Origin of the sequence: Gottfriedia luciferensis, from assembly GCF_001712755.1 — a bacterium.
GTDB lineage: Bacteria > Bacillota > Bacilli > Bacillales > Bacillaceae_G > Gottfriedia > Gottfriedia luciferensis_B.
Window position 1 is genome coordinate 57,672 of the sequence record NZ_MDKC01000005.1, and the last position, 57,671, is coordinate 115,342.

At 32.6% G+C, this 57,671-nt stretch carries 56 protein-coding genes, 1 tRNA gene and 1 other annotated feature (2 of these 58 cut by a window edge); of the genes, 41 read left to right on the top strand and 16 right to left on the bottom strand.

Annotated features, from left to right (window positions below; genetic code table 11):
• The 4 genes from BED47_RS06565 to BED47_RS06580 form a co-directional block, all read left to right on the top strand.
• Positions 1 to 428 carry the 3' portion of a beta-ketoacyl-ACP synthase III gene (locus BED47_RS06565; RefSeq protein WP_069032976.1) on the top strand. 508 nt of this gene lie to the left of the window's left edge, so 428 of the gene's 936 nt are visible here — the last part of the coding sequence; the start codon falls outside the window, past its left edge; its stop codon occupies positions 426 to 428.
• 25 nt (positions 429 to 453) lie between these two features.
• A complete protein-coding gene (gene fabF / locus BED47_RS06570; protein WP_069032977.1) occupies positions 454 to 1,692 on the top strand; it encodes a beta-ketoacyl-ACP synthase II in 1,239 nt (412 codons plus the stop codon).
• A gap of 146 nt (positions 1,693 to 1,838) precedes the next feature.
• A complete protein-coding gene (locus BED47_RS06575; protein WP_069032978.1) occupies positions 1,839 to 2,618 on the top strand; it encodes a DUF2268 domain-containing protein in 780 nt (259 codons plus the stop codon).
• 213 nt (positions 2,619 to 2,831) lie between these two features.
• Entirely contained in the window at positions 2,832 to 3,584 is a 753-nt protein-coding gene (locus BED47_RS06580) for a YjbA family protein (protein ID WP_069032979.1), read from the top strand.
• 183 nt (positions 3,585 to 3,767) lie between these two features.
• On the opposite strand, the gene trpS is transcribed toward BED47_RS06580, so the two are convergent.
• Positions 3,768 to 4,766, bottom strand: a complete 999-nt coding sequence (trpS, locus tag BED47_RS06585; protein ID WP_069032980.1) for a tryptophan--tRNA ligase — start codon at positions 4,764 to 4,766, stop codon at positions 3,768 to 3,770.
• 60 nt (positions 4,767 to 4,826) lie between these two features.
• Positions 4,827 to 5,055: a binding site (T-box leader), on the bottom strand.
• A 58-nt stretch (positions 5,056 to 5,113) separates the two neighbouring features.
• Positions 5,114 to 5,488: a DUF3899 domain-containing protein gene (locus BED47_RS06590; RefSeq protein ID WP_084006802.1), complete on the bottom strand. Its 375-nt coding sequence runs from the start codon at positions 5,486 to 5,488 to the stop codon at positions 5,114 to 5,116.
• A gap of 827 nt (positions 5,489 to 6,315) precedes the next feature.
• Here BED47_RS06590 and opp3b point away from each other — a divergent pair.
• The 4 genes from opp3b to BED47_RS06610 are packed head-to-tail and all read left to right on the top strand — an operon-like array spanning position 6,316 to position 10,263.
• Positions 6,316 to 7,242: an oligopeptide ABC transporter permease gene (gene opp3b, locus BED47_RS06595; protein WP_069032981.1), complete on the top strand. Its 927-nt coding sequence runs from the start codon at positions 6,316 to 6,318 to the stop codon at positions 7,240 to 7,242.
• Between the two features lie 3 nt (positions 7,243 to 7,245).
• Complete coding sequence (gene opp3C / locus BED47_RS06600) at positions 7,246 to 8,268, top strand: oligopeptide ABC transporter permease (RefSeq protein WP_069032982.1); 1,023 nt, start codon at positions 7,246 to 7,248, stop codon at positions 8,266 to 8,268.
• 20 nt (positions 8,269 to 8,288) lie between these two features.
• Positions 8,289 to 9,338 (top strand): ABC transporter ATP-binding protein, encoded by a 1,050-nt coding sequence (locus BED47_RS06605; RefSeq protein WP_069032983.1) that lies wholly within the window; start codon positions 8,289 to 8,291, stop codon positions 9,336 to 9,338.
• Positions 9,328 to 10,263 carry an ABC transporter ATP-binding protein gene (locus BED47_RS06610; protein WP_069032984.1) on the top strand — a complete coding sequence of 312 codons (936 nt, stop codon included), beginning with the start codon at positions 9,328 to 9,330 and terminating at the stop codon, positions 10,261 to 10,263. Before BED47_RS06605 ends, BED47_RS06610 begins: the two co-directional genes overlap by 11 nt.
• A gap of 973 nt (positions 10,264 to 11,236) precedes the next feature.
• Here BED47_RS06610 and BED47_RS06615 read toward each other — a convergent pair.
• Positions 11,237 to 11,440 carry a hypothetical protein gene (locus BED47_RS06615; RefSeq protein WP_069032985.1) on the bottom strand — a complete coding sequence of 68 codons (204 nt, stop codon included), beginning with the start codon at positions 11,438 to 11,440 and terminating at the stop codon, positions 11,237 to 11,239.
• Positions 11,441 to 11,967: 527 nt separating this feature from the next.
• On the opposite strand from BED47_RS06615, the gene spxA reads away from it, so the two are divergent.
• The gene (spxA, locus tag BED47_RS06620) at positions 11,968 to 12,366 is read left to right on the top strand and encodes a transcriptional regulator SpxA (RefSeq protein ID WP_056473638.1); all 399 of its coding nucleotides are present in this window, start codon (positions 11,968 to 11,970) and stop codon (positions 12,364 to 12,366) included.
• Between the two features lie 135 nt (positions 12,367 to 12,501).
• Here the strand turns inward: spxA and BED47_RS06625 are convergent, their stop codons facing one another.
• Entirely contained in the window at positions 12,502 to 13,173 is a 672-nt protein-coding gene (locus tag BED47_RS06625; RefSeq protein WP_069033046.1) for a TerC family protein, read from the bottom strand.
• A gap of 319 nt (positions 13,174 to 13,492) precedes the next feature.
• Between BED47_RS06625 and mecA the strand changes: the two genes are divergently transcribed.
• The 4 genes from mecA (at position 13,493) to pepF (ending at position 19,016) form a co-directional block, all read left to right on the top strand.
• Positions 13,493 to 14,164, top strand: coding sequence for an adaptor protein MecA (gene mecA, locus BED47_RS06630; protein ID WP_069032986.1), 672 nt, complete (start codon positions 13,493 to 13,495; stop codon positions 14,162 to 14,164).
• A 50-nt stretch (positions 14,165 to 14,214) separates the two neighbouring features.
• Positions 14,215 to 15,762: a cardiolipin synthase gene (gene cls, locus BED47_RS06635; RefSeq protein ID WP_069032987.1), complete on the top strand. Its 1,548-nt coding sequence runs from the start codon at positions 14,215 to 14,217 to the stop codon at positions 15,760 to 15,762.
• 174 nt (positions 15,763 to 15,936) lie between these two features.
• Positions 15,937 to 17,142: a competence protein CoiA gene (locus tag BED47_RS06640; RefSeq protein WP_069032988.1), complete on the top strand. Its 1,206-nt coding sequence runs from the start codon at positions 15,937 to 15,939 to the stop codon at positions 17,140 to 17,142.
• 53 nt (positions 17,143 to 17,195) lie between these two features.
• The gene (gene pepF / locus BED47_RS06645; RefSeq protein WP_069032989.1) at positions 17,196 to 19,016 is read left to right on the top strand and encodes an oligoendopeptidase F; all 1,821 of its coding nucleotides are present in this window, start codon (positions 17,196 to 17,198) and stop codon (positions 19,014 to 19,016) included.
• Positions 19,017 to 19,289: 273 nt separating this feature from the next.
• Here pepF and BED47_RS06650 read toward each other — a convergent pair whose 3' ends face one another.
• A complete protein-coding gene (locus tag BED47_RS06650) occupies positions 19,290 to 20,162 on the bottom strand; it encodes a DsbA family protein (protein ID WP_069032990.1) in 873 nt (290 codons plus the stop codon).
• 737 nt (positions 20,163 to 20,899) lie between these two features.
• Entirely contained in the window at positions 20,900 to 21,490 is a 591-nt protein-coding gene (locus BED47_RS06655) for a CYTH domain-containing protein (RefSeq protein WP_069032991.1), read from the bottom strand.
• Between the two features lie 136 nt (positions 21,491 to 21,626).
• Between BED47_RS06655 and BED47_RS06660 the strand changes: the two genes are divergently transcribed.
• Genes BED47_RS06660 through BED47_RS06675 form a run of 4 tightly spaced genes read left to right on the top strand, consistent with a single transcriptional unit; the run spans position 21,627 to position 24,354 of the window.
• Positions 21,627 to 22,007 carry a hypothetical protein gene (locus BED47_RS06660; RefSeq protein ID WP_069032992.1) on the top strand — a complete coding sequence of 127 codons (381 nt, stop codon included), beginning with the start codon at positions 21,627 to 21,629 and terminating at the stop codon, positions 22,005 to 22,007.
• A gap of 15 nt (positions 22,008 to 22,022) precedes the next feature.
• Entirely contained in the window at positions 22,023 to 22,646 is a 624-nt protein-coding gene (locus BED47_RS06665; RefSeq protein WP_069032993.1) for a GTP pyrophosphokinase, read from the top strand.
• A gap of 15 nt (positions 22,647 to 22,661) precedes the next feature.
• Positions 22,662 to 23,453, top strand: a complete 792-nt coding sequence (locus BED47_RS06670; RefSeq protein ID WP_069032994.1) for an NAD kinase — start codon at positions 22,662 to 22,664, stop codon at positions 23,451 to 23,453.
• 13 nt (positions 23,454 to 23,466) lie between these two features.
• Complete coding sequence (locus BED47_RS06675) at positions 23,467 to 24,354, top strand: RluA family pseudouridine synthase (protein ID WP_069033047.1); 888 nt, start codon at positions 23,467 to 23,469, stop codon at positions 24,352 to 24,354.
• 192 nt (positions 24,355 to 24,546) lie between these two features.
• Here the strand turns inward: BED47_RS06675 and prpE are convergent, their stop codons facing one another.
• Positions 24,547 to 25,305, bottom strand: coding sequence for a bis(5'-nucleosyl)-tetraphosphatase PrpE (gene prpE, locus BED47_RS06680; RefSeq protein WP_069032995.1), 759 nt, complete (start codon positions 25,303 to 25,305; stop codon positions 24,547 to 24,549).
• Between the two features lie 154 nt (positions 25,306 to 25,459).
• Positions 25,460 to 26,623 carry an FtsW/RodA/SpoVE family cell cycle protein gene (locus BED47_RS06685; protein WP_069032996.1) on the bottom strand — a complete coding sequence of 388 codons (1,164 nt, stop codon included), beginning with the start codon at positions 26,621 to 26,623 and terminating at the stop codon, positions 25,460 to 25,462.
• A gap of 251 nt (positions 26,624 to 26,874) precedes the next feature.
• Here BED47_RS06685 and fabI point away from each other — a divergent pair, with 251 nt between their 5' ends.
• Entirely contained in the window at positions 26,875 to 27,645 is a 771-nt protein-coding gene (gene fabI, locus BED47_RS06690; RefSeq protein ID WP_091024015.1) for an enoyl-ACP reductase FabI, read from the top strand.
• 807 nt (positions 27,646 to 28,452) lie between these two features.
• Here the strand turns inward: fabI and BED47_RS06695 are convergent.
• Both BED47_RS06695 and BED47_RS06700 read right to left on the bottom strand, forming a co-directional pair.
• A complete protein-coding gene (locus tag BED47_RS06695; RefSeq protein WP_069032998.1) occupies positions 28,453 to 29,118 on the bottom strand; it encodes a hypothetical protein in 666 nt (221 codons plus the stop codon).
• A gap of 380 nt (positions 29,119 to 29,498) precedes the next feature.
• Positions 29,499 to 29,972: a hypothetical protein gene (locus BED47_RS06700; RefSeq protein ID WP_069032999.1), complete on the bottom strand. Its 474-nt coding sequence runs from the start codon at positions 29,970 to 29,972 to the stop codon at positions 29,499 to 29,501.
• Positions 29,973 to 30,214: 242 nt separating this feature from the next.
• On the opposite strand from BED47_RS06700, the gene BED47_RS06705 reads away from it, so the two are divergent.
• Positions 30,215 to 30,733: a CotO family spore coat protein gene (locus tag BED47_RS06705; protein WP_069033000.1), complete on the top strand. Its 519-nt coding sequence runs from the start codon at positions 30,215 to 30,217 to the stop codon at positions 30,731 to 30,733.
• 61 nt (positions 30,734 to 30,794) lie between these two features.
• Here BED47_RS06705 and BED47_RS06710 read toward each other — a convergent pair whose 3' ends face one another.
• Positions 30,795 to 31,334, bottom strand: coding sequence for a CotY/CotZ family spore coat protein (locus BED47_RS06710; protein ID WP_069033001.1), 540 nt, complete (start codon positions 31,332 to 31,334; stop codon positions 30,795 to 30,797).
• Positions 31,335 to 31,624: 290 nt separating this feature from the next.
• Between BED47_RS06710 and BED47_RS06715 the strand changes: the two genes are divergently transcribed.
• Both BED47_RS06715 and BED47_RS06720 read left to right on the top strand, forming a co-directional pair.
• A complete protein-coding gene (locus BED47_RS06715; protein WP_069033048.1) occupies positions 31,625 to 31,975 on the top strand; it encodes a DUF1360 domain-containing protein in 351 nt (116 codons plus the stop codon).
• A gap of 68 nt (positions 31,976 to 32,043) precedes the next feature.
• Positions 32,044 to 32,241 carry a hypothetical protein gene (locus tag BED47_RS06720; RefSeq protein ID WP_069033002.1) on the top strand — a complete coding sequence of 66 codons (198 nt, stop codon included), beginning with the start codon at positions 32,044 to 32,046 and terminating at the stop codon, positions 32,239 to 32,241.
• 64 nt (positions 32,242 to 32,305) lie between these two features.
• On the opposite strand, the gene BED47_RS06725 is transcribed toward BED47_RS06720, so the two are convergent.
• From BED47_RS06725 to BED47_RS06740, 4 genes are all read right to left on the bottom strand, one after another.
• Complete coding sequence (locus tag BED47_RS06725; RefSeq protein ID WP_069033003.1) at positions 32,306 to 34,597, bottom strand: ATP-dependent helicase; 2,292 nt, start codon at positions 34,595 to 34,597, stop codon at positions 32,306 to 32,308.
• Between the two features lie 206 nt (positions 34,598 to 34,803).
• On the bottom strand, positions 34,804 to 35,235 hold the full coding sequence (locus BED47_RS06730; RefSeq protein ID WP_069033004.1) for a GNAT family N-acetyltransferase: 432 nt from the start codon (positions 35,233 to 35,235) through the stop codon (positions 34,804 to 34,806).
• Positions 35,232 to 35,747 (bottom strand): YjcG family protein, encoded by a 516-nt coding sequence (locus BED47_RS06735; protein ID WP_069033005.1) that lies wholly within the window; start codon positions 35,745 to 35,747, stop codon positions 35,232 to 35,234. Before BED47_RS06735 ends, BED47_RS06730 begins: the two co-directional genes overlap by 4 nt.
• A 113-nt stretch (positions 35,748 to 35,860) precedes the next feature.
• Positions 35,861 to 36,589: an alpha/beta hydrolase gene (locus BED47_RS06740; RefSeq protein ID WP_069033006.1), complete on the bottom strand. Its 729-nt coding sequence runs from the start codon at positions 36,587 to 36,589 to the stop codon at positions 35,861 to 35,863.
• A 117-nt stretch (positions 36,590 to 36,706) separates the two neighbouring features.
• Between BED47_RS06740 and BED47_RS06745 the strand changes: the two genes are divergently transcribed.
• From BED47_RS06745 to BED47_RS06825, 17 genes are all read left to right on the top strand, one after another.
• A complete protein-coding gene (locus tag BED47_RS06745) occupies positions 36,707 to 37,621 on the top strand; it encodes a DMT family transporter (RefSeq protein WP_069033007.1) in 915 nt (304 codons plus the stop codon).
• Positions 37,622 to 37,783: 162 nt separating this feature from the next.
• A complete protein-coding gene (locus BED47_RS06750; RefSeq protein WP_069033008.1) occupies positions 37,784 to 39,100 on the top strand; it encodes a potassium transporter TrkG in 1,317 nt (438 codons plus the stop codon).
• A gap of 14 nt (positions 39,101 to 39,114) precedes the next feature.
• Positions 39,115 to 39,771 carry a potassium channel family protein gene (locus BED47_RS06755; protein WP_069033009.1) on the top strand — a complete coding sequence of 219 codons (657 nt, stop codon included), beginning with the start codon at positions 39,115 to 39,117 and terminating at the stop codon, positions 39,769 to 39,771.
• A gap of 100 nt (positions 39,772 to 39,871) precedes the next feature.
• Positions 39,872 to 41,077 carry a DUF6944 family repetitive protein gene (locus BED47_RS06760; protein ID WP_069033010.1) on the top strand — a complete coding sequence of 402 codons (1,206 nt, stop codon included), beginning with the start codon at positions 39,872 to 39,874 and terminating at the stop codon, positions 41,075 to 41,077.
• 281 nt (positions 41,078 to 41,358) lie between these two features.
• Complete coding sequence (locus BED47_RS06765) at positions 41,359 to 41,553, top strand: hypothetical protein (RefSeq protein WP_069033011.1); 195 nt, start codon at positions 41,359 to 41,361, stop codon at positions 41,551 to 41,553.
• Positions 41,554 to 41,686: 133 nt separating this feature from the next.
• Positions 41,687 to 41,759 (top strand) — tRNA-Val (locus BED47_RS06770).
• A 417-nt stretch (positions 41,760 to 42,176) separates the two neighbouring features.
• The gene (locus tag BED47_RS06775; RefSeq protein WP_069033012.1) at positions 42,177 to 42,515 is read left to right on the top strand and encodes a zinc ribbon domain-containing protein YjdM; all 339 of its coding nucleotides are present in this window, start codon (positions 42,177 to 42,179) and stop codon (positions 42,513 to 42,515) included.
• 225 nt (positions 42,516 to 42,740) lie between these two features.
• Positions 42,741 to 44,483, top strand: a complete 1,743-nt coding sequence (locus BED47_RS06780; RefSeq protein WP_069033013.1) for a SulP family inorganic anion transporter — start codon at positions 42,741 to 42,743, stop codon at positions 44,481 to 44,483.
• 133 nt (positions 44,484 to 44,616) lie between these two features.
• Positions 44,617 to 44,943 carry an ArsR/SmtB family transcription factor gene (locus tag BED47_RS06785; RefSeq protein WP_069033014.1) on the top strand — a complete coding sequence of 109 codons (327 nt, stop codon included), beginning with the start codon at positions 44,617 to 44,619 and terminating at the stop codon, positions 44,941 to 44,943.
• 248 nt (positions 44,944 to 45,191) lie between these two features.
• The gene (locus BED47_RS06790; protein WP_069033015.1) at positions 45,192 to 45,392 is read left to right on the top strand and encodes a hypothetical protein; all 201 of its coding nucleotides are present in this window, start codon (positions 45,192 to 45,194) and stop codon (positions 45,390 to 45,392) included.
• Positions 45,393 to 45,649: 257 nt separating this feature from the next.
• Positions 45,650 to 46,222 carry a hypothetical protein gene (locus tag BED47_RS06795; protein WP_069033016.1) on the top strand — a complete coding sequence of 191 codons (573 nt, stop codon included), beginning with the start codon at positions 45,650 to 45,652 and terminating at the stop codon, positions 46,220 to 46,222.
• A 426-nt stretch (positions 46,223 to 46,648) separates the two neighbouring features.
• Positions 46,649 to 46,831 (top strand): hypothetical protein, encoded by a 183-nt coding sequence (locus BED47_RS06800; protein WP_069033017.1) that lies wholly within the window; start codon positions 46,649 to 46,651, stop codon positions 46,829 to 46,831.
• A gap of 77 nt (positions 46,832 to 46,908) precedes the next feature.
• A complete protein-coding gene (locus BED47_RS06805; protein WP_069033018.1) occupies positions 46,909 to 47,253 on the top strand; it encodes an SdpI family protein in 345 nt (114 codons plus the stop codon).
• A gap of 593 nt (positions 47,254 to 47,846) precedes the next feature.
• Positions 47,847 to 49,787 carry a PhoX family protein gene (locus BED47_RS06810; protein ID WP_069033019.1) on the top strand — a complete coding sequence of 647 codons (1,941 nt, stop codon included), beginning with the start codon at positions 47,847 to 47,849 and terminating at the stop codon, positions 49,785 to 49,787.
• Positions 49,788 to 50,771: 984 nt separating this feature from the next.
• Positions 50,772 to 50,945 carry a hypothetical protein gene (locus BED47_RS23640; protein WP_175403461.1) on the top strand — a complete coding sequence of 58 codons (174 nt, stop codon included), beginning with the start codon at positions 50,772 to 50,774 and terminating at the stop codon, positions 50,943 to 50,945.
• 271 nt (positions 50,946 to 51,216) lie between these two features.
• On the top strand, positions 51,217 to 51,861 hold the full coding sequence (locus BED47_RS06820) for a formylglycine-generating enzyme family protein (RefSeq protein WP_175403462.1): 645 nt from the start codon (positions 51,217 to 51,219) through the stop codon (positions 51,859 to 51,861).
• Positions 51,862 to 52,285: 424 nt separating this feature from the next.
• The gene (locus BED47_RS06825) at positions 52,286 to 53,185 is read left to right on the top strand and encodes a DMT family transporter (protein ID WP_069033022.1); all 900 of its coding nucleotides are present in this window, start codon (positions 52,286 to 52,288) and stop codon (positions 53,183 to 53,185) included.
• A 425-nt stretch (positions 53,186 to 53,610) separates the two neighbouring features.
• Here the strand turns inward: BED47_RS06825 and gltP are convergent, their stop codons facing one another.
• Positions 53,611 to 54,897, bottom strand: a complete 1,287-nt coding sequence (gltP, locus tag BED47_RS06830) for a glutamate/aspartate:proton symporter GltP (RefSeq protein ID WP_069033023.1) — start codon at positions 54,895 to 54,897, stop codon at positions 53,611 to 53,613.
• Between the two features lie 154 nt (positions 54,898 to 55,051).
• Here gltP and BED47_RS06835 point away from each other — a divergent pair, with 154 nt between their 5' ends.
• The 3 genes from BED47_RS06835 to BED47_RS06845 all read left to right on the top strand — a co-directional run.
• Positions 55,052 to 56,332: a sensor histidine kinase gene (locus BED47_RS06835; protein WP_069033024.1), complete on the top strand. Its 1,281-nt coding sequence runs from the start codon at positions 55,052 to 55,054 to the stop codon at positions 56,330 to 56,332.
• Between the two features lie 5 nt (positions 56,333 to 56,337).
• Positions 56,338 to 57,255, top strand: coding sequence for a response regulator (locus tag BED47_RS06840; protein WP_069033025.1), 918 nt, complete (start codon positions 56,338 to 56,340; stop codon positions 57,253 to 57,255).
• Positions 57,256 to 57,589: 334 nt separating this feature from the next.
• A protein-coding gene (locus tag BED47_RS06845; protein WP_069033026.1) for an amino acid permease crosses the window boundary here: on the top strand, positions 57,590 to 57,671 show its beginning. 1,331 nt of this gene lie beyond the right edge of the window; 82 of the gene's 1,413 nt are visible here — the first part of the coding sequence; it begins with the start codon at positions 57,590 to 57,592; its stop codon lies beyond the right edge, outside the window.

Genomic DNA, 57,671 nt, shown 5'->3' on the forward strand with positions numbered 1-57,671 from the left:
GTGAAGGTAGAGGAATTCTTTCTTATGAATTAGGAGCGGACGGTACAGGTGGTAAACATCTTTATAAAGGTGGAGATCATTTAGTAATGAATGGTCGAGAAGTGTTTAAATTTGCAGTTCGTCAAATGGGAGATTCATGTGAAACTGTATTAAAATTAGCAGGATTAACAAAAGAAGAAGTGGATTTCTTAATTCCACACCAAGCGAATACTCGTATTATGGACGCTGCAAGAGAAAGATTACAGCTTCCTAAAGAAAAAATGAGTGTAATTATTGATCGTCATGGTAATACATCTTCATCTTCAATTCCAATTGCACTAGTTGAAGAATATAAAAAAGGAAATGTTAAAGAAGACGATGTATTAGTATTAGTTGGATTTGGCGGCGGATTAACTTGGGGTGCAATTGCACTTCGATTCGGAAGATAATCTAATTGAAGGAGGATTTTTAGATATGAAAAAACGAGTTGTTATTACAGGTTTAGGTGCTGTATCACCTATTGGTAATGATATAAATACAGTATGGGAAAGTTTAATGAATGGAAAGAGTGGAATTGGTGTTCTGACTCGAAAAAATCCTGAAAATTTCCCGGTTAAAGTTGCAGGAGAAGTAAAAGACTTTGATCCTGAAAAATATATTGATAAAAAAGAAGTTAAACGAATGGACCGTTTTACTCACTATGCAATTGCAGCTTCAAAAATGGCATTAGAAGATGCAAACTTTACGATTGATGAAGAAATTGCTCCAAAAGTTGGTGTTTGGATTGGTTCTGGTATCGGTGGTATGGAAACATATGAAGAACAGTTTAATACATTCCTAACAAAAGGTGCACGTCGAGTAAGCCCATTCTTTATTCCAATGCTAATCCCTGATATGGCATCTGGACAAGTATCGATCTTAACAGGTGCTAAAGGTCCAAATGGTTGTACAGTTACAGCTTGTGCTTCTGGTGCAAGTTCGATTGGTGATGCTTTCAAAATTATTCAACGTGGCGATGCAGTTGCAATGATTACTGGTGGTGCAGAAGCACCAATTACTGATATGGGTCTTGCTGGATTCTGTGCTGCTAGAGCTTTATCATTAAATCCTGATCCAGAAAAAGCTTGTCGTCCTTTTGATAATGCTCGTGATGGCTTTATCATTGGTGAAGGTGCTGGTATCGTATTCCTTGAGGAATTAGAACACGCATTAGCTCGTGGAGCAAAGATTTATGCTGAAATCGTTGGATACGGAACAACTGGTGATGCACACCATATTACAGCACCAGCTCCAGGAGGAGAAGGTGGCGCTCGTGCAATGAGAATGGCACTTGATGATGCTGGTTTATCAGTTGAAGACATTCATTATATTAATGCACATGGAACAAGTACTGAATTAAACGATAAATTTGAAACGATGGCAATTAAAGAAGTATTTGGTGAACATGCATACAATGTACCAATTAGTTCAACAAAATCTATGACTGGTCATATGCTAGGAGCTGCTGGTGGAATTGAAGCAATTATTACAGCACTTACAATCCATAATAAAGTAATTGCTCCAACAATTAATCACCAAGAAACTGATAGTGAATGTGATTTAGATTATGTACCAAATGTTGCTAGACCATTTAATGTAAAAGCAGCAATTTCTAATTCATTAGGATTTGGTGGACATAATGTAACTTTAGCATTTAAAGAATACACTAAATAAGTTTAAAATTTATTTAAATTTTGGACACACTAGCTTAGGTCTTTACCTAAGCTTTTTTTTATTAGAAATCACAGTGTAAAAAAAAGTAACTTTCACTAGTTAATTATCATACTTTAATAGTAAATTGAGGTGATTAACTTGGGATAATGCCAACTTATAAATGGGTTGATTTTATTGAAGATAAACAATTGGTAATGAAAAAACTTTTACCATATTTTCCGAAATATAATGAGGAAAGTTTATATAAATATCTTCTTTCCCACGGTTTATCGAGGCTGTCAACCTTGAGTAAAGATGATCTGAAACAACTAGATGAAGAAAGTATATGGAAAAGCCTTTCAGAAGAGTTTGAGAAGTTAAAAAGAGAATTTAATGGACCAGACATACCTATATTTATTTTACCTTGTCATAGAAGTGCAAGTATGTTTAAAAACACGACTTATCAAAGGGGCGGAATCGCACATAAAAATTGTATTTGTTTATTTTTGTCCCCATTAGAAGGAATTTTACAACATAAAGCAGTATTATTACATGAGTATCATCATATTGTAAGATTGACAAAGTTATATAAAAACAAAAAGGTCACATTACTTGATGCAATGATTTTAGAAGGGTTAGCCGAAACTGCAGTTTTAGAAAAATATGGAGAAGCAGTTCAGGCACCATGGACAAATCAATATTCTTCCAAGCAATGTGAATTATATTATAAAAAATATTTAATAGATAAACTTGAGATAACAAGTAATGATGATAATTTTTCAAAGTACTTGTATGGTGGGAACGGAATTCCAAAATTATTGGGTTACAGTGTTGGATATGACATTGTTAAAAGTTGTACAGAGCAGACTGAATGGTCAACTGATATCCTTTTACGAACGCCAAGTAAAAAGATTAAGGAAAACGCAATACATTATATTTCAATTTGAATGCAAACGATTCCAGGGCATATCAGAGCTTATATAATGTATTGCAGTATTAATGTATCAGAGATGCTTTAATCTATGATATTTTAATAATTTATTGACGATTTTTCATTCAGTTTGTAAAACACTTTTTGTAATTCAGTGGAAAATGGAATAAATTAGTGAATCACTGACCATACTGAAAGTTACATACAGTTGTGAAGTGAGGGGTAGTAAATGTTGTATTTACATGATGTATGGGTCAATTGGTTTGAAGGTGAAGAAAATGGTTACAATGTCTGTCATTTTTTTGAATGGAGAAAAGATGATAGTGTTGAATTATTAGACCAAGTTCCAGTCATTAAAGTTACTCCAGAGTTATATCAGTATATTGAAAATGAACTATTAGAGCTTCCTTCCGGTCTATTAACTGAAGTGTTTCAAAAGTCTTATGTAAGAAAGAATCATGAGCGTATTCAGCTAGATTATTGCTTTGTAGTAACTGACGGTAATGGTATTATTGCGATTGACACAATTGGGTATAATATTCCAATTCGAAAAAGTCGTTTAATACCAAGGCAAGAACAAATGGTGTATGATATGACAGCCGAGATTGAAGAGAGCCATTATAATCTTCAAAATTTAGTAAATGATGAAACAAAAGAACATCATATACTGTCACCGTCGCCAATTATTATGAGCGGACTAACAAGAAAAGAAAGACAACTAAAGCAGTTATTATTTATGGCGTTAGATCAACTTCATTCATCAAAAAATCCTTCGGAGATCAGGTATTGGTACACTGAGTGGAATCCAAGATCGTATCAACATATTCAGGATTTGTCATTTGAGGACATTTGGTCTCAATTATATGACGAAATAAAGAGTGGTTGGTCAGAGCGACATGAGCAATTATGTGGAAGAATCGTTAAAGGTCAACCTTTCTTTGAAAAACTATGGGAAATGGAACATGAACAAAAAGTAAACTAAAAGAGGTTATTTAATATGACCTCAAAACGAAAAAGACCCTCAAGGTGATATAAAGTGCCTTGTGGGTTTTTTAGTGATTTCTTGATACTTCGACCTTTTCCTCAAAGTAAAGAAAAAGGTGTCTCTAAAGTCCTTTGACTTATAAGACACCCATTTCTATTTTAATTTTTACGTAAAACAGAATTATTTTTTTCTTTTGCGACCTAATCCCATAGCATTTTCCATTTTTTTAATCATTTTACTCGCAACGGCATTTGCTTTTGCAGCTCCTGCATCTAAAATATCATCTAATTCAGTTGAAGAAATAATTTCTTTATAGCGTTCTTGTAAAGGACGTAATCCATTTACTACTACATCTGCAACATCTTGTTTGAATTCTCCATAATTTTTACCAACGTATTTATTTTCCAATTCCTGAATTGTTTCACCAGTAAATGCTGAGTAAATGCTTAATAAATTTGAAATACCAGGCTTATTTTCTTTATCATACTTAACAATGCCTTCAGAGTCAGTTACAGCACTTTTAATTTTCTTTTCAATTACTTTCGGATCGTCTAAAACAAAGATCGTAGCTTTTTGATTTTCATCGGATTTACTCATTTTTTTAGTTGGATCAGCTAAACTCATAATTCTAGCAGCGTCTTTACTAATTCTAACTTCAGGGATTGTAAAGATATCGTTATATTTCTTATTAAAACGCTCTGCTAAGTCACGAGTAAGCTCTAAATGTTGCTTTTGGTCATCTCCAACTGGAACTAAGTGGGTATCGTATAAAAGTATATCTGCGGCCATTAAAGGTGGGTAAGTTAATAAAGCAGCAGATACACCATCTTTACCAGTTGATTTATCTTTAAACTGTGTCATACGCTCTAATTCACCGATATATGATATACATTGCATCATCCATCCTGCTTGAGCGTGTGCAGGTACTTCAGATTGAATGAAAATAGTTGATTTTTCTGGGTCTAATCCAGCAGCAACATAGATTGCAGAGAGACTTTGAATGTTTTTACGTAAAGCAAGTCTGTCTTGAGGAACTGTTATTGCATGTTGATCAACAATACAGAAATAACAGTTATAATCATTTTGTAATTCAATGAATTGTTTAACCGCACCTAAATAGTTACCTAAAGTAATACCTCCAGATGATGTTGGTTGAATTCCACTAAAAATAGTTTGCATCTTAAAATCCTCCTAAATTAAGCTAATTAAAATAAAAAAAGCGGCATAATCTCTCTATTACATAGAGACGATTAAACCGCGGTACCACTCTAGTTATTCCAAATAAGGAATCACTTATGCATGAAATCATGCTCTCATCTATCGTTTGAGTTACGTCGAAGCCTACTTATACTATATGTTCGGTTCGAAGCTCAGAAGTCCATTCGACAGGGAGCATGACTTGTTTTCACCATCCACAAGCTCTCTTAACATGCTAAATCTGTGTACTACTCTTCTTCATAGCTTATATATACTTTCTATAGATAATATCTTAATTATATTCAACTTTCAAGATGTTGATACATCATTTAGTAAATAATGATAAAACTGAATAAAAAAGAAAGGATAACTAAAGTAATTGAAGCCATAAGTAATGGTTTTGTAATTGAAAATCTATATCTTCTATAGATCATATCCTTTTTAACAGTAAGTGATTCATCACCAGTCATCTCTGCCATCTGTTGGTCTCTCGTTCCGAAAACTTTACGCATTCCAAAGCGAGTGATATTAAAAAATCCACTTTGTACGATTAGTAAAAAACCACCTATAACAAATAATGTTAGTCCGATATAGAATATCGTGTTCGTGAAATGAAGGAAAAAGTTTAATGTTCCTTGGGTAAGAGAAAAGATTGCTGCTAGTACTATCGTAGATAATACGACAATAATATAGTGTTTCGACATTTAATTTGTGATCCTCCTGTTGGAAAGAATTATATCTTGTAGACTTAATAATGCTATACTATAATAACATTGTAAACAGTTTCAACTAATCGTTACAAAATATTTTTAAATTTTTAGCATTTTTAAGACAATTCTCTTTATTTTAACAAATTATTTAATTTTATTTGTCAAAATTGTTGTAAAACTCTAATAAAAATGTATAATAAAATTTGTAGAAAAAAATCGATACTTATCGAAAATTCTACTATAAAAATTCAGAATTGTATATTAACTTTCTGCATTTTAACCTACATTGCATTAGCATCTTAGGGGGTATACATCATGGATTGTGAGATATGTTACGATAAATAAATTTGCTATACAGGAATTGTAAATTTAATTTTTGGATTAGCATTCATTTTTTTACCAAATTTATGAATAAATATCTAAATTAGCTGTTTTTTATAAGGATCCCAGTTCAACTAATTAGGGAGAAATTGCAAGAAATAATCTGTTTAGAATAATAATTTAGAATTTTCCAGTAAAAAAATATTGACCAAAAGCGTCATTACGAATACGCTTACATTGTTGGAAAAAAAAGCTTAAGCAAAAATTTACACCATTTTACATCAAATGAAAAAAAAGGATTAAATGATTAATCCCATGTTTGAGAATAATATGGACAAGAAGTTAAATCGATCGAAAAAATTAAAGAATTATAATTGGTACTAAAGAGTATGTGGTATAGATCCAATAGGGGAAAGGTCCAAATGCTCTCATTTTTACAAAAGAATTATCAAAAAATAAAAAAAATAAAATATTTTTTAAATTAATAGGGGGGTGCAGTTGTGGGACGTTACGTGCTACAGAGATTTATTTACATGTTTGTCACACTATTTTTGATTTGTACTGTTACATTTTTCTTAATGAAGTTGTTACCAGGTTCTCCATTAAAAAACCCAGAGAAATTAACACCTGACCAAAAGCAAATTATTTTTGCTAAATATGGGTTAGATAAGCCAGTTCCTGTACAATATGCAAATTACATGAAAAATCTTGCTAAAGGTGATTTAGGAGATTCATATAAATACGATAATCGTAAAGTAACTGATATGATCTCGACTCGTATTGGTCCATCAGCTCAATTAGGTGCTCAAGCACTATTATTAGGAACATTTATCGGATTAATCTTCGGTATCGTAGCAGCATTAAAAAATAATACTATATGGGACTACGGTTCTACTGTTCTAGCAGTTTTAGGTATCTCGATTCCCTCATTCGTATTCGGGGCAATCTTACAGTATTATTTGGCAGTAAAATTACATTGGTTCCCGGTAGCATATTGGGAAAGCTTTAAATACACGATTCTACCAACAATTGCATTATCAGTATTCGTTACAGCAACAGTAGCTCGATTCTCAAGAACTGAGTTAATCGAAGTTATGAACTCAGAGTATATCGTAACAGCAAAAGCAAAAGGTATCTCGCAAGTAGGCGTAATCATTAAGCATGCACTACGAAATGCATTAATTCCAGTAGTTACAATTTTAGGTCCAATGGCTGTAAACTTAATGACTGGTACATTAGTTATTGAAAATATGTTTGCTGTACCTGGACTAGGTTCTCAATTCGTTAACTCAATTGTAACAAATGACTACTCAGTAATTATGGGTACAACGATTTTCTATAGTGCATTATTATTAATAGTAATCTTCGTTGTAGATATTTTATACGGTGTAATTGATCCACGTATCCGTTTAGCAGGAGGTAAATAAATAATGAACAACAACACAGCTCAAAAAATTTCATCTGATTTATTCCAACCTGCAAACGTAGATTTGAATAATGCAGACAAAATTACAAGACCTTCGGATTCTTTTTGGAAAGATGCAAGAAGACGTTTTAGAAAAAATAAAGGTGCAATGTTAGGGTTTATTATCCTAGGTATCTTATTATTCTTTACATTATTTGGTCCAATGATGAGTGGACACTCATATAAAGACCAAGACTTAAAAAGATCAAAATTACCACCAAAAATTGGTGTATTAGAAAATGTAAAATTCTTACCATTTGACGGATATGATCAATATGGAAACGATGTATATAAAAACAAAAATATAAAAGAAAACTATTGGTTTGGTACAGATGATTTAGGTCGTGACCTTTTCACAAGAACTTGGGCTGGTGCTCGAGTATCAATCTTAATCGGTTTATTAGCAGCAGTAATTGATATGGTAATTGGTGTTACTTTTGGAGGTATTTCAGGATTCTTTGGCGGTCGAACAGATACAATCATGCAGCGTATTGCCGAAGTCTTAATGGGTGTTCCTTATCTAATCGTAGTAATCCTATTCATATTAGTATTTAAAAATCCAGGTATTCTCTCAATTGCTTTAGCGATGGTAATCACAGGTTGGGTAGGTATGTCCCGTATCGTACGTGGTCAAATGCTAAAATTAAAAAATCAAGAATTCGTATTAGCATCAAGAACTTTAGGTGCAACAAATACTCAATTAATTGGAAAACACTTAATACCAAATATTATGGGTCCGATCATCGTAATGATGATGTTCACGATTCCAAGTGCAATCTTCGCTGAAGCGTTCTTAAGCTTCATCGGATTAGGTATTGCACCACCAAAAGCATCATTAGGTTCGTTAGTAAGTGATGGCTTCAAATCATTACAAACTTTCCCTCATATGATGATTATTCCAGCGGTTGTAATCAGCTTATTAATTTTAAGTTTCAACTTAATTGCTGACGGATTACGCGACGCTTTAGATCCAAAAATGAGTAAGTAATTTTGAAGGGAGAATGAACTATGAGTAAATTATTAGAAGTAAAAGATCTGTGTGTCTCCTTTTATACTCATGCTGGTGAAGTTCAAGCAGTACGCGGAGTTTCATTTGATCTTAAAAAAGGTGAGACATTAGCAATTGTAGGTGAATCTGGTTCAGGTAAATCAGTTACATCTAAAGCATTAATGGGGTTAATACCAAACCCTCCAGGTAAAATTAAGAGCGGTGAAATCTTATTCGATGGAAAAGATTTAGCTAAATTAAGCGATAAAGAAATGCAAAATATTCGTGGAAAAGAAATCTCAATGATTTTCCAAGATCCTATGACTTCTTTAAATCCAGTATTAACAATTGGATATCAAATAACAGAAGGTCTAATAAAGCATCAAAAAATGAGTAAAACTGAGGCAAAGAAAATTGCTTTAGAATTAATCAATCTTGTAGGAATTCCAAATGCTGAAGATCGTTTTAAACAATATCCACACCAATTCTCTGGCGGTATGAGACAACGTGTTGTTATTGCAATGGCGTTAGCATGTAATCCAAAATTATTAATCGCCGATGAGCCAACAACAGCTCTTGACGTTACAATTCAAGCTCAGATTCTTGAGTTAATGAAAGAAATTCAAAGAAAAACTGATTCAGCAATTATCTTTATTACACATGATTTAGGTGTAGTTGCGAATGTTGCGGATAAAGTTGCAGTTATGTATGCAGGTAGAGTAGTTGAAATGGGAACTGTAGACGATATTTTCTACAATCCAAAACATCCTTACACTTGGGGACTTTTAGCTTCAATGCCAGACTTAGATAATGAACAAGGAGCAGAATTAGTAGCAATTCCTGGTACACCACCAGATCTATTAAATCCTCCAAAAGGTGATGCGTTTGCACCACGTAATCCAAATGCTTTAAAAATTGACTATGAAATGGAACCTCCTATGTTTAAAGTGTCTGATACACACTACGCTGCAACATGGCTATTACATGAGGATGCTCCAAAAGTTGAACCACCTGAAGCCGTTAAGAAGCGTATTCAACGAATGAAGGAAGGTGAAGTAAATGTCAAATAATGCAGAAAAATTAGTTGAAGTTAAAAATCTAAAACAATACTTTAATACAGGTAAAACAACAGTTAAAGCAATCGATGATGTTACATTTGACATTTTCCGTGGAGAAACTTTCGGTTTAGTAGGTGAATCAGGTTCTGGTAAATCTACAACTGGACGTTCAATCATTCGATTATATGATGCGACTGATGGACAAGTAATTTTTGATGGTGAAGATGTACATGGTAAGAAAAGTCGTAAAGAGCTAAAGCAGTTTAACCGTCGTATGCAAATGATTTTCCAAGATCCATACGCTTCATTAAACCCGCGTATGAAAGTTGCAGACATCATTGCAGAAGGTATTGATATTCATGGATTAGCTCGTAACAAAGAAGAGCGAATGAAAATGGTTTATGACTTACTTGAAACAGTAGGTTTAAATAAAGAACACGCTAACCGTTTCCCACATGAATTCTCAGGTGGACAACGTCAACGTATCGGTATTGCAAGAGCACTTGCTGTACAACCAGAATTTATTATCGCCGATGAGCCAATCTCTGCTCTAGACGTGTCAATTCAAGCTCAGGTTGTAAACTTAATGAGAAAGCTTCAAAAGGAAAAAGGTTTAACATATCTATTTATCGCCCATGATTTATCAATGGTTAAGTACATTAGTGACCGTATCGGTGTAATGTACCATGGTAAAATTGTTGAACTTGCAGATAGTAATGAATTATATGATTACCCGATGCATCCTTACACAAAATCATTATTATCAGCAATTCCGCTTCCAGATCCTGTTTATGAGCGCAATCGTAAACGTATCGTTTATGATCCAAAACAACACGATTATTCAAACGAGGAACCAAAATTACGTGAAGTTCGTCCTGGACATTTCGTACTTTGCTCTGAAGCAGAATTTAAAAATTATCAACAAATGTATAAATAATAAATCAATCCTAGTGAGTTTATCGCTAGGATTTTTTTATTGGATTAGGTAGAAAAACAAAAGATGATGGGTTCCTGGGTAATTAGAAAATCAAAAAGATGGAAATAGGTTTTTCATAAGAAGTCCATGAGTAAGTAAAAGAGCAAAAAGAAGTAAATTGGTTCCTCTTGAGAAGTTCATGAGTAAGTAAAACAGGAAAAAAAAGCAAATGGTTACTCATGAGGGGTTCATGAGTAAGTAAAACAGGAAAAAAAAGCAAAATGGTCCTTCATGAGAGGTTCATGAGGAAGTAAAACAAGAAAAAAAGCAAAATGGTTACTCATGAGAGGTTCATGAGGAAGTAAAACAGGAAAAAAAAGCAAAATGGTTACTCATGAGGGGTTCATGAGTAAGTAAAACAGGAAAAAAAGCAAATTGGTTACTTAAGAGGGGTTCATGAGGAAGTAAAAGAGGAAAAAAAAGCAAAATGGTTACTCATAAGAGGTTCATGAGGAAGTAAAACAGCGAAAAAAAGCAAAATGATTCCTCATGAGGGATCCATGAGGAAGTAAAACAGCGAAAAAAAGCAAAATGGTTACTCATGAGAGGTTCATGAGGAAGTAGAAATACAAAAATAAGAAAAAACGTTTCTCAAAAAAGTTCAAGGGGATGTGAAAAAACAGAAGCCGAAAATATCTTACCCATTAAACATTCATACAAGTTAAGGGAAAATTAAGGTGGAGGTTTTATAATGAAAAGTGTAGATAAGGCTAGGTATAATAATGGTAGGACAAGCTTAGAAGAAAATTAATCTAGAGTGACAATGATAACCAAATTTTGAATTCAAAGCCCCTGAATTTAATATTTCAAAGTACTGTACCAAAGGCGAACTAGGGACCTTAATCAATTCTACATTAGTTATACACTAAACCTTATCAAGGCAAAAAAAAGAAAGGGCCTTTGCCCTTTTTTTAATCGAAATTTCTGACTGTTTTTAATAAGTTTTTTTACGGAACTTACCTTGGCCACCAACTTGTTTGAAGTTTGCAGACATTCTGTCAGACATATCAACAAATTGACTTTTTTTACTTCTACCAAATATTTTTTCGCCAATCGCGTTTGTAAACACACCATTAAGTGCAGTAATTCCAATTACTAATACTGCAACAATCAATAGATCAGTTATGTAAGCTGCCATAAGATTAGCCTCCTAGGAATGTAAGCGTTACTATTATTGTATTAAAAATTTAGTGAAATAGAAAGAATAAATAAGCTTTTTCCGAATAATTATTTTTGGGTCTTTTATAGAGCAATCTGGCTTTTAGTATTGTAATTTATAAGACTAAAGTTGTGTGAAACGAAAGGGGTACTTGACTACTTTGGGAAATGCTGTTCGTTGGTAAGTGACTGCAAAATCGGTTGAAACTTGGAAGCAGGTTTTATTTACGGATAGTGAGGTTTAAGGCGTGAAAAGCAGCATTCACATACGAAAAATGTATAAAAAAATTAGCCAATATTTTACTTGTAAATTTACTGAAAATTGTACACCTTTTGTATAGGTTTTTTTAAATTTTTTTACAAATTTGTATATATTTATTTTGCGCAATACTGTATAATGTGAACATATGGTGGTAGATTAAACTAATTATAATTAACCAATTCTTATAAATTAATACACATAACTATATTACTTTTATTTAAAAGAGTAGTTAGGGGGAGAGCAAAATGGTAATTTTGTATAATTCACCAAGTTGTACGTCTTGTCGAAAAGCAAAAATGTGGCTAGAAGATAATAATATTCCTTATAAAGAAAGAAATATTTTTTCAGAACCATTATCAATTAATGAGATTAAACAAATTTTACGTATGACTGAAAGTGGTACTGATGAAATTATATCAACAAGATCAAAAATTTTCCAAGAATTAAATGTAGACTTAGAAAGTCTTCCTTTACAAGACTTATATGAAATCATTCAGAAATATCCTGGTTTACTTAGAAGACCGATTATTATTGATGAGAAACGTTTACAAGTTGGTTATAATGAAGATGAAATTAGAAGATTTTTACCACGTTCTGTTCGCACATATCAATTACGTGAAGCGCAACGTTTAGTAAATGAGTAAATCTACGTTTTGAATTGTGAAAAAAATTACAATTCTTGATTAAGATTCTCAATCATATTGAACAAATACTTATTCATATTATATAAAAAGCTGTAAAAAGTTAAATGCATACTTTTTACAGCTTTTTTTTAACAATTAGGATGTTCGCTTACGGTATCGAATATTATTAAAATAGTAACCTATAACAATGGTGAAAATTATACAAGATGAACCGACAATTAATTCCATATCGTTCCGCCCGTTTATATATTGACTGATAAATGGCTCGTCTATTAACATTTTGCTAGCTGTTATTGAAAGTACAGAAGCCCCTACAAAACTCAATATTGGATATCTTTCTAAAAACCATAAAACGATTTTACTTCCCCAAATAATAATTGGAATTGAGATGGAAAGGCCTAAAATGACTAATGATGGCTTTCCGTTTGATGCCCCAGCTATTGCTAATACGTTATCAATCCCCATAACTAAATCAGCAAACACAATTGTACGAATTGCATGGAAAACTGTGTAGTTCTCCTTTATAGAAGGGTTGTCATCCTCCTGAATAATTAATTTGCAAGCTATGTACAAAAGTAATATTCCGCCAATTAAATGCAAGAATGGGACTTTAAGGACGAAAATTGCACCTATTGTTAGGATAATCCGTAAAACAATTGCGGTAATACTACCGAAAATGATCGCTATGTTACGTTGCTTATATGGTAATTTTCTACATGCTAATGCAATGACAATAGCATTATCTCCACCTAAAACAATGTCTATAATTACAATCATTAAAAAGGACCATATATAATGAAGATCTATCATGAATTCACCTCTCTTATTAAAAGCTTTAAATGATTGTCCTAATATTAATAGGTATATGATGATTTTTAAAAAATAGGTGAATTTTATTTCCAAAATTTTAAATTGTATCATAAAATATAATTGTAGTTACTATTCGCATTTAATAAATTTTCATGGTAAGATAGATAAAAATTTACTTATTATAGCTAAATTTTTAAGAGTATTTTTCTAATTTACTATTTCAGAATTTTATATTTAACATAAATTTCTTTTACTTTATTTATTCTATTTCGTCTAACGCAATTACTTGTTGTTCATTAAAGGAGGGGGAAAACAAATGGAAATAGAAAGAATTAATGAAAATACGTTTAAGTTCTCCATATCCTACTTAGACATCGAGGAGAGAGGTTTCTCTAAAGATGAAGTATGGTTAGATCGAGAAAGAAGTGAAGAGCTTTTCTGGGAATTAATTGATGAAGCGCATTTGACTGAGGAATTCATTGCTGGTGGCCCCCTATGGATTCAGGTACAGGCACTAGACAAGGGTTTAGAAGTTGTTGTAACAAAGGCTGTGATTTCTAAAGACGGCAAAAAAGTAGAAGTGAATTTAGGTGAAGGAGAAAAGAATTTAGAAATTCCATTTATCTCTGTAGATGATGACGATGATGCAGATGAAGATGATGATGACGATATTTTTGAATCGATGGATGAAGAAGAAACTGAGCTTATTCTATCCTTTAAAAATTTTGAAGACATTATTTCATTATCACATGCTGTGAATCAAGAATCATTTGAAACTACACTTTATTCATTCCAAGATTATTACTATCTTTATGTTAAATTTGAAGAAGAATTGCTTGATGAAGTTCAAGTTGATTACTTATCATCTATGTTACTTGAATATGGTCATCGTTCAAAAGTAACTATACATGTTTTAGAGGAATACGGAAAATTGATTTATGAAAAAACAGCTTTACCTCATTTTAAATCAATTTTTCCATTATTGTAATAGCCGATGCCTTAGGGATCGGTTTCTTTTCTTTATAAAGGAGAATATTGATGCAATTTCGATTAAAGATTTTAATATTTCTATCAATTGTTGTATGCATTTTATATTTTGCTTCTCCAACTATTAAATTCATTTGGTTAATGAATTTTGCATTTTTTGAAAAATCTACTATTTTTAGATTAATAAGTGTAATGTTCTCGATAACGGCTATAGGTGTTTCGATTATTATTTTCCTAGAAAATAGAAATCCTGCTAGAACTTTAACATGGATCATTCTTTTGGCCATTTTCCCGTTATTCGGTTTTGTTTTTTATTTAATTTTTGGACAAAATTACAAAAAGAAAATGGTCTATCGAAAAAAAGCAATTAATGATCAAAATGCAAATGGTTTAATTAGTGGATCAGAAGATGTAGAAGTGAAAGATTTTATAGCGCAAAATCAAAGATTAGAGTATCTAATAAATATCGCAGCTAAACAGAGTAATACACCAGTCACAATGAATACCTTTACAAAAGTTCTTACAAACGGAAGTGAAACATTTCCAAAAATAATTGAGGAACTAAAAAAAGCGAAGCACCATATTCATATCGAATTCTATATCGTAAGAAATGATGAGATTGGTAATCAGCTAAAAGATATTCTAATTGAAAAGGCACAAAATGGAGTAAAGGTTCGATTTCTCTATGACGCTGTAGGTAGTTGGAAATTATCAAGAAATTTTGTAAAAGACTTACGAAAAGCTGGTGTAGAAATACTACCATTTTCTCCAGTTAAAATTCCAGTTTTAAACGATACGATAAATTACCGAAACCATCGGAAAATTATTGTCATAGATTCGAATGTAGGATTTGTTGGCGGCTTAAATATTGGAGATGAGTATTTAGGGAAAGACCATTATTTCGGAAAGTGGCGTGATACCCATCTATATCTTAATGGAGAAGGTGTACGAACACTACAATTCATATTCTTGCAAGATTGGTATTATATGACGAATGAGTTAATTGATGACAAAGAATATTTTGACATTAATGCTAGTAGTTATTCTTCCAAAGGAGCAATACAACTTGTATCTGGTGGACCAGACCGAAAGCATGAAGTGATAAAAGAGTTGTTTTTTGCAATGATTACAAGTGCAAGGAAAAGTATATACATTGCTTCACCATATTTTGTTCCTGATGAAGATATATTAACTGCTCTTAAAGTTGCAGCAAATGGTGGGGTCAAAGTAAAAATTCTAATGCCTGATCGTCCCGATAAGAAAATCGTATTTTATGCTTCGCGTTCATACTTTCCAGAGTTATTAGAAGCAGGGGTCGAAATCTATGAATATAGACAAGGATTCTTACACAGTAAAATATTGATTGTAGATGATGAAATCGCATCTGTTGGAACGGCAAATATGGATATGAGAAGCTTCCGTTTAAACTTCGAGGTCACTGCATTTTTATATTTAGAGGAAAGTATTAATCACTTAGTTAATGATTTTAATAATGATATCCGTGATTCTGAAGCAATTATTTTTAATGATTTTAAAAAGAGACCTATATACAAAAGGATATTTGAATCATTATCAAGATTAATGGCACCACTTTTGTAACGAGCTATCTTATTGATAGAACATTGATAGAACATTTTTATAATATTTCAAATAGTCACCTACCAAATAGAAAATTTAATTTGGTAGGTTTTTTAATTGAAAAATCGTTTTTTATTTTTTTGAAGGATAATGCGATATGAATAGTGAAGTAATTTGGAAAGGAGGTAGTGGTATATGATCGTCGCATTAAATACAAAACGGCATACTATTAATTTATTTGAAGTTAAAACGACTGAGGATTTATTAAGATTAAAGCAAAACGGACCATACTTTTGCCCGATTTGTAAAAAGCAAGTGAGGCTCAAAATTGGAGTAAAGAGGGTAACTCATTTTGCGCATATAGATTTGACCGAATGTGAAAATGAGAAAAAAGAGAGTATTGACCATTATAAAGGGAAGTTTGCTTTGTACCAATTTTTTAAAAAGTTTAATGTAAATGTTGAGGTTGAAAAATTTATACCGGAATTAAATCAAAGACCTGATTTATTTATTAAACTTAATACTCTTCAAATGTGTGTTGAATATCAATGTTCGGTTATTCCTTTAGAAACAATGATAAAGAGGACAAACTCTTTTAAAGATAGTGGAATGAAAGTTTTGTGGATCCTAAATGACAAACTTATAAATCAAAAGAGATGGTCATCTTTCTACATTAATTCAATTTCTATTTATTCACTTGTTAGAATAAACGTTTTTTCACTTCTCTTCTATAATCCTACATTACAATCATTTACAGTGCTTTCCTCGTTAATCGCATTTTCTCCAGTCCAATATATTGGTCAAAAGGACGTATTTCCAATAAATAATTTCAGTTTTAAGGAATTTTTATCACCAAATAGAATTGATAAAAAGGTATTTGTATCTAAATGGAATCGTTTGAAAAAGGATTTTAGACTATATCAACATTTGCATACTAAAGGTAATTTAAAGGTTTTTAAACAGTATTTATACAATGCAAATAATAATTATTTTCCAGCGGTAATTGGAGTTCCTTTAGAAAGTAACTGCATAATTAAAGAACATTGTATCGCTTGGCAAGGGCAAATATATTTTAAATTTTTTCATGAAGTAGAAATTGGACAAATGATTTTTATAGATAATATAAATCAGTCTGTAAAAATGGAAGTACAGAATGGTAATTGGAGAGTTAATCAATTCCAAGAGAATGAAATTGTTAATTTGGAGAAATGTGTAGAAAAGTATATTGACTTTTTAGTGAAAATTAGAATCGTAAAACGTATTAATAATGGTAAAATAATGAAGATAGCTAATGCTATTATTCCATCATCATTCCAACAAGCATTGGATGAAGACTGTCTGAGCACTAATACAGCATTTGATTTGTTGTTTAATGCAAGAACTGATTCAAATGATCATTAATATCAGACACTGGAATGTTATTAATACTAATAATAATTTTAGGGGGATCAGACATGCTAGAACAAAAAGCTGTTAAAAAATTACCAACTAGAAGTGAAGTTCAAGAAGAATTAACTTGGAAGTTGGAAGATATTTATGAAACAGATGCAAAATGGGAAGCAGAGTATAAAAAAGTACTTGAATTAATCCCATCGTTTTCAGAGTTTAAAGGTAAATTAGGTGAGTCATCTCAAACACTTTTAAATGCATTGAAAAAACAGGATGAAATTTCATTTTTATTAGGGAAATTGTATACATACTCTCATATGCGTTACGATCAAGATACAACAAATTCTACATATCAAGCATTAGATGATCGTGCGAAAAATCTATACACTAAGGCTGGAAGTGCAATGTCATACTTCGTGCCTGAATTATTAACAATTTCAGAAGATACATTGAAAAAATTTATTGAAGAAAATAATGAACTGAAATTGTACGAGCACTCTTTAGAAGAAATTTTAAAACAAAAACCACATGTTCTTTCAGCAGCTGAAGAGGAAATTATGGCACAAGCTTCTGAAGTGTTATCTTCTTCTAGTAATACGTTTGGAATGTTAAATAATGCGGATTTAAAATTTCCGACCATTGAAGACGAGAATGGTGAAGAAGTAGAAATCACACATGGTCGTTATATTCACTATTTAGAATGTGCGGATCGTCGCGTTCGAAAAGATGCTTTTGAAGCAGTTTATCATACGTATGATGCGTATAAAAACACTTTTGCAAGTACTTTAAGTGGTGCTGTAAAGAAAGATAATTTCAAAGCAAAAGTTAGAAAATATGATAATGCGCGTCATGCAGCATTAAGTAATAACGAAATTCCTGAAATTGTTTATGATCAATTAGTTTCTACTGTAAATGATAATTTAAATTTATTGCATCGTTATATTGCGATTCGTAAAAAAGCGTTAAAGCTTGATGAAATTCATATGTATGACTTATTTACTCCATTAGTAGAGGAAGTAAAAATGGAAGTTAAATATGAAGAAGCAAAAGAAATATTATTAAAAGCATTAAAACCATTAGGTGATGAATATGTTGAAATTCTAAAAGAGGCATATGAAAGCCGTTGGGTAGATGTTGTAGAAAACAAAGGAAAACGTAGCGGAGCATACTCTTCTGGTGCGTATGGTACTAATCCATATATCCTAATGAACTGGCAGGACAATGTAAATAATTTATTTACATTAGCACATGAATTTGGTCATTCAGTGCATAGTTATCATACTCGTAAAAATCAACCTTATGTTTATGGAGATTACTCAATCTTCGTAGCTGAAGTTGCTTCTACTTGTAATGAAGCAATTTTAAATGATTATTTACTAAAAAATACTGAAGATCCTAAGCAAAGACTTTATTTATTAAATCACTATTTAGAGACCTTTAGAGGAACTGTATTCCGTCAAACGATGTTTGCGGAGTTTGAACATCAGATTCACGTATTAGCTCAAAATGGTGAAGCATTAACGCCAGATTTATTAACGAAAACATATTACGAGCTTAACAAAAAATATTTTGGTGACGAGATCGTAATCGACGAGTTAATTGGTTTAGAATGGAGTAGAATTCCTCATTTCTATTACAATTACTATGTTTACCAATATGCAACAGGTTTCAGTGCAGCAACAGCACTTTCAAAACAAATTCTAGAAGAAGGCGAACCAGCAGTTGAAAGATACTTAGGCTTCTTAAAAGCAGGAAGCTCAGATTATCCAATTGAAGTATTGAAAAAAGCTGGCGTTGATATGACCTCTTCACAACCAATCGTAGAAGCATTGAAAGTATTTGAAGAAATGTTAAACGAAATGGAAGAACTTTTATTTAACGAATAACTTATTCAAACAAACACATGTAGCATCATAGCTATATGTGTTTGTTTTTTATCCTAACTTTTTCTATATCTTTATACCTACTATTTTGTGTCTAAAATGTGAAATATTTCTCAAATGGTTGCCAAACTCTAAAATAAATTGTATTATAAGGGTGTGAATTACTTCACAAACACAAATACCCCTTTGTTGAACGTGAAAATTTCTCCCATCCCCTTGATGTAAAATATTACATCAAAAAAGAGACCTAGCGAAAGCTAGGTCTTTTTTTGTTTCTTAAACAACATACTGATAATAAATTTGATCTTTTTGAACAATTTTCTTAACTTTTCTACGTAGGATTAATTTTTTTAATTCTAACTCCATACATTGAGTAGATTGTTCGTAAATCATACATAATTCTTTAATCGTAACAAACGGTTGGAATTTAATGAATTCAGCTAAATCAGGCAGTTCTCGTTTTTCTAATTTTGTATTAGTCATTAGTTCTAAAATTTTTACATAAGTCTGATAGCTTTCAAAACCAGAAACTTTCAAACCTTCTTCTTCAATATTTTCATTAAAAAATACAACGCTTGGAATTTCAGTTACATGCATTTCTTTCGTAACTTTAATATCACATTGCAAAGCTTTAATAGAGTGGGTACTGTGTAAATCTTCCATAAACTCTTTTACATCAATATTTATATCTTTAGCACATTCGATAAGAACATCTTGATCTGTAATGTCTAAATCCTTCAAGAAATAATATTCTTGTAACTTCTTTAAGTAGTTAACGCCAGCAACTCTACCTTGAAGCTCAGCTGCTTTTAATGCAATTGCAGAGTAGTATGGGTAAAGTTCTTTATTATCAATCCATAAGTGATCGTCGCAAAGGATATCCGATCTGCTAGCCGTCTTCTCCCATACGAATGCAAGCTGAGAAGGGCGTTTTTCTAATAGTTTTTTAGTTGTGTAATATCGATTAACTGGAATATAAGTAGATGAGAAATATTGACCATATTCTAAGTGGAACTTTTTTAAAATTGTACTAAAATCCCAACAATTTCTACAAAGTGGATCTATGAATACATACAATTCAATCGATTTTTTTGTACAATTCTGCTCGGGAAGCGTGATTGATTCATTTTTATATTGTTTGTCATTCATATATTTCACCCTTAATGCAATTCATAAGTCCGTACTATAACAGACTTGAAAATTAATTTGTAAGATATAACACGTTTATTCTCTAATCGTATTGTAGCAACGGATAGTTAATATTTCAAATATGATGCACTATTTTTCATTAATCTATTAATATTTCCTTAATTCATGTGAATAAGTTCATAAAAAGGGGGTGTCACAGAAATCTGAGTGGATTGCAAAATACAATTGTGAAATATATATATAAAACCGAGAGCGGAGAGTTTGATCTGCAAAAAAGGAGATTTTCTGTGTAAATAAAGTATGATCTGCAAATAAAATTCCAAAATCGCAAATAAAATCGTCATATCTGCAATTAAAAAAAGAGAAACGCAAATAAAAATAGCTATATCGCAATAAAATCCTTAGTAATAGCAAATAAGAGAAATTAATACCCATACCGGTTAAGGCATAATGACAAAAAAATTGGACAAAAGTAGTTATTTTCAAATGGCAAACTAGCAAAGCAGCTTTAATTGTAGATTATCGTTTAAAAAGTTGGGTGAAATCTTCTATTTAACAATAAAAAGATTGATAAAATTGCCTTCATACTAATAAAGGCAAAAAATATACCCTTTAGGTTTCTTCGGCGTTTAAAAATAACTATTTTCGTTGGGCTACTCAACAAACTTTACGTATACTCAGTAGGTTCACAGAGCATACGTAGACATTCCTTTTAAACTAAAAATGGTGCTCATATGTCAGTTAGTTTGATTTCCTTGTTTAACATTAAAAAAGCGTCTAATTTTATTCAAAGTTTCACGCTGAGGGATTTGTTGCTTTTCTAACAGATTGATAAACTGTTGTCTACCGATGTTTTCATCCGAAACTTCGAATTCTAACTCATAATCCTCGTGATTTAAATATGTACTATGGTCTAAAACTAAGAGCCCATTTTCATATGGAAATTCTACTCTGTTTGTTGTTAAGTCACCTATTAATACTAGGGCATTTAAGTTTAATTTTACTTCGTTGATATAATCTTTTACTTCTCCATCTGGAAGAACGAAGGTTTTTAGCATAGTTGATGCTTCAGTTTCACTTATTTTTTGATTAATTTCTAAATGTCCGACAGCTTGTTTTATTTTTAAAGTTAAAGTATAAGAAGTTAGTGACTTTTTGCGGATTCTTAATGCTCCACCATGTTCTTTAATTGTAAAATCAGGTGTCTCAAAATAATAATTAGTTTGCGATTGAAAACTTGACTCGTTAACTTGGAAATACGATTTAAGCTTTTCAAATTCCTCTTTTGTTAATAAGTTCTTAAATTCAATTTCAATTTCTTTAGCCATAATTAACTCCTTATTTTTAAGTATAATTTTTGTTATTGAATGTGCTAGTCTTCGTCTATTTTCTATTTGATATGTTACAATAGAAATGGTCAAAATTAAATAAAATACATACATTAAAAAGGTTGAGGTTTTAGTGATGAGAAAAATGCTTGAAATAAATGGAATAAATATAAATGAAGATGGTTTATTTCTGTTAATCGACGATACAAAAATGGATTTAGAACAGTGTCATGAAGTAGGAACAATGATTGCAGACTCAGACCAAGGTTCACTATTGTATATATTAGAAGAAAAAGAAGAATTTGTATATGTTACAGTTCCTTATGAATATTGGTCGGACTTGAAAAAAGCAAATGATCAAAATTTAAACGTATTTTTAAAGGTCGGCGAAAAGGATCTTTCGCTAAATAATTGGAATGAAGAGTTAACTTATTTGATCCAAAATGTTGAAGGTAATTTTAACTATGGAGAAGAATTTGTTAAGCAAGTTCAAAGTGCATTTTTAGAAGAGAAGTAAGTTGGTGGTGATTGGATGAATGGTCAATGGGAAAGTTTTTTAGCACCTTATGAACAAGCAGTAAGTGAATTGAAGGTAAAGTTAAAAGGGATTAGAAAACAGTTTGAAGAAACTAATCAGCATTCCCCAATTGAGTTTGTAACTGGGAGAGTTAAGCCTATTCATAGCATTGTTAATAAGACGATAAGAAAAGGAATTCCTTTAGCGAATTTAGAAACGGAATTACAGGATATTGCCGGTCTTAGAATGATGTGCCAATTTGTTGAGGATATTAAAAATGTAGTGGAGCTTCTTCGCAAACGCAAAGATTTTACAATTGTCGAAGAGCGAGATTATATTACAAATAAAAAGAATAGCGGGTATCGTTCTTATCATGTTGTTGTTGAATATCCAGTTCAAACAATTGAAGGAGAACGAAAAGTTTTAGTTGAAATTCAAATAAGAACTCTTGCGATGAATTTTTGGGCAACAATAGAGCATTCTTTAAATTATAAGTATAAAGGGAAATACCCTGAAAATATTCATGAACGGTTACAAAGAGCAGCTGAAGCAGCGTTTCTATTAGATGAAGAAATGTCCCTTATTAGAGGAGAGATTCAAGAGGCGCAAGCAGAGTTTTCGAAAAAAAACGACCAATAAGGAAAGGGCGAGAAAATGAAATTCGTAATTATGTCTAAGGGCGATCAAGAGTCCAATGAACTGACGAAACGAATGAGAGATTATTTAGAGAGTTTTAATTTTAAATTTGATGAAGAAGAGCCTGAAATTGTCATATCTGTAGGTGGTGACGGTACCTTACTTCATGCTTTTCATAATTACACTCATCTTCTCGATAAAGTATCTTTCGTAGGGGTTCATACTGGTCATTTAGGGTTTTACGCTGATTGGGTACCAAGTGAGGTAGAAAAGCTTGTTATTGCAATTGCTAAAACTCCATTTCAAGTAGTTGAATATCCTTTATTGGAAGTAATCATCCGTTATAAGGATGGAAGAAAAGAAATGCAAACATTAGCTTTAAATGAATGTACGATAAAAGGTCTTGAAGGTACATTAGTGATTGATGTTGAAATAAAAGGTCAGCATTTTGAGACATTTAGAGGTGACGGCCTTTGTATTTCTACACCTTCAGGAAGTACAGCGTATAATAAAGCACTTGGGGGAGCTATTATTCATCCATCAATTGAAGCGATTCAAATTGCTGAGATGGCTTCAATTAATAATCGAGTTTTTCGTACAATTGGTTCACCTCTTGTTTTACCTAAACATCATACTTGCTTACTTAAACCTGTAAGAAACGCAAATTTTCAAATTACATTAGATCATAAAACAATCGTACATCAAGATGTTAAATCGATTCAATGTCGAGTAGCTCATGAAAAAGTACGTTTTGCACGTTTTAGACCATTTCCATTTTGGAAGCGTGTCGTTGATTCTTTTGTTAAATAAAATGGTGAAGAATATGAAGCAATTTAGTCTATCATGGGAAGTAAAAAAAGAGCATAATGGAATATTACTTAGAGAGTTTCTTAAATTAAAGGAGCTCTCTAAACGTGCTCTCACAGATATAAAATTTCAAGGTGGAAAAATTACAGTAAACGGTGAAGAAAAAACTGTCCGTACAATTTTAAACGAATTTGATCTTATTCAAATCTATTTTCCAATCGAGAAACCAAGTGTGGATCTTATAGCTGAAGATATTCCTTTTGAAATTGTTTATGAAGATGATGCTGTATTAGTCATCAATAAACCTTTTGGAATACCAAGTATACCTTCTAGAGAGCATCCTAATGGTACTCTTGCAAATGGATTATTATTTTATTATCAAACAATTGGGCTCCAATCGACCATCCATATAGTCACTCGATTAGACAAAGATACTTCAGGATTAATGTTAGTTGCCAAAAATCGTTATATTCATTATTTATTTTCGAAAAATGAACTAAAAAATGTACAAAGAAAGTATTTAGCAATTGTTCATGGACAAATGAATGGCACTGAAGGGGTAATACGTGCAAAGATTGCTAGGAAAAGTGATAGTATTATCGAGAGAATTGTTTCTGAAGAGGGACAAGAAGCAATCACACATTTTAAAGTCCTTGTAGTAAATAGGGACTACTCAGTTGTTGAATTAGAATTAGAAACGGGTCGAACACATCAAATCCGGGTACATATGTCTTCGATTGGACATCCATTAATCGGGGATGACTTATATGGAGGTAATACTGATCGATTAAAAAGGCAGGCGTTGCATAGCTATCAATTGTCATTTGTTCATCCAATTGATCATACGGAAAAAAACTTTGAAATCGCTTTACCTGTTGATTTAGAGAGGTTATTGGAATCGTGAATGTCAAGTAATAAATTTGTCTAAATTTTGTATAATTTATTGACAATATATGAATAATAGATTATTTTTAGTATGTAGTGTTTCTCCATGGGGATGGAAGAGACTAATATATTAAGCTGATAAGTGAGCGCTTACATTATCAGCAAAAAAGTAGGTTCCGATCAGAAACCTACTTTTTTTGTATCTATTTTCCTAAACTCTGCTTTCTTTTTCTTCGTAAAAACTAAATTTTTCTTCAATGTATGGCATGGAAGATTGTACTTGGGTATATTTATGTTCTGGATACGAAAATGCTGTAAGTTTACCACCGAAGACGGCGCCAGTATCAATATTAATTGTATTATTTAATTCTCTTGGTTCTTTTATTGGAGTATGACCATAGACAATTAGTGCTTTACCTTTATACTCTTTCGCCCAGTCTTTTCTTACAGGCATCCCATTTGGGAGCACTTCTCCATTAATATCTCCATATAAAACGAATGTTTTAACATTATTTGAATGCTTACCAATCATGTCCTCACGTATACCAGCATGACTAACAACTAATTTTCCATTGTCTAAAACATTATATAGAGGGGAGCCTTCATAAAGTTTTTTAAACGATGCTTGATAATGGCTCCTTTCTTTACCGCTAACTGATTCTAATTCAGCAACTGTTGTTTCAAGTCCATGTTGAATTTTTACATTGCGACCAAGAAAATAACGATAAAGTTTATTACAATGATTCCCTGGTGAATAATGTGCTTTCTTATGCTTTATCACAAGTTCATATACTACTTTTATAACTGCAAGCGAATTAGGTCCGCGATCCGTTAAATCACCAACAAAAACTAACTTTCGATTATCTGGGTGAACAGGAATATTGTTCTCCCACGAATAACCAAGTTTTTTAGTTAATTCAACAAATTCATTATAACAACCATGAATATCGCCTATGATATCGTATTTCATCCTATCATTCCTTTTAGTCTGTTATTTCAACTAGTAATAATCGTAGTATGCCCCAAATTAGCAGCGTAAAAGAACTTTCTAAGAAGTGTATTAAATATAAAAAAAGAAGGGTAAAGATCTTCATTAGATCTTTACCCTTTGTATTTCTACTCTATCAGTCAAACATATACTTATTTGTTCTAGATCTTACATTAAGGATGAATCCAATTGCAAGTAAATTAGTTGCTAGAGAACTTCCTCCGTAACTTACAAATGGTAGAGTAATCCCTGTAATAGGAAGTAGACCGATCGTCATACCAATATTTTGGAAAATCTGGAAAGTAAACATTCCTACAACACCGGCACAAATATAGCTACCAAATTTGTCGTTACTTTCTAAAGCAATATGAATCATTCGATAAATTAATAAGAAGAATAATGAAATTACTACACTTGCTCCTATGAATCCGTATTGTTCACAGATTACTGTGAAAATAAAATCTGTATGTGGTTCAGGGAAGTAAGCTTCACCGTTATGGAACCCCTTACCAGTAAGCAAACCAGAACCAGCTGCCATTAATGCCTGAGTAAGCTGATAACCTTGAGAAGGGTATTCATAAGGCGCTAACCAACCGTAAAAACGATTTAATTGGTATTCCTCAAGCACATGCGATGTGAAAAATTCAAAATGATAAAAGTATAGATAAACCATGAAAGCACCAAGGGCAATCGTGAATAAAACTAGTCCAAGAATATAGCGCCAACGAATTCCAGAAATTAAAATCATTGTTGCGATAATTGCACACATAACCATTGTATTACCTAAATCAGGCTCTTTCGCAATCAGAAGTAGAGGAGGTAACGCAATACCGAATATTTTACCTAAAAGTAAAATATCTTCTCTCTTTCCACGAACAGCGTACATTTCATTATGTCTTGATATAATGGTTCCTAAAATAATGATCATAAAAATTTTCATTAATTCAGATGGTTGAAAGTTACCAATACCAGGTAAGGTGTACCATGCCGTTGCACCTTTGATGGTTTTAGCACCTGGAATATGCAGTTCTAAACCAAGTAGTAGGAGTAATCCAAAACCATACATATACCAAATAACATTTTTATATCGATCAAAATCAATAATCATAATAAAGGCAATACCAACAAGTCCAATGATATACCATTTAATTTGTTGTCCAGCGAAATTGATGTTTCTTAGATTTGCAGGAAGGCTTGGCATTGCACTAGTAATTGCAAGATAACTTACAGCGGCAATACAAAAAAGGATAAAAAGTAATTTGAAATCAATTTGAAAGGGAGATGTACGGTCTTCCTTCATGTCCTCACCTCTCTATAATAAGTTTTATTAGTATGCTTTTAAATAGGCACTTTTAATGTACGACAATCATCATTATAGTTTATTTTTGTCCTTAAAGGAATTCAAAACTATAAACTCTTTTTAAATAAACTATTATATTTATATTTTTTGTGGATAAAGCTATAAATAACTTTACTATTTTCAATTCATCGTATTTGTGCTACTATTTTAGTATCTAGTACTAATAACTAATAATAAAGGAGATGAATGATATGATTTCATTGCAAGGAAAAACTTTTGTTGTTATGGGTGTTGCAAACTTCCGTAGTATCGCTTGGGGTATTGCACAATCATTACATAGCGCGGGAGCAAATTTAATTTTTACATACGCAAATGAAAGATTAGAAAAAGGTGTTCGTGAATTAGCTGACTCACTAGAAAATCCTAACAATCTTTTAGTTCAATGTGATGTAACTAGTGATGAAGATTTAGCAAAATGCTTTGCATCAATTAAAGAGCAAGTAGGCACAATTCATGGTGTAGCACACTGTATCGCTTTTGCTAATAAAGAGGACTTAAAAGGTGATTTTGTAGACACAAGCCGTGATGGATACTTATTATCACAAAACATTAGTGCTTACTCATTAGTAGGTGTAGCTCGTGAAGCAAAACCATTAATGGTTGAAGGCGGAAGCATTGTTACGCTAACTTACTTAGGTGGCGAGCGTGTAATGCAAAACTATAACCTAATGGGTGTATCTAAAGCAGCTCTAGAAGCTTCTGTACGCTATTTAGCAAACGATTTAGGGAAATACAATATTCGCGTAAACTCAATCTCTGCAGGACCAATCCGTACGCTTTCTGCAAAAGGAGTAGGTGACTTTAATACAATCTTAAAAGAGATCGAAGAAAAAGCACCATTACGCAGAAACGTAACACAAGAAGAAGTAGGAGATTCTGCTTTATTCTTATTTAGTGACTTAGCAAGAGGTATTACTGGAGAAAACATTCATGTTGATTCAGGATACCATATAATGGGATAAGAATAGTAAGAACAATAGAAGTCTAAATGGCTTCTATTTTTTTGTGTTGATATTACATACTTAGTCATGGGTAAATTTAATAACTCATAAGAGGTTCATGAGTAAGTAAAACAGCGAGAATCTGAAACATAATAACTCATAAGAGGTTCATGAGTAAGTAAAACAGCGAGAATCTGAAACATAATAACTCATAAGAGGTTCATGAGTAAGTAAAACAGCGAGAATCTGAAACTTAGTAACTCATAAGGGGTTCATGAGTAAGTAAAACAGGAGAATCTGAAACATAATAACTCATAAGAGGTTCATGAGTAAGTAAAACAGCGAGAATCTGAAACTTAGTAACTCATAAGAGGTTCATGAGTAAGTAAAACAGCGAGAATCTGAAACTTAGTAACTCATAAGGGGTTCATGAGTAAGTAAAACAGCGAGAATCTGAAACTTAGTAACTCATAAGGGGTTCATGAGTAAGTAAAACAGAAAGAATCTGAAATTTGGTAACTCATAAGGGGTTATAAGTAAGTAAAACAGCCAAAAAAAGAAAATAATATACTCAAATCAAATTGAAACTGATGTTGCTCACTCATCTTGAGATGCGGTAATAGAATGCAACGAGGCACTCAGCTCATGCCCACATCGCCATGAAAAGCGTGCATCCTTCAAAAGAAAATAAGTGTGTTCTTTATATGGGTAAACATTCTGTTGGGGAAATCAACCTGACATTAGTCAAACAAAAAAAAGTGCTTTCTTATGATGACATAAATAGGCACTTTTTTATTGTAAAATGTGGCATTTTAATTTTATTAATTCTTACGGAATAAAAATTGATTTTAAGTGACGAAGACCTACTAATTTGCTTTCTCCTCTAGATGTAGTCAACTCTATGAAATTTGAGTCAATAGAACTCAACTTACCTATATATTCGTAATTTTCTCCACTGTTCATTACGACTAATTCACCAATCAACTTATTTAATTGAACGTCTAACGTGCGTGCTAGAGGGATATTAGAAGGATTAACAGGTAATAAATTATTACTTAACATATAAGGGGTCTTTTCAGTGAGATAAGGGGTTAACCACTTTAAATGCTGTAGGGATATATACATGATTTTATAGATCGGTGAATAGAATACAAAGTAATTATTCATGATGGTTGTAATAAAGCCATGAAAAGAACGATTATTTGAAAGATTAATTTCAACAAAAATCCCTTTGGCAGCAGTTAAGACTTTACGTAAAGATAACTCATCTTTTTCGTGTTCTAGTTCTTGTAGGGAGGGAACAACACCAAATGATTCTTCGAGTGTACTTTCACTAAGATTATGAATATGAAGTAGTGGAATATAAAGGAAATTTTCACCATTGAAAACAACTAATAAATCATTTCCAACTTCAATTAAGATTCCATCAACATTACTGTTACCAGATATTTCAATTGTAACTTGTTTGTTGAGAAAATTTTTGAAACTTGCCATGATTTTCTCCTTTCTTAAAAAGATAAATCATTATGATTCAGACACGTTCATTTCTGAAAAAGGATTTTCAATTTTATTTATATGGGCATATCGATTAGAATGATAGTTTGTCTAAATAAAATCAATCATTTCATTTAAAGGTTGGCAAGATAGATAGTGCCTGTCTTATATGAATGAAAAAAGATTATTAAGTTTGAAAACTTTATAGTTGGATCAGTTAGTTCATAACAGCATACTTCCAATGATTTATTGATTACCACTCAAAATTAAGTATAGTTTCAAATTACTCTATAAGGGTTTTACATAATTAGAATGGTATCGAGGGTCAAAGTTTTATAAAAAAAGGGTCGTTTTATTTCATAAAACGACCTTTCTAAACATTATTTTCTTCTTCTTAATGTTTGGCTTGTCGTATTACTTCTTTCGTAAACTTCAAATTTTTCTCCGAAACTTACACTTTTTACATGATAAGTAGCAAGATACACTAGTTCATCGTTAAAAGAAATTTCTACATAATCATGGTTTGCATCAAGAAGAATACCTTCAACTTTGTCGTGGCCACCGCGATTAATTTTTACCCATTGTCTAACTTGAGAATTTAATAAGTCTACAAAACTCTCGTTTGGTAATAATTCAATCGTATTGTACATTTCATCATAAGATAATCTACCTTTTGCAAATGAAGTTACGCTTTTAATATGAGTATAAGGGAAGTAAATTACACCTTCAGCCTCTGTAAAAAGAGCAATATGTGTTTCATATGCACCAAGTAATAAACCTTCTTTAGATTCATGACCTCCTCGACCAATTCTAACTCCTTTACCTACGAATACTGAGAATAACTCTTTATTCACTTTTTCATCGCTCCTTGTTTTTTCTGTGCGGTTACAATGTATTTATATGTGCCCTGTCAATTGTTTGTACTAGGATATTTGTCCAATTTAGATGAATATGTATAAAATTAGTCAAGTGTTGATGGGCAAATATTTGGTATTTCAATTAAATTTGTAGATTACTTGATTGAGAAAAAAGTAACATGATAAATATTGTCCGTTCATATAATTTATGAGAGCACACTTACGAGGGAGGAACAACAATGGCAAGAAAAGAGTCTAAAGAGGGTGTAAAGCCATTATTATATATTGCACAGCCTGATTTTCAAGAAGCCAAGTTGAACGTACAACACTCATATGTGGTCAAAGTAAATAATCAGGATCAAAAACAAAAGGATAAAGAATATGTAGCTTCTAAATACGTGGAAGTTGAAGAACTAGATGAATTAGAAGAATTAGAAGAACTGGAAGATGTTGTAGATTTAGATGAACAAGAAGAGCAACAAGAACAAGAAGATCAAGAAGAACAAGTCGAAGCAGACAATACTTGGATGAAAAAACCATTTAAAGCGATGACGAATGAAGAAAAAGTATTATTTATGATAAATAAGCCTCATTATATTCCAAAAGTTGAGTGCCGAATTCGTACAGAAAAAGATTTATATATTGGCTATATTATGGGTTACAACGAAGGAAAGGTTTCAATTAAGGTTTCTTCAAAAATTAATGATGTTGAATTGGATATTCAAAGTATTGTAAGTATTCAAATGGTAGGTATTTAACGCGTTAAAAAGGTGGTAGATACATGATCTACCACCCATAGTTTTTTAGTTTACATTAAACTTACAGATTTGTAACGTGTACGTCACGTAGGCATTGGATTGCACAGAAGCAATCTAGGTCAACTGTTACACAAGTGTTTGATGCTACAAACATGTCAGAGTCTACTAATTCGCAGAAAGTATTTTGGTTGTTGTTTTTGTTGTCTTTGTTGTCTTTGTTGTTTACTGGAATTAATGCTCTTAACACTGCACAGCAATCTTCATCTACACTTTCAACACGGAAAACAACTGTATCTTGGCAATTGTTCATTTGACCGTTTTTGTTGTTGTTGTTGTTGTTATCATTGCCATCACGATTTTGTGCCATCATCATCATATTATTATGATTAAATGCTGGTACTCTAAATAATTCACCGTTTGCTAAATACAATAGGAAAGGGCGAGTATTTGCAAGTGGTACATTAGGGTTAGCACCTAAGAATGGAACGTCACAACCTGTTGGGCAAGTGTTTGTTGCGCAATCTTGTAGATCATTTATGAATTTTACAACGTCACATACGCAATGGTTTCTTTTTTTGTCGTGGTTGTCTTTGCAACTCATCATTTTCACTCCTTATCACTTTAGATGGATATTACATTACTATGATATTAAGCAGGCGAAAAACGGTTACTGAAGATTTTTGCTTTTTTAGATAAATGGGCTTAGGAGCAAAGTAGTACAGTTTAAGCAGGAAAGACAAAGAAGAGCTTAGATCTGTAATATGTAAATAGGGAGAGAAATAAGAAAAGGGGAGGAGAAGGGTTGGAAGGGATTAGAGGAGCATAAATGTAGGGTAAGGAAGTGAGATTATTTACCCATTGCATCCATATCCCTTGTCCTGCGTACTTAACATGGATATAAGTTGGTTGTTGCTATTCATCTTAATTTTGGCAAGCTTTCGATTGACTCGTTTAGTAGTTCACGATAAAATAACAGCTTTTCTAAGAAGGCCTTTTATTGATGAAATAACGCTTGAAGAGAATGGGATGCCAGTTACTTATACAAAGATTAAAGGAAGTGGAATCCAATACTTTTTTGGTGAGCTATTAAGTTGTACTTGGTGTAGTGGAATTTGGTGTACAGCGTTATTACTATTAATATATGTGTTCTTTCCATATGTGGGTGAGTTCATCATCATTTTGTTAGCTATTGCAGGGGCAGCTGGCGTAATAGAAACGATTGTTAATAGACTGAATTCATAATTTTAGGTAGAACGATTGAAAATTCCTTTCATATACTATTGTGAATAGACTTAATTAGGAGGGAAGATATGTACAATCAAGGTCAGGGTCAAATGACTCCTTTTCAATGGCAACAACTCCAACAACAACAGCAGTACCAAATGCAGCAACAACAAATGCAGCAACAAATGAATCAAGCGAACTATAACCCTTATTACCAAGGAGCTCCGGCAGGCTACGTGAAAAAATCAGGTTGTGGCTGTGGCAGTAGAACAACTAGACGATAATCCATAAAAAAAGGTGAGCATATTTTGCTCACCTTAATTTTTTATACAAGAAAGTTGTTCAATCTCATTTCTTATTAATAAAACGTCGAATTAGTCTTGATGTATTAGCTTTTTTTCCTCTTCTTTTTTGAAGAATCGATAAGTATAATAGCTTTCTAGCTCTTGTACATGCCACATAAAGAAGGCGACGTTCTTCTTCTAGTTGATCTAAGTTACCATTTTTTAAGGATTCTAAAGCATAATCATGAGGGAATCCTCCGTCTACAACCCCTAGAATATAGACATAATCATATTCTAATCCCTTTGAACGGTGAGCTGTTAAAAGCGAAATATTACCTTGTGATGATTGATTTTTTTTCTGCTTATATTCTTTAAATTTAGCAGAAATATGAAATGCGTGTTCAATAAACTCTCGAATTGATTTGAAATTTTTGCTTACGACCTTCAAATCTCTCAAATCATCAGAAGGTCGTTCGATTTTATTAGACTCATTTCCACGCTTTTTAATATAGTCCATAAATGCTGGACTTTCTTCAATTCGCTCAATTGCTTCTAAAGGAGATGCGTGTTTTAAATAACGTAAAATCTTGATCAGGTTTTCAATTTTTTTAATTTGAAATGGTGCTGCACTTTTAATCGTGGTGAATGCTTCTAAGAAAGATAGATTTTGCAATACACTATTCATTTTTGCATCTTGAAATGCTTGTTGTTTTAGGAAAAAGACCGGTAATATTTCTTTCAATGCTGCTTGGTGGTCCTCATCACCTATTAATAGTAAGAAAGAAATCATTTTTCGAATAATAGGTCGATCATAAAATGAATCACCATCTTGGTCGATTGTAAAAGGCAAGCTTGTTCCAATTAATCGCTCAAAAACAGCCCTTGATGCAGTATTTGTGCGATACAAAATAGCAAATTGTCCTGGATTTGCACCGTTATTAATTTTTTCTTTCATATCATTAATAATCATCGTTGCTTCTTCCTCTTCATCGTATGGAAAGAAGAAAGAAGGTACTTGATCGTAGTCATATTGAGCATGCATTGATTTTACAAAACGGTTTTTATTTGGCTTAATGACTTCGTTTGCCAATGATACAATCCCGTGGGTGGAACGATAATTTTCACTTAAATGATAAATTGTAGATCCTTGGAAATGTTCTTTAAAGTCTAATATAAACCTGGGGTCACTTCCCCTAAACGCATAAATTGACTGGTCATCATCCCCAACAGCCGTAATATTTTCTGTATGTTGAAAAAGGATTTTGAGAATATTGAATTGGATTTTATTAATATCTTGGAACTCATCCACTAATAAACACTTAAATCGATTTTGATAATGTAAAAGTAATTCATTATTTTCATTTAGCATTTCAAAGCAACCAAGTAACATATCGTCAAAATCAAATTGCCCGTTTTGCTTTTTTAATGATTCATAGCCTTCATAAAGAGAAGCGACCTGTTCTTCCCAAGCATCTTTTGATCGAATCTCATGTGGATAAACACATGAGTTCTTCCATAAGCCAATTTGTTGAATGGCTTGGTCGTATGCAAATGACTTTTCATCAATTTCAAGTCGTCGACCAATTTGCTTTAACATGATCTCCTTTTGAAAATCCGATTTAATTAAACGGCTTGAATCCCATTTTGCACGATCAAATCGTAAAAGCATTTTATAGAAAATGCTATGGAAGGTACCAATTTCCATCTGTTGAATAGGGTAACCTAGACCTTTCATTCTTTCTTTCATTTCTGCAGATGCTTTTGACGTGAATGTTACAAGCATCATTTCATGAGGAAGTATACCGCTATTCATTAAATGCATTGCTCGAGTTGTTATGACTCGTGTTTTACCACTTCCGGCTCCAGCAAGTACAAGTAAAGGTGAACCGATATGTGTAACAGCATTCCATTGTTGAGAATCTAATGAAATTTGATTGATCACAAATTGATCCGTCTTTTGTTCATTTATTTTATATGGTGGAATATTGTAAAAAGGTAGTCTGTTAATAAATTGATTTTCATCTGTTTTTTCGATTGTAGCTGTATTTGAAATTGAACGCTTAGTAGGTAGTTTAATAATACGATCAGTATTTTCCGTAGTAGAAGGATTATTTTCAAATCTAGCAACCATTTCTTGCTCCAACTCTACGTTATGATTCATACATGCTAGATTTTGCTCTTTGTTTATATGATAAAAATGAGGAATATCATAAATAGTTAATGTGAAATTTAAGTTTTGATGGCAATTAACACATTTAACTTCCCCGCGAATACTGGCTTGATATATTTCCTCATATCTTGATCGAGGGAATTCTGGTAAATAGATTGATTGATTTTGATAGTTTGCAATTTTCATTATTTTCCCCCTTAAAATTAAAGCAGACTCATCTATGTTACCAAAAAGATTTGTGTACGAAAAGTGAATTTTAATGGGAAAAAAGTATCTTTTGATATGTATCGAACTAAATACATTAGTAAGACCGTTGTTTGTTTCATAGCCACGAGTATATTAAAGCCCCATGAAAAAACTATGATTCAATTGAATCATAGTTTTAAGTGTGTTTAATTTAATTTTAGTTTCATTTCTGCGTGTGGAATGCCAGCTTCAAAAAATATTTCGGAAGAGATTTTATAACCTAATTTTTCATAAAAAGGAATTGCAGATTCTTGTGCGTGTAGGACTAATTGATCTAATCCTTTTTCCTTTGCAGTTTTATGAATTAAGTACATAATTTCATTCCCAATTTTTTTTCCTCGATAGCTACTTAACACACAGATTCGCTGAACTTTTCCAGTCGATTCGATTAATCTAAGTCGACCTGCAGCAATCGGTTGTTCTCCATCGTATGAAACAAAATGTATACATTCTTCGTCAAGGCCATCAAACTCTAATTCTCTAGAAATTTGTTGTTCCTCTACAAAAACTTCTACTCTTACTTTAAGAGCGTCTTGTATACTTTCGTCTGTTGCTGCTACTATAGTGCGAATGCTCATTTTTTTGCTCCTAATTTAAATGTTTCATATACTTCCCAAGCACCGTTTTCTAATTGGTAAACTAATTTAAAGTTATCTACTACTTCATTGTAACTAAATTGAATCATGCGTAACTGGCCTAGAATATCAGCAAATTCAGCATCTTGTAATTGCTGACCAATTGTAATATGCGGTACGAATGCATAATCTTTTGTTTCTGGGAAAGCGCCAGTGTGCATTTTTTCATGAAGCTCTTTCAATGCTTCAACAGGTGTAACTTTTAAATAAATGACATTATTAACTGGTGCAAAAGAACTTACTTTATTAATTTCCAATTCAAATGGTTCAATTTGACTCGCAATTTCATTTAATTGTGAAATAATATTTGGAAGTTGATCTTCACTTAGTTCGAATCCACTTCTTAATGTAACATGAGGAGAGATTAACGTATACGCTGGATCAAAACGTTTTCTATACTCATTAGCCTTTTCTTGAACGAAATTAGATGGGAAAAAAACAACGCCACATTTCATAAAAATTACCTCCTGTTTGCGATACTTTATATTTTAATTTGAAAAAATTAACGAAAGAAAAATAACTAATTTTAATTATACCAAATTTTTTGAAAATCGCTAAGTTTCACGAATTATTTTGCTAAACTAATTTTTAATACCTCTTCAAGCTGCTTTTCCCAGTTTGTCCAAGTATGGTCCCCTTCATATTCTTCATAATGTAATTCTACAGGGAAGTTAGCTAAATAATCTTTTAACTGTAAACCACCTTTGACAAAATTAACCCATTGCTTACTTGGTGTAAAAACATTTTCTTCTTGTTTTCCAACAGTTTGAACAATTGAAAGAATTGAATTTAATTTTGTATTCTCTAAAAATTCTATAACATCATCATTCACAAATGGAGATTGCATAACGACTTGTCCAAATGTATTTGGATATGTAAATGCAGCTTGTAATGAAACAGTCCCACCTAATGAATCGCCGATTAATGTCCTGCTATGGGCTAATCCAAGTAAAGGTAAATGATCATCTAAATACGGAAGTAATTCTTCAGCTAAAAAACGAATATAATTTTTTTGACCAGGTTGGGAAGGGTGGTATAGCTTAAAGCGCTCCTCTGGTGAAGAATATGGTATTCCTACAATGATTGTAGGTTGAATTGAACCTTCTTTTGTTAATTTTTCAATTACTCGATGAACTTTTCCTAAATTAAAATAGTCTTGTCCATCTTGAGCGATTAATAAGTGATGTTTTATTAACGGAGTGTACATGCTTGAATAGTATATTGTAAATGTAATTTCTTTTTTTAGGTGTTCACTATATAATGTATGTTCTTCTCTAGTCCCATTTGTTTGAATCATAAAATGTCTCCTCTTCTTTTCCCTAGGATGATATAATTAGATGTTACTTCATACTAAAAATTTAGAAAAGCAAAATGTTTTAAACGCTTACAAAAATAAGTCGAAATGAGGTGAAACATGAGTAAAAAACAACCAAATGCAATGATGTCTTTATTAATTTTGTCCATTATTGCGATTTCAACTTCAGCTATATTAGCTAAATGGACGAAAGCTTCTCCATCTGTTTTAAGCATGTATCGCCTCTGGTTTACATGTATATGGATGCTACCATTTGTATTGAAGCGAAAAAATGAGTTAAAAGCCTTAAAAAAATCGCATTATAAATCATTCGCTTTAGGTGGATTAATGTTAGCTGTTCATTTTATTTTATGGTATGGTTCATTAGTTTTCACTTCAGTGGCGAGCTCAACGATTATATTAGCTCTTCAGCCATTAGTTGCAATGATTCTTGGATTTTTTGTATTTAAAGAGCGAACGTCTATGCAATCTAAAATATGTATGATTATCGCCATTATTGGTGTATGTCTAATAGGATTCGGTGATATCGGCTTAAGTATGTCAGCGTTTAAAGGTGATATTCTTTCATTTTTAAGTGTAATTGCTGCAGTACTCTATTTAATGGTTGGACAAACAACCGTAAAAAATACATCTCATTGGGTGTATAGTTTTTGGGTATTCGCATTTTCAGCTGCATTTTTAACAATCTATAATATCGTAACGATGGATAATTTCTTTGATTACCAATCAAAAGATTGGATCATATTTATTGCATCTGCCATTATTCCTTCATTAGCACATATCATAAATAACTATTTATTAAATTACGTAAATGCTACAACAATATCAATGAGTATACTTGGGGAACCAGTTGGTGCATCTATTTTAGCAGTTTTCCTTCTTCACGAAATGTTATCATCATTTCAGCTAATTGGAGGTACGATCGTAATTGTGAGTGTATTCTTGTACTTATATCAACAACAAAAAGAAGTTACTTCAATACAAGTTAAAACAGATAATTCTACATCAGCTTAGATCAACTAATTAATTTTAAAAATTTCAAAAGCTTTCAAATCATTCATATGGTTTGAAAGTTTTTTTGTTTTTTAACTAAAAATAGGTAGAATAGATAATAGCTATTAGAAAAAAATTCCATAAACTTTTATCCAGCCAATTTAAAGGAGAAAAGAGCTACTTATGAAAAAAAAGAAGAGAAAAGCCAAAAATCCTCTCCATTACATATTTATTTCTTATATCATCATTACATTTTTATTTTCATTCTTATACTTTCTCCCATTTACGCGAATTTCGAATATAAGCTATATAGACAGTTTATTTGTTTCAACAAGTGCAATTAGTGTGACTGGGTTAACAACAGTAAACTTAGTTGAGACCTTTAATGTGTGGGGAAAAATACTATTAATGATCCAAATGGAAATTGGGGCAATCGGAATTGTTGTATTTATTAGCTATGGTTTTATGATACTCGGTATTCGAATTACGATTTCAAATCTATTAGTCGTATCGAAGGATCAAAATCAAAGTAGCATTAAGTCAATAAAAAGATTAAGTTTGTCAGTTTTATATACATCATTATTTTTTCAATTTATAGGTGGACTCTTTTTTTATAGTCAATTTAGAGGGAAATATGACACTGCATTAGAAACCTTATTAGTTACTGCTTTCCATTCAATTGCAAGTTTTACAAATACAGGTTTTGATTTATTTGGGAATAGCTTAATATCGTTTCAAAAAAATAATTTAGTTTTAATTGTAACAGCAGCTTTAATTTTTATAGGTGGATTAGGATATCCGACTATTATGGAGTACATCTATAAATACAAAAAGAAAAAGTCCTTATTTACAAGGGTTAATATGCGCCTACATTTTTCGTTTATGATTCTTGGAACAATTGTATTTTGGCTTTTAGAAAGAGGCCATGCGTTTAAACATTTAAATTTTTTGGATCAACTAACTAATTCATTTTTTTTATCAGTTACGAGTCGAAATGGAGGATATGCACCTCTAGATATTGCCGAACTAACATTACCTGCCATCTTAATACTTTTAGTGCTGATGTATATTGGTGGAGCTTCATCGAGTGCAGCAGGCGGGATTCGGCTAACAACAGTATCGGTCTTAGCCGCTAAGATGTTTTCAGTCATTAAGTCACAGGACGATACAATTATTTTTAGAACAAGTGTAAAGAAAGAGGTTGTTGACCGTGCATTTGTAATTGCGATGAGCTTTATCATTTTAATCACGGTCGCAACCATTATAATTTCGATTTTTGAACCGTTTCAGTTAGATTTAATATTACTAGAAGCCATTTCGGCAATTACAAATACTGGATTGTCATTAGGGATTACAACAAATATTCATAGTGTGTCAAAAATAATATTAATTTTACTAATGTTTATTGGAAGAATTGGGATTTTCACACTGATTTATTTCGTATTTAGAGTCGATAATCAAAAATTAAAATATGTTGAAAAAGATTTAGCAGTTGGGTAAGGAGGAGAGTATATATGCCAAAACAATATTTGGTAATAGGTGCTGGACGTTTTGGGCGAGGAATTGTAAAAGAATTTGATCGGTTAGGTCATGAAGTCGTTGTATGTGATAAAGATAAAAAGACTTTAGAGCAATTAGAAGAGTACACAGAATATGCAGTAATTGGCGATTTACGTGAAGAGTCTATTCTAGAGGATTTAAATGTAAGTCAATTTGACGCAGTATTTGTAGCGATTGGAACGGATTCTTTAGCCTCGATCTTAATTACGAGAAGATTGAAAGAGAGAAAAGTTAAAAGAATTATTTGTAAAGCAAATAATCGTGAAGTTGGTGGGATTTTAGAAAGTATTGGAGCGGATTTAGTTATTTATCCTGAAGAGGAGGCTGGACATAAAGCAGCACGAATGGAAGCGATGAGTGGAATCATCGAATACATTGAAATTACAAAAAACGTTGCAGGTGTTGAAACGGTCATTCCTGAAAAATTGGTTGGTAAAACATTAAGAGAAATGAGTTTTTCGATGAAATATGGCATAACTGTTGTCCTAATCATCCGCGATGGTGAACCGATGGTATCGCAAATTGGAGACGTAGTTTTTCAGAGTGGGGATTTAATTTTTATTGTAGGAGAAAAATCAAAAATAGAATTGTTTAAGAAGAAAGTTGGATAAATATAATTAGGGCTCAATTACAATTACCTATTTGGAACGTTTAAACATTATATTTGAATATACTAATCCTAAATGACTAATCAAGGATTGGTGTATTATAATGAGCCAAGTTATGGAAGTTATTGGAGCATGGGTCAATGCAATTGGAACAATCAGTTCTGCTATTAGTAGTACACCCATGAGAGGATTAAGAGGAGAAAACCGAAAAAGATGGGAGGATATAAGTTTTCATCTTGATTTTGGTGGAAATTCTTTTCAAGCAATCGGAAATTTAATAGAAGCTTTTTTAGGCGAACCTAGTGTAATAGAAGATGCAGGTGAAATTATCCAAGCTTCCGGTAACGTCACTGTATTATTTAGTTTATTAGCTGCTGAAGCAGAGGAAGAAAAAGTAGAAGAAGAAAAAGATGCAGATCGAGCAATAAAATTAAATATTACAGGGAATGCACAACAAGCTTTTGGTGGATTAATTGCTGCCTTAGAAGAAGTCAGTTCAGAGGACTTTGATGTATCTGGTTTTATGGGGAACTTTTTACAAGCTATTGGAAATACATTGCAAGTATTGGGTGGTCTTGTAGAGTTAGAAATAGAAGATTTAAAGGACTATTTAGAAGAAACCGGGCAAGTAGAACAACCTAGCGATTTATCAGATGGAGTGATATTTGACGTACTTCAAGAATATCATGGCAGTGCTCCTGTACCTGAGGCTAGTGAACTATCGGATGGGATTATATTTGATGAAGTACAAGAATACACTGGAAGATTGCCAGAAGAAGAAACCGTTGAACTTACAGATGAAATGGAAGATCATAATGAAAATATACTATCAACCCAATCTAATGAAGAAATATTAAATGAAATAGAATATCTTTTTGGTAGAATACCAGATTACGAACCGATTGAAATGCAAGACGAAACGATTCCAAGTCACCAGGATGGATCCATTTCTAGCGAACAAGGCGGGCCAAGTGATCTGTCAGATGGGGTCATTTTTGATGTACTCCAACAATATGAAGAAGAAACTGAAACAAATCCATTAGTGAAGGAATACGAAGAATTAGCATTACTTTTAAAATACAGTGGAAGTTGGATTCAAGCTGGCGGTTCAATCGTATCCGTTTACTCTGAACAAAAAGAGTTATTTAAGGGGGATGCTGAACAAAAAGAGGAAGAGAAACAAGAACTAGAAGAGAACAAAAACCCTAGAAGAAGAAATAGAAAGAAAAAATCGACGGAAAATAAGGTCGAATCAAATCAAGAGAAAAGCAAAACTTCGAAATATACAGAGATAAAGAAAAAGAGCTAACAAAAATAAGCTATAGTGTTGATGTTAGTTCTAGATACATAGATTATAGAATAAAGCCATTTCTTAAAGGTGCATAAAATGAGCATGTAGAAAGAGAAAGAATACTAGGGTTTTGCAGTGCTTGAATAGTAACAAAGGCAACAAAAAACTAAAATTGAAAACGTTTTTGGAATTTTTGATTACATAATAGGCAAAAAGGAAAATATTAATAATAAAGAGAGTGGACCTTCACTATTTTTGGGTTAAGGAATATTATTATTTAACTATTGGAGAGATTGCCTATGAAAAGTAGAATGATTAAAATCGTTAAAAACTATAAAGTTCAGACATTTGTGTTTGGTGTGGGTGTATTACTTTTGTTCTTAACAATTGTAGTTGGTAGTATTCTATTAAGCAATATACCAAGAGACAAAGATTTGAGATGGAAAGATTTGATGCATACAATAAACGAAATAGAAGCAAAGTCGAATAGATGAGCGTTTTTCAAAATTGAAAAATACATTCTAGTGGACTTATATTCGAAATTTTTTGTTAAATATTGGTTGAAGAGTATTAGACAAAACAGTATAATAGACTTAATAAGAGAGAATTGTATCTCCAATATATTACGATTCCATAGCTCAGCTGGGAGAGCACTACCTTGACAGGGTAGGGGTCGCTGGTTCAAGTCCAGTTGGGATCATAAAGATGAGAAGGCTCAAACCTAAGTATATAAGGGTTTGGGCTTTTTCTTTGTTTTCATCTAATTCCATCTTTTTATTCCTCTTTTAATGTTGAAACATTATCGAATGTAGCACGTTGGCATCCTTCAATTCTATATCCTAGGCCTTACAGAAGGATAGAACTCCAATTAGTAGATAATAAATAATTAATATATTAAAATTGAGTTTTTTCATTTTTTACCTCATTAATTTTGATTAGGTAGACTATATTTAAGACGTCTAATGTCTTTCCTAGTTAAATATATGTTAATTTTTCCAATTAAAAAAAGTATATTCAAAGATTCAAATATACAAAAATTATATTGTAAAGAATTTTAAATTATGTCAGTATAGAAATAATGATGCTCTAAAAGCAATACTAAAGGAGGGGATAGTTCATGGTCGAACTACCAAATTGTCCAAAATGTAATTCAGGCTATACATATCATGATGGTAATCTATTTGTGTGTCCTGAATGTGGGTATGAATGGACACTGGATGTTGAAACTGAAATGGATGATAAGAAAGTTGTAAAAGATGCCAATGGAAATATATTAAATGATGGTGATTCAGTGACTGTCATCAAAGATCTTAAAGTAAAGGGAACTTCTCTTGTTGTTAAAATTGGTACAAAAGTAAAAAGTATCCGTCTTGTTGATGGTGATCATGATATAGATTGCAAAATTGAAGGTTTTGGAGCAATGAAATTAAAATCTGAATTTGTAAAAAAAATATAGATGTTTCTTATTTAACTCATCACCATTAGTAAAGAACCTTTTTTCGAAAAGGTTCTTTTTTTTCTCTTTTTGTATTTGTTCAATTTATTTTTGTACTATGGAAATTGGAAAATAGTTACAATTTCTAATTGTAAGATTTTGTTTGACGAAAAAGAGATCTGTTATTATGATTATATTAAATATTCGTATATTCAAATAATCAAATATACTAGAAGGTGCGATAAAGTGAAATGGCGAGGGAGAATTGAAAATTATAATAAAGTATCTTTTAGAAAGGATTTAATTTCAGGAATAATAGTTGGAATTATTGCAATTCCTTTAGGAATGGCTTTTGCGATTAGTTCTGGAGTAAAACCAGAGTACGGAATTTATACAACGATTATTGCAGGGGTATTAATTTCAATTTTTGGAGGATCAAAGTTTCAAATAGGGGGCCCAACAGGCGCATTTATACCTATACTTTTATCAATTGTAATTCATTATGGTTATGAAAACTTACTTATCGCAGGTTTTTTAGCTGGTGTTATTCTCACATTAATGGGGATCTTTAAAATGGGTTTTCTAATACAGTTTATACCTCGTCCTGTTACCATAGGATTTACAGCAGGGATAGCGGTTATTATCTTTACTGGACAAATTGTTAATTTTTTAGGACTTCAAAATATAACTAAACATGAGGATTTCATATCAAATATGAGTGAAATTGGACTGCATATTTCGACAATAAATACTTATAGTGTAATAACCTCAATCATATGTTTAATTACAGTTATTACAGTTATTAAACTATTCCCAAAAGTCCCCGGATCATTAATTGGTCTAATTTTTTCTAGTTTAATGGCTTACATCTTTTTTAAAGGGGAAGTTCCAACAATTAGGTCCACATTTGGTGATATTCCGAGTAGTATTCCAGTATTTCATTTAATAGAGCTGAATTTTGAAAAAATACGTACACTTATTGGACCAGCCTTTGTTATTGCGATGCTTGGTGGGATCGAATCATTATTATCTGCAGTAGTTGCCGACGGTATGTCAGGTAGCAGACACAATAGTAATAAGGAGTTAATGGGACAAGGGATTGCTAATATGGTTATTCCATTTTTCGGAGGAATTCCAGCTACAGGAGCAATAGCTAGGACTGCTACAAATATAAAGAGTGGAGCTATTTCACCTATCTCGGGAATTATCCATGGTGTTATTGTCCTAATCATATTATTATTGTTTGCACCATTAGCATCACAAATTCCTTTAGCTAGTATGGCCCCAATTTTAATGCTTGTAGCATGGAACATGAGTGAAAGAAAAGAGTTTATTCATATTTTAAAAACTAAATCTAGTGATTCTATTATTTTAATCTTAACTTTTTTACTGACTATTTTTCTAAATTTAACAACAGCCGTTGAGGTTGGTTTAATCATTGCTGTGATTTTATTTGTTAAAAGAATGTCTGAACTTCTGATCGTTAGAAAGGTATTACCTGACCGTTCACGACAGAATCAAAAGTTGATGACATATATGGTTAATGAAAATCATGATTGTCCTCAAATTAGCATTCTCACAATTGAAGGGTCAATTTTCTTTGGAACTGCTAATCTATTTGAAGAAACAATTTTGAAGTTATCATATAACAAACCAAAGTTTTTAATTTTAAGATTTGGAAGGGTTCCTTTTATTGATACAACAGGTGAAGCTAAGTTAGCAAGTATCGTCAAATACCTCAGGGACAATGACAGTGTTGTGTTACTAACTGGTCTTCAATCACAACCAAAAGAATTATTAATTCGTACCAAATTGTATGATGTTATTGGTAAACAAAACTTTTTCGAGCATTCAGGTGAAGCAATTGGCCACGCACTATTAAATATTAATTATAATAAGTGCTTAGGCTGTAAGCACTATGCATTTTTAGAGTGTTCAAGCTTATCCAACTCAAATCTATTAGATTTAAAAGATCAAAAAATGGAGTAGTAGATCAAAATAGAACGGACTCTGTTGAGTAATTATCCTTATAAATTTTATAAAAACATTCTGAATAGGTATAATGATAATAAATATTTTAAAATTAGGATATGGATCTTATAGATAGTTTGGAGGAACACAATTGAATTTAGAACTACAACAATTTAAAGCAGATTTTTTTAAAGCACTAGGTCATCCACTACGAATTCGAATTCTTGAAATTCTAAGTGAAGGCGAGAGGAATGTAAATGAAATACAAAATTTAATCGGAAGTGAAGGGTCAGCTGTATCGCAACAACTTTCAATTTTACGAAATAAAAATATTGTATATGGTACAAAGGAAGGAAATAAAGTTACTTACTCCCTCAGGGATCCAATAATTTCTGAGCTATTAGTAGTTGCACGCCAAATTTTTAATAATCACTTAGTTGATACGATTAGTATGTTAGATAAATTTAAAGAAGAATAATAAAGATGAAAAAATTAGTTATTCATAGAAAGGAATATATTTAATTCTAGATAATTAATAAAATCATTTTTTTGCATAGACCATTATTAGAACAAACTAATCTTCATTGGTCTTTTTTTAATGATTTTACTGACAAAAGATTATGCGGGATTGTTATATAAGGATGTAGGAGAGAAGTAGAAACGACTGATTATGATAATACTACTGCATTAATATAGATGAATACCATAGTAATGGAGCGGTGACGTATGCATTTGAAATTAAAATATGAAATACAAAAACGAGCAGCAGAGAGCGTAAAAGATATAGTAAAAGAGATGAACGGATTATCGGAAGAAGGATTTGTCGACAAGTTCTATCGAGACCCGTATTTTCGTAAAGGTTTTGACACATTAGTAGAATTTTATATACAAGCAAAAAGAGATGTGCATAAAGATGTACAGACGTAATTTCAGAATTTAATAAGTGTTTCTGAGAAATAAATAACAGGTTCGGTAACCCGGAATCACACGACAATGGTAACAAGGTTTTCTATTTCCTTCGAGACCCATTGATTATCGAATTACTTTTTGTTGTTCGGTTAATGTTTAACAATTATTTGTTTGATACGATCTCAATGATTGATAAATTCAAAGTTTTTAAGATTTCAAGTGTTTTCTAAGATCAAAACACTCTCTTTTAGTAAAAAAAGAAAGGATTAAAAGTGATGGATACTTATAAAAAGGAACGTCTCATGACAAGAGAAGAACTGATACAGTTTGGACATCAGTATTTAAAGGGCGTTGGTATTTCATCCATATGTAATGTTTGTATAGAAATTGGTGGGTCTTGTTGTAAGTTTTGCGATGAGTTAGAGGAAGGAAAGGGTTGTAAAAATAGAAATACGAGCTGCACGGCATGGTTATGTGGATATTTAAAGTTGATTCTTTATAAGGCAGGATTACTCGATGAATGGGAACGATTTTGGGAGCAAATACCAGGTCAAGCATACAGAATGGATTATACACCAGCAATTGTTTCTATCCAAAAAGAAATAGAAATCCCTAGTATTCAATTATTAAGTGAAGCTTTTGCAAAAGACTTAATTCGTTTGAATGCGAAACATAAAAGTTCAGAAAATATTATCGAACTAAACGATAAATTAGATCAATATATCACAAGATTCTCGATATATACAGATGAAGAAATTTTGGAAAAAGCTAAAAATGAATTAGAAGAATTAATCAGTTGTTTTTATTCTTTCGAGTTTGCTCTTCAATCTAGTAGTAACGAAAAATAATGCACCCTACCTCACAATAAACTATTACATTTTCGATTACACAAAAAATTGCACAGACTTATTCGAAACAATAGAAATATAAGACTTTCAGTGAATAAAATTGCAGTGTTTGCTTTATTTACTGGACTTAAATGAACTAAAATATTCATAATTATTGTATAATACTCGTACTCTGTATTTGACAGGGGAGGGGTCGCTGGTTCAAGTCCAGTTGGGATCATACCTAAACCTCTTGTATATCAAGAGGTTTTTTGTTTTATAACAGTACCTAATTTATAAGGAAACAGTTTTATGGGGCAGGATAGGGGCAGAAATCCTTTATTTATATAAAAGTTAGTATAATTTCTTATGCAGCTAAATGGCAGGTTAGTTCAATAAAAAATCACATAATTATGGTAAAATATACCAAAGAGGTGATAGGAAATTATGAAAAAGAATTATACAGTTTTCTTTTTGTTATTGTTTGTTGCATCTATTGCTGGGGGTATGGCACTTAAAGATTATTTAGATTATTCAATGATTATAGGAGTTGGATTAGCTATGATATTTCTTTTTGCTTCAGTTTATTCTCTCGGAAAAAAGAATAGGGATAATAACTTTAATAACTAAATAGTTTATGCAATTAACGCAGTGCCTTAGTTGTATATCGGTAGGGGTTCATAATTTTACTAAATAGGGGTGAGAAAGTGGATAATATATCTTCATATTTTATCAGTTTATTAATTCCTTTTCTTATGGTTATTATTGGAGTTGTACATAAAGTAAGGGCTCCCAAAAAAATCAATCATTTTTATGGTTATCGCACTTTTCGTTCTATGGCATCACAAAAAGCTTGGGATCATGCTCAAAAATTGTTAGGTTATTATTCCGTTAGATTTGGCATCTGTAATATTGCGATTGTGATATTACTTTTGTATCTTTTACCTTTTTCAGTGGATGTAGTTACGTTTATTAATATGGGGTTAAGTATAATTTTTTTATTTATTCCTATTTTCTTTATCGAAAAAAATTTAAAGAAAAACTTTCAGTAACATAACTTAGATTTTAAAAGTTCTTATTCAACTAAAGCATGCGATAGTTACATAAGAATATTTAATTTACTTGGTAAATAATTTCAATATCTCCATCGACAAAGCCTATGCCTATTGCCTCTACACTCTTAAGTATATGTCTATACGTTCCTTTTTCAAGGTAGCGTTTATTAGTAATGTAATGTAACTTTGTCCTTCTTCCCAATCTTGAATTTCACTTGTTCTTTTAATGAAACAAAGATTTTCACATGTTGTAAAAAAGTCAGTACACGCCCAATTTGGATCTTCTTCATCAAATTCATCAGAGCCAATTAGCTCTATATCATATGTATCTTCTGAACCCTCATATAAATTAAAATTGAATGCCTTAATTCCAGTTGGAATGTTTTTCTCTAAAACTTCATTAATGGTCCACTTTTAATTTATGAAAGATAAAAAACTTCTGTTTGTCACATGGACGATTGTCAGATTCACTTCACCGTAATTTACAAAAACTAAAAGAAATATTTACAATATTACTAAATTAAAATGAAACACTCCTACTATTCTAATCTTGTTAAATAAATTTTAGAAAAGATCCAAGGAGGAGAATTATGAAAAAAGGACGTTTGACTAAAAAAAGAGCAACGATAGTATTAGCACTAGCATTAACGATTCCCGCTGTAATGCCTGTTTCGGCCATGGAAAATAAAGGACATGTAACGATTGATTCTGTAAAATTTAATGGGATGGATGCACCAAAAACTATTGATAAGATGGTTCAAACCTATTCGAACGCATCTCTGGAAGTAAAATATAGTAATGGTGAAGTAAAGAATTTCCCGCTTTCATATAACAGGCTTTTCAAATCTGAAGATAAAATCGCAATGAACAATGGAGAGTTAATTCCAGCTGGTACACCAATTGATGTGAACGGGAAGCCGATTGTTGATAACAGTGTACCAGGAAACTCTACATATTTTGTATCTGATGCTCCCGATTCCAATAGTCTGTTAGACCCTATTGGTGGGAAGATTTATATGGTCACCCATTATGAATATCAAACATTTGATGCCGCTGGTAATTCTGCTTATGGAATCGTTCCTGCTTCGATGTCATTATCAACTATCGAGCAGGATAAGAATTCAGGCAAACTCACTCCTAAAAGTGTAAAAAAAATTGATTTCTCTAGCGTAAACGGTCTTTGGATCCCTTGTAATGGTTCTCTATCGCCTTGGAATACCCACTTAGGTTCTGAAGAGTATGAACCGGATGCACGTAGTTTTGAACTAAATCCAACCTCATCTGCAAGGACTTCCGTTGAAAGCTTTGCCCAGCTCTATTTTGGGGATAAATTAAAAGCAAATCCTTATTTCTATGGATTTATTCCAGAAATTAAGGTAGATAATCATGGAGCAGCTTCCGTTTCAAAACACTACAGTATCGGCCGTTTTTCTCATGAATTAATGAAAATGATGCCTGATAACCGCACTGCTTTCTTTGGTGATGACGGTTCCTACACAACGATGTTTATGTATGTAGCCGATAAAGAGAAGGATCTTTCTGCTGGTACACTTTATGCCGCGAAATTCCATCAAACCGGGACGGAAAATGGCGGTTCCGGAAACCTGGAATGGATTAATTTAGGACATGCTTCCGACAAAGAAATAAAAGCAATAATTGATAGAGGCGTGAAGTTCAGTGATATTTTCGAAATATCTGAAGGACCTAAAGAAGGATTCAAAGCGATTAAGCAATACACATATGGAAAAACAGAATACCTAAAAGTAAAGCCTGGAATGGAAAAGGCCGCAGCATTTTTAGAATCCCGTCGTTATGCAGCGATGCTTGGTGCTACCTCCGAATTTAATAAAATGGAAGGTGTTACTTTCAACGAAAAAGATAACAAAGTGTATATTGCCATTTCTGACCAAAGCAATGGTATGCTTGAAAATGCTAGTGATCCTTCCGATGATATAAAACTGCCAAAAATTAAATCTGGTGTTACCTATCAATTGAATTTGACAGGTGATCAAAAAGACAGAAGCGGACAAAAGATTTACAGTCAATATGTGGCAACCAATATGCTTGGATTAATTAAAGGTGAGGATCTACCTGGTCCAGATGCATATGGGAACACAGCTAATGTGGGGAAAATAGCGAATCCTGACAACTTAAGCTACTCAGAAGCACTAAGAACATTATTCATTGGTGAGGACAGCAGCATGCATACAAATAACTTCGTATGGGCTTATAATGTTGACACTAAAGAATTATCAAGGATTTTATCGAATCCTGCAGGAGCAGAATCAACAGGTTTGTCTGCCATCGATAATCGTAATGGATTCTCCTATATTATGAGTAACTTCCAGCATCCAGGTGATGAATTAGAGGGTAAAAACATTACAGCTGTCAATAAAGCTGAATTAATTAAAGCAATGGAAACTGAAATCGGTATTGATCGTACAGGTGGCGTAGGCTATATTTCTGGTCTGCCATCAGTTGAAGACCTGCTAAATACGAATCGAGATGTGAACAGCATCTTTAAAAAATAAACAAGTAATAAGCTATTGCAATAGAATATAAGGTTTAAACTCCGGTGTTCAATGAATACCGGGCATGATAATTTAATTGTAATACTTGTACTCTGCAATTGACAGTGTAGGGGTCCCTGGTTCAAGTCCAGTTGGGATCATAAAGAAGAAAAGGCTCAAACCTAAATGTTTTAAGGGTTTGGGCTTTTTCTTTGTTTTCAATTACTTCTATTTTTTGTCATGAATAATATTCATTGCACAAAGACTGCACAGAAACTTCACGTGTACTTTAATCTAAACCAAATTTCTCTTCGAATCGATCAGCTGAATTCTTCTGCATTTCTTCATTGGAATGTGAGTAAACTATATAATTCAAACAAGGAGACCCTACCGGTCTTTTCATTTAGAAGAAGAGTATGGTGTACAAACGATAACAAGTAAGGAAACCAAATGCCGATGTAGGGAGTCGGATAGCAGCGTAGTACCTATGAAGTTGGGAAATGCCAATGGAGGAAAGGCTGCTACCAAAGTATCACCCTTAATAGGCACACATTTACTACACACAGAGGTAGAATAAATGGAAACAAAACTATTAAGGATAGTAGAATTAGCAATTTTAAGATTGCTACATTCTGTGAATGATAACTTGGAGGAGCCGTGTGCATTAATAGTGCAAGCACGGTTCTGAGAGGGGGTGGAGTTCAATTTACCGCAAGGTAAAAAGACTCCATTCTACTCGACTAGTTTTACAACATTTAGAGGGTAATCATTTGATTATCCTCTATTTTATTAAAAAGGACTAATTGACTGTTAAAAAGAATAATAAGAAGAAGGTACTTGAAAAGTTTTAAATTTGATGAGAGGTGGAGATTCGTGAAAGTACACGATTGTCCTAATTGTAATACAAATAGTAGAGAATGTATTTTTGTCATCCAAAATGCTCCGAACTTATCGGAAGAGATATTAAAGTGCAGTATTTGTTCCTGGATCGGCAAGTGGTCTGACATGACAGTGCGGGAGGTCAAATTACCGGAGATTCCAGGTGGGATAGTGATCCCTGGTGTTGAACCTATTACTGATTATTATGTACTTCATTCAGATCAAATTAGAATTACTTATACAGGAGGGTGTTGTCCTCATTGTGGTGGAACTGATCCTTTATGTTGGTGCATGATGTAATAAACGATTAGGGCCCCAAACTTGGTAAGCATTATTAACTTTATAACACATAGATAATAAATATCATATTGAACTTGCGTATGCGCTTGTTGTATAACGAATATGCTGATTTGCAGACTTTCTTATTTTACTAACGGATTTTTATCTATAAAAAACCAACGTAATTTTTGAATTAATCTTATAGTTCTTAACGAGGTGATTTTTATTAAATCATGATCATTAGGAGGAAGACAGAGTGTCAAATGAAATTAAGAGTTATATTGACTATCAAATGGTAAAAATTCCAGGGGGAAATATAGAATTAAGAGACGATAGAATAAAAAGTAAATGGAAAACTGAAATAAGACCATTTCTTCTTGCCCAGTATCCTGTAACTATGGGGATATACAATACTATAACAAATACATCACTTAATACTTTTGTCAGCGATCTAAAACCAGTTGTGAATATTTCTTGGAATGATGCAATTTCTTTTTGTAATCTACTTTCACATAAAGCAGGACTGAAAGAGTGTTATTCAATAAGTAATGATGGTGAAAACATATATTGTGATTGGGAATCAGATGGCTATAGACTTCCTACAGAAGCAGAGTGGCAATATGCGTGTAAAGCAGGGACGACGGGTTATAGATACGGTGAACTTGATAAAATTGCCTGGTATAATGAAAATTCTGGAGATAAAATACATGAAGTAGGAAAAAAGGAAGCGAATGCATGGGGTCTGTATGATATGTTAGGAAATGTTTGGGAGTGGTGTTGGGATTTATATGATGAACAGGTCTATGGGTCATATCGAATTTTTCGAGGTGGTAGCTGGGCAGAGGTAGCAAGAGGTTGTGGCGCTTCATGTCGTCGTCGTAGCCATCCGTCATTTTGCATAGACGACCTTGGATTCCGTCTTGCACGGTCTTTTTAATTTCCTGAAAGGAGGGGAACAGTTATTAGTTAATGCTTAAACGTTCTTATGCAACTGATATGAACGAAACTGTCAAACCACCAAACCAAAAAGGTTTTAATTTAGAGATTTTTCATTTTTTAGACAGACTTAGATTAAGACTACCAACCTAGAATTTAAAAATTAGATTTTCTAAGTCTGTGAATGACAACTCTATAATAGTAGATTTTTTTGTATTATGTCTTAATAGCTTGGCACGAAGGCAAATAAATTAACGGAAATGTGAGTTCTTGTTCAACTAAAGCAATGCGATACTTCAATAGAAGGTTGCTTTTTAATTGTACTAAAAAGCAAATTATTGAAAGAAATGAATCGAGAATCTTTTGAACTACTTTAGTTTGATTTGTTACAATTACTGGAGGAACAGTAGGAAGAGGTAATATTAATGATAAAATTTATGTATATGTTTTGCTTGATTGTATGGGGACTTAATTTTATTGCTGTAAAAATTCAAGGAACTCCAATAAGCTTGGAATTATCCTTAACTTTTCGACTAGTTATGACAGCCTTTTTATTTTTAGTTCTTGTTTTGTTCATTCGCCCAAAGGGTAGACCAACAATAAAGGATCTCCCCTTTGTAATGGCATTTGGTATATGTAACTTTGCATTAAGCTATCTGTGTCTTTATTACGCTACAATTTTGAGTTCTGCAGCAATCGTAACACTGGTATTTTCTTTAAAAGTGATTTTAACTCCGATTGCTCTCCGGATTTTTTTAAAAGAAAAATTACATTCGCGAGTTCTAATTGGAGGTATTCTTGGTGTAGTGGGAGTGTGTATTCTAATTTATCCTTCACTGGAAAATTTTCAAGGGTTCCATGACATAAAAGGAATTATTTTCGCTTTCCTAGGTACTCTCCTAACAGCGGTTGGTGACGCCTGCTCGGCAAGAAATGCAAATCGCAAGGTTGATCCCATTTATGCAAATGCAATTGGATTTACAGTGGGCAGTTTATTGATGGGAGCAATAATACTGTTTCAAGGGAAAGAAATTATTATTTCAACTTCTTTTACGTACTTATCTGCGTTGCTATATTTAACGCTGGTTGCTTCTTTTGCTGCATGGTTATTCTATTTGAAGCTAGTAGAAAAAATTGGAGGAGCTCAAAGTGGCTATATGGTCGCCCTTTTCCCCGCAATTGGTGGAGTAGCCTCTGTTTTAATCGGTGAGTCTGATCCATCAGTGTATTTGATTGCTGGTTGCTTTTTTTGCTGTATTGGCGCCGCGATTGCATTAGGTTTTGGAACGAGAAATCAGAATATGAAATTGCCTATACAGGGTTAACTAAGGCTTTTCTTGTGTAACTAATGTATTGCTTTAGTTATATAACGGTGGAAAAGACTTCCAACAAGAAAGGTAAATAATTAATACAATACATAATAATTTTTATATAATAAAGTACAGTTACATTTTTCTTTTTTACCAATATCACCTATTTTTTAGGGAAACTCTTTATCCTGCGAGTTTCTCTTTTTTGTCAGTCTAAACATAACAATGTTAATAGATAAAAAGAGCCTGTATCGAAAATTACTTGGTATTTGAAGATACAGGCTTTTAATTTCAACGATTAATAGTTATATATATTAGTTGATTACAAGAAGTAGAGCTTGATCTCATTTTAAAAAAGAGAAGGCATAAGAAATGTAGTCAATGCCTGCAATTTAGTAGTCAGTGAAACTAGGTCTACTCAATTATCTTGTTAAGAAAGATTATGCTACATTTGTTTGCTTACCGGAATCAAGTGATTTAATATAAGCTTGCGCTTTTTGTTTATCGAATTGACCTTCTGATTTAGAAATAACAACTGCCGCAAGAGAGTTACCTACGACGTTAACTGCTGTTCTCGCCATATCTAAAAGACGGTCAATACCTGCGATAAACGCTAATCCTTCTACCGGAATTCCAACTGTACCGAGCGTTGCCAACAATACAACAAACGACACTCCCGGAACCCCTGCAATTCCTTTAGATGTTACTATCAATACAAGTACTAATGAGATTTGGTCGCTAATCGATAAATCAATACCATACATTTGTGCAATAAAAATGGCCGCTATTGCTTGATATAACGTAGAACCATCTAAGTTGAAAGAATATCCTGTTGGGATAACGAACGATGTGATTCCTTTAGGGCATCCAAATTTCTCCATTTTATTCATAATACGAGGTAAAACAGTCTCAGAACTAGCCGTTGAATAAGCAAGGATCAGTTCATCTTTTAATAACTTAATAAAATGAATAATATTAATGCCTGCCCATCTTGCAACAAGTCCTAAAACAACTAACACAAAGAAAATCATCGTTGAATAAACAAGAATCGTTAACTTACTTAATGGGATTAGTGATTGGACACCGAATTTTGATACCGTTACACCAATTAATGCAAATACACCAAATGGAGCAAACTTCATGATTAGATTTGTCACATAGAACATTGCTTCAGCTGTTCCCTCGAAAAACTTTATGACCGGTTTTCCTTTTTCACCGATCGCTGCCAAACCTAGTCCGAATAAAACAGAGAAGAAAATAATGGCTAACATGTTTCCTTCTGTCATTGCTGAAATGATATTTGGTGGAACGATATTGACGAAAGTTTCAGCAAAACCGTGGCTTTTCGTCATTTCGGTTGTTTGTATATAGCTTCCGATATCTGTTTTCTGTAATGATGACATATCAACGCCGCTACCGGGATGAAAGATATTTGCCACTAGCAATCCAACAAGAATGGCAATAGTTGTGATGATTTCAAAATATAGAATCGTTTTACCACCGAGTTTACCAAGCTTTTTCATATTCCCAACGCCGGCAACACCGACAATTAAGCTTGAGACAACAATAGGAATAACAATCATTTTGATTAAACGAATAAAAATATCTCCAATCGGTTTAAGGTATCCTTCAATATTTGGATTTCCATAAAAGGCAGCTCCAACTGCGATACCTAAAATGAGACCAATTACAATCTGCCAAGCTAACCCGAGTTTTAGTTTTTTCATCCCATACACCCCTTCAAGGTTATTAAGAATATAAATGTAAGCGATTCCACTCGAAATCATACCGAATCATACAAAAACCTACAAATAAAAAATAAAAAATAAATAATTTTCTCACAACTATTTCAATTTTCCAAAGGTTTGAGTAAAATGTTTAATGTTTGGAGGTGTCGAACTGAAGGAACGAATTTTAGCAGTTGTATTTTTGATGATAACCGTTCCGCTCGCTGGAGAGTTTAAATTCTATCCGTTCAATGATGCTTTCCGTGTCAGCCTGGGGACTCCGGCATTTTTCTTATTTTTGTTATTGGGAAGGGGCATTCACCCGAATATTGCAGGAATTTTGACTGGGACAAGTGTGTTTGTATTTCGTTTTTTTTTGGCGGTCCTAATCAGTGGTATACCAGTTGATGAGGCATTTTACAGTCATTTTCCGGTACTCTTTTATTACGTGGTGTTCGCTTTCATCTTTCATTTTACTAAGATGAATGAGCAGCATAACAAGCCATTTATGATAGGGTTACTAGGAATGGTCATAGAAATTGGTGCAAGTTTAGTTGAAATGGTGATTCGATACTCTATAGCTGATAAAATGATTGCATTTCACTCAATCGAACAGATTATCTTTATCGCGTTTATTCGAAGTTTTTTCGTACTTGGCTTTTTTAACATTTTTAAACTGAGAGAATCAAAATTGGCAGTGGAAGAGCAGCGTAGACAAAACGAGCAAATGCTGTTGTTCATTTCGAATTTGTATGAGGAATCGGTACAGCTTAAGAAAACAATGCAAAATGCGGAAGAAATCACCCGCATAAGTTATGATTTTTATCGTAGGTTGAAATCGGAAGTTTCTCATGTCCATTTTTCCCAAACCGCACTGCAAATTGCAAGTCTCGTGCATGAAGTAAAAAAAGATAATCAGCGAATTTATGCTGGACTATCACAGTTGATTTCTACTGAAAAGCAAGAGGACTACATGGGAATTGAGTTATTGAGTAACATTATTCTTGTTTCCAATAGACGGTATGCAGAGTTATTGAATAAACACATTTCGTTTTCTATGCACCTCGAAGGGGAACATCCGCCATATCATGTCTATAGGGTATTATCTTTGATCAATAACTTGATCGCAAATGCGGTGGAAGCTATTGAGCAAGAGGGACATGTATCGTTGTATGTCATTCGAAGAGACTGGATTGTAGAATTTCATGTTAGTGATAATGGACCAGGTATTGCACCGAAGTTTAAAGAAGTCATTTTTAAAGAGGGGTTTACATCTAAGTATGATGCTTCCGGCAATCCTTCTACAGGAATTGGACTTTCATATGTGAAACTAACCGTGGACAAGCTTGGCGGACATATTAAGCTAAAAGAAAGTCATAATGAAACAGTATTTGTCATCGAGCTTCCAATTAATGCGATGATACAGAAAGGATAAATCAAATGAATTATTTTATAATAGACGATGATCCAGCTATTAGAGCGATGCTGATAGACATGATTGAGGATGAGGATTTAGGCAAAGTTATGGGTGAAGCAGAAGACGGATCATTGGTAGATAATGACTTGCTTGCGCTCAAAAAAGTAGACGTAGTACTTATTGATTTACTGATGCCAAAGAGGGATGGAATTGAAACAATTCGTGTTCTTTCTTCTGAATTCAAGGGGAAATTCGTGATGATTTCGCAAGTAGAGGCAAAGGAGCTCATAGGGGAAGTATATAGTTTAGGAGCAGAATACTACATCACTAAGCCGTTAAACCGGATTGAAATCTCAGGAGTGTTAAAAAAGGTTAACGAACGGGTGATTCTGGAAAAATCAATTCGAGGCATACAAGAATCGTTAACTTTATTAAAAGGTCATCAGTCGCCACCATTTGGCTCTTCTCATACAAAAAACATAATCGAAGCCGGTCGTTCATTGATTTCGGATTTAGGGATTATCGGAGAAAGCGGTAGTGAAGACTTGATGAATATTTTAGAATTCCTGCAGGACCAAAAACAAAAGTTTGGATCCTTCTACATCTTACCGTCTCTAAAAGACATATTTTATGGATATGCAAAAAAAACGCTTGGAGAACAGGCTACCGAGGCGGAAATACAAAAAGAATCGAAAGCCTCCGAACAACGGGTTCGCAGAGCTATTTACCATGTGCTCATCCATATTGCCTCATTAGGATTAACAGATTACACGAATCCAAAATTCGAAGCGTATTCATCCACATTTTTCGATTTCTCGGAAGTCCGAAAGAAAATGTTAGAGCTTGAAGGTAAAAGTGAAAAAAGCAATAATCAAAGCCGAATCAACATGAAAAAATTCATTCAATCGCTCTATTTAGAATCAAAGCAGTTGGTGGATTAGCCAATAAATTTGTTTCTTCAAATTGCAGGTAGTGTAAAAGTGTTGTAGTCAGGTTGTAACAAGGGTACGGATATTAAGCTAATGCTGTCTTTGTTTATTCAATATTAGAAAAGGATATGAATATAGTCTTTCTACACATTTTCTGAATATTTTATTTTGTTGAAAAATGCTTTGTGTAGTTACAAATCGTATGATAAGATAAAAATCGCGTTCAATTCAAACAATTAAATTTTTATGGTTTTAGTTGTCTGAATTTTCTTTTTTCGCAAACAACTATGAAAGTACTAAATAATTAAAATTGGAAAAGTAGCACAAGAATTTAGAGGAGGTTTTTATGAATTTATTTCGAAAAAAATCAGTATCGAGTGGATTATCTAACAGTTCACTTAATAAAGTTTTAGGTGCATTTGACCTAA

Coding starts and splice junctions, on each gene's coding strand:
- fabI (WP_091024015.1), top strand. CDS start 26,875: ATGATTTCATTGCAAGGAAAAACTTTTGTTGTTATGGGTGTTGCAAAC.
- BED47_RS06640 (WP_069032988.1), top strand. CDS start 15,937: ATGATCGTCGCATTAAATACAAAACGGCATACTATTAATTTATTTGAA.
- cls (WP_069032987.1), top strand. CDS start 14,215: ATGCAATTTCGATTAAAGATTTTAATATTTCTATCAATTGTTGTATGC.
- BED47_RS06825 (WP_069033022.1), top strand. CDS start 52,286: ATGATAAAATTTATGTATATGTTTTGCTTGATTGTATGGGGACTTAAT.
- BED47_RS06745 (WP_069033007.1), top strand. CDS start 36,707: ATGAGTAAAAAACAACCAAATGCAATGATGTCTTTATTAATTTTGTCC.
- trpS (WP_069032980.1), bottom strand. CDS start 4,766: ATGCAAACTATTTTTAGTGGAATTCAACCAACATCATCTGGAGGTATT.
- BED47_RS06580 (WP_069032979.1), top strand. CDS start 2,832: ATGTTGTATTTACATGATGTATGGGTCAATTGGTTTGAAGGTGAAGAA.
- BED47_RS06615 (WP_069032985.1), bottom strand. CDS start 11,440: ATGGCAGCTTACATAACTGATCTATTGATTGTTGCAGTATTAGTAATT.
- BED47_RS06725 (WP_069033003.1), bottom strand. CDS start 34,597: ATGAAAATTGCAAACTATCAAAATCAATCAATCTATTTACCAGAATTC.
- BED47_RS06735 (WP_069033005.1), bottom strand. CDS start 35,747: ATGAAATGTGGCGTTGTTTTTTTCCCATCTAATTTCGTTCAAGAAAAG.
- BED47_RS06720 (WP_069033002.1), top strand. CDS start 32,044: ATGTACAATCAAGGTCAGGGTCAAATGACTCCTTTTCAATGGCAACAA.
- BED47_RS23640 (WP_175403461.1), top strand. CDS start 50,772: ATGACAGTGCGGGAGGTCAAATTACCGGAGATTCCAGGTGGGATAGTG.
- BED47_RS06655 (WP_069032991.1), bottom strand. CDS start 21,490: ATGGCTAAAGAAATTGAAATTGAATTTAAGAACTTATTAACAAAAGAG.
- fabF (WP_069032977.1), top strand. CDS start 454: ATGAAAAAACGAGTTGTTATTACAGGTTTAGGTGCTGTATCACCTATT.
- BED47_RS06760 (WP_069033010.1), top strand. CDS start 39,872: ATGAGCCAAGTTATGGAAGTTATTGGAGCATGGGTCAATGCAATTGGA.
- BED47_RS06660 (WP_069032992.1), top strand. CDS start 21,627: ATGAGAAAAATGCTTGAAATAAATGGAATAAATATAAATGAAGATGGT.
- BED47_RS06835 (WP_069033024.1), top strand. CDS start 55,052: ATGTTTGGAGGTGTCGAACTGAAGGAACGAATTTTAGCAGTTGTATTT.
- BED47_RS06730 (WP_069033004.1), bottom strand. CDS start 35,235: ATGAGCATTCGCACTATAGTAGCAGCAACAGACGAAAGTATACAAGAC.
- BED47_RS06590 (WP_084006802.1), bottom strand. CDS start 5,488: ATGTCGAAACACTATATTATTGTCGTATTATCTACGATAGTACTAGCA.
- BED47_RS06750 (WP_069033008.1), top strand. CDS start 37,784: ATGAAAAAAAAGAAGAGAAAAGCCAAAAATCCTCTCCATTACATATTT.
- BED47_RS06765 (WP_069033011.1), top strand. CDS start 41,359: ATGAAAAGTAGAATGATTAAAATCGTTAAAAACTATAAAGTTCAGACA.
- BED47_RS06715 (WP_069033048.1), top strand. CDS start 31,625: ATGGATATAAGTTGGTTGTTGCTATTCATCTTAATTTTGGCAAGCTTT.
- BED47_RS06650 (WP_069032990.1), bottom strand. CDS start 20,162: ATGAATGACAAACAATATAAAAATGAATCAATCACGCTTCCCGAGCAG.
- BED47_RS06685 (WP_069032996.1), bottom strand. CDS start 26,623: ATGAAGGAAGACCGTACATCTCCCTTTCAAATTGATTTCAAATTACTT.
- pepF (WP_069032989.1), top strand. CDS start 17,196: ATGCTAGAACAAAAAGCTGTTAAAAAATTACCAACTAGAAGTGAAGTT.
- BED47_RS06790 (WP_069033015.1), top strand. CDS start 45,192: ATGCATTTGAAATTAAAATATGAAATACAAAAACGAGCAGCAGAGAGC.
- mecA (WP_069032986.1), top strand. CDS start 13,493: ATGGAAATAGAAAGAATTAATGAAAATACGTTTAAGTTCTCCATATCC.
- BED47_RS06575 (WP_069032978.1), top strand. CDS start 1,839: ATGCCAACTTATAAATGGGTTGATTTTATTGAAGATAAACAATTGGTA.
- BED47_RS06800 (WP_069033017.1), top strand. CDS start 46,649: ATGAAAAAGAATTATACAGTTTTCTTTTTGTTATTGTTTGTTGCATCT.
- BED47_RS06840 (WP_069033025.1), top strand. CDS start 56,338: ATGAATTATTTTATAATAGACGATGATCCAGCTATTAGAGCGATGCTG.
- prpE (WP_069032995.1), bottom strand. CDS start 25,305: ATGAAATACGATATCATAGGCGATATTCATGGTTGTTATAATGAATTT.
- BED47_RS06675 (WP_069033047.1), top strand. CDS start 23,467: ATGAAGCAATTTAGTCTATCATGGGAAGTAAAAAAAGAGCATAATGGA.
- BED47_RS06740 (WP_069033006.1), bottom strand. CDS start 36,589: ATGATTCAAACAAATGGGACTAGAGAAGAACATACATTATATAGTGAA.
- BED47_RS06695 (WP_069032998.1), bottom strand. CDS start 29,118: ATGGCAAGTTTCAAAAATTTTCTCAACAAACAAGTTACAATTGAAATA.
- BED47_RS06605 (WP_069032983.1), top strand. CDS start 8,289: ATGAGTAAATTATTAGAAGTAAAAGATCTGTGTGTCTCCTTTTATACT.
- BED47_RS06795 (WP_069033016.1), top strand. CDS start 45,650: ATGGATACTTATAAAAAGGAACGTCTCATGACAAGAGAAGAACTGATA.
- BED47_RS06610 (WP_069032984.1), top strand. CDS start 9,328: ATGTCAAATAATGCAGAAAAATTAGTTGAAGTTAAAAATCTAAAACAA.
- gltP (WP_069033023.1), bottom strand. CDS start 54,897: ATGAAAAAACTAAAACTCGGGTTAGCTTGGCAGATTGTAATTGGTCTC.
- BED47_RS06665 (WP_069032993.1), top strand. CDS start 22,023: ATGAATGGTCAATGGGAAAGTTTTTTAGCACCTTATGAACAAGCAGTA.
- BED47_RS06810 (WP_069033019.1), top strand. CDS start 47,847: ATGAAAAAAGGACGTTTGACTAAAAAAAGAGCAACGATAGTATTAGCA.
- BED47_RS06820 (WP_175403462.1), top strand. CDS start 51,217: ATGGTAAAAATTCCAGGGGGAAATATAGAATTAAGAGACGATAGAATA.
- BED47_RS06775 (WP_069033012.1), top strand. CDS start 42,177: ATGGTCGAACTACCAAATTGTCCAAAATGTAATTCAGGCTATACATAT.
- BED47_RS06705 (WP_069033000.1), top strand. CDS start 30,215: ATGGCAAGAAAAGAGTCTAAAGAGGGTGTAAAGCCATTATTATATATT.
- BED47_RS06755 (WP_069033009.1), top strand. CDS start 39,115: ATGCCAAAACAATATTTGGTAATAGGTGCTGGACGTTTTGGGCGAGGA.
- BED47_RS06670 (WP_069032994.1), top strand. CDS start 22,662: ATGAAATTCGTAATTATGTCTAAGGGCGATCAAGAGTCCAATGAACTG.
- opp3C (WP_069032982.1), top strand. CDS start 7,246: ATGAACAACAACACAGCTCAAAAAATTTCATCTGATTTATTCCAACCT.
- spxA (WP_056473638.1), top strand. CDS start 11,968: ATGGTAATTTTGTATAATTCACCAAGTTGTACGTCTTGTCGAAAAGCA.
- BED47_RS06710 (WP_069033001.1), bottom strand. CDS start 31,334: ATGAGTTGCAAAGACAACCACGACAAAAAAAGAAACCATTGCGTATGT.